The sequence below is a fragment of the Priestia sp. Y58 genome, from assembly GCF_029522095.1.
GTDB lineage: Bacteria > Bacillota > Bacilli > Bacillales > Bacillaceae_H > Priestia > Priestia megaterium_E.
This window is the reverse complement of record NZ_JAKWFL010000017.1, coordinates 1-49,316: the sequence shown is the minus strand read 5'-3', so window position 1 is coordinate 49,316 and position 49,316 is coordinate 1. Positions and strand designations below refer to the sequence as shown.

Below are 49,316 nucleotides of genomic sequence, written 5' to 3'. Positions count from 1 at the left end.
CGCCAGCGTTCATCCTGAGCCAGGATCAAACTCTCCGAAGAAATGTTTGACTTGCTCAATTAAAAAATAAAATTTAACGTTGACGTTTGTCGCTTTGTTCAGTTTTCAAAGTTCAACCGCCGCTCTTGAGCGACTTTACTATCTTATCAAGTTATTAACGTAATGTCAACAACTTTTTTATTTCTTTTTGTTGTTTTCGCTTGTCTGCGTTAGCAACAGATATAAATATACCAAATCGTTTTCATAAAAACAAGGGGTAAATTAAAAGTTTAAATTTTCTAATATTATTAACTAAAAAAAGATGGCCGTAGCCATCTCTTTTTTAGCGTTGACGCATATGTGGGAATAATAGTACATCACGGATTGACGGTGCATTTGTTAGTAACATAACAAGGCGGTCAATACCGATTCCTAGACCACCTGTAGGTGGCATACCATATTCTAATGCCTCAATGAAGTCATCATCCATCTCATGTGCTTCATCGTTTCCTTGCTCTTTCTCTTTCAACTGAGCTTCAAAACGCTCACGTTGGTCAATTGGATCATTTAGCTCTGTAAATGCGTTCGCGTGTTCACGTGCAACGATAAACAGCTCAAAACGGTCAGTAAAACGTGGATCTTCCGCATTTTTCTTAGCCAATGGAGAGATCTCTACAGGATGTCCGTAAATGAACGTTGGTTGAATTAACTGCTCTTCTACTTTTTGTTCAAAGAATTCATTTACAATATGTCCATATTGCATATGTTCATTGATTTCTACCCCGTGTTCTTTCGCTAAAGCACGAGCTTCTTCAACAGATGTTTCTCCCCAGAAGTCTACGCCCGTATATTGTTTAATAGCATCGACCATATGAAGTCTTGTCCACTCTGGAGTTAAATCTACCTCTTGATCGCCATACTGAATCTTTGTTGTGCCAAGTACTTCTTGGGCAATATGTGCAATTAAGTTCTCTGTTAAAGCCATGATATCTTTGTAGTCCGCATACGCTTCGTACAATTCAATCATTGTAAATTCAGGATTGTGACGTGTAGATACACCTTCATTACGGAATACACGGCCAATTTCATATACTTTTTCTAATCCACCTACGATTAAACGTTTTAAATGAAGTTCAATCGCAATACGCATATAAAGTTCCATATCAAGCGCATTGTGGTGTGTCACAAACGGACGAGCTGCTGCTCCACCTGCGATTGAATGCATCATCGGTGTTTCAACTTCTAAATATCCATGATTATCTAAGTAACGGCGCATCGATTGAATAATACGGCTTCTTGAGATAAATGTTTGTTTACTTTCTGGGTTTGTAATTAAATCTAAGTAACGTTGACGGTAACGCTGTTCAATATCTTTCAAACCATGATATTTATCTGGAAGTGGACGAAGCGCTTTTGTTAGTAACGTAAAATCTTTTACTTTAATAGAAAGTTCGCCAACTTTTGTTTTGAATAAAACACCTTCAACCCCTACCAAGTCACCGATATCTACGCTGTTGAAGATTTCGTACTGTTCTTCGCCAATTGCATCTTTACGTACATAAAGCTGAATTTGTCCTGTTAAATCTTGAACGTGAGCGAAACCTGCTTTTCCTTTTCCACGCTTTGTCATAATACGACCAGCTAATGACACAGGCACTTCATTTTCTTCTAACTGTTCTTTTGTTAACTCGTCATACTCACTAATTAATTGCTGTGATGTATGTGTACGTTCAAAACGTTGACCAAACGGATCAATACCTTGATCTCGTAGGTTGCTCATTTTTTCGCGACGAACGAGAAATTGATCATTTAATTCTTCATGACTCATCGTTTACTCATCTCCATCGTATAATTAAGTTTTCCGAAACAGAAAAAAGGCCAGCATGTTTACTGGCAACTACTACGTTTCTTTAAAATTATTATAGGTTCAGTCGTTTCTCTATGTCAAATCGCTTTATTCTCGCTGTGCTTCTCTTTTTCTTCGATTTCTCTAACAAGCTACCGAATAGACCAACAACCTGCGAACCCAAATCTCAAAGTTTTTACTCAGAACTCTACTTTACGCCAATCTAAAAATGAATCAATTAATAAGATTCATTTTCACTTATGCAAATCATTACTATTATTTTCGAACATGTCTAGTATACCAGTTGTTTGCTCTCGAAATAATTTTACATCTTTTAAATCCGATAAACGTGTTGTGATGATTTCAACTTTTTCTTCTGCTACAGGGAGAATAAGAGATGGAGCTAGTTCGTTTAGAGGAACCATCACAAACGCTCGTTCAAACATTCGGGGATGAGGGACGCTCAGTCTATCCGTATGAATGACTTCATTACTATAAAGTAAGATATCTAAATCAAGGGTTCTAGGTCCCCATACAATCTCTCTTTTTCGGCCTGCCGCTTGTTCAATGGCTTGTAAACAATCTAAAAGGCGCTCTGACGAATACGTTGTTTGTATTTTTACTACCATGTTTAAAAAGCTTGCTTGATTCGTATACCCGACCGGGGCCGTTTCATAAACAGATGAAACAGCCACTACCTTAATCCCAGAGTGTTTCATCAAGCCAGTAACTCCGGACTTCAAATGTTCCATTCGATTTTCAATATTTGATCCTAATGCAATATATGCTTCTATTGTCATTCAACGGCTCCTTTTAATTTCAATAGCTACCGATTGATAATAACCCGGAATTGGCGGATCGGGCTTATATACCTTTACTGTACAAGCCTGCACAAGTTCGTAATTAGCAAGCAATTCAGATGCAATCGTTTCGGCCACCGTTTCAACTAAATTGAACGTGCGCTTCTCTACAACTTCCTGACATGTTTGGTATAAATCTGCATAGCTCACCGAGTATTCTAAATTATCCGTAGTACCAGCCTGCTTTAAATCCAGTTCTACAGTTAAATCCACGTGAAAACGCTGCCCTAATTTATTTTCTTCTGGAAATACGCCATGATATCCATAGAACCGCATATCATTCACATAAATTTTATCCATCTTTAACCTCTCCTTTCGCTTTTATACATGTAGCTCGTTTCGACTCATTAGTGACATCGTGTAAGAGCGATACTCTTTTTGCAACTGAGCTGTCAGCGTATGGTTTCCTACTGAAAACTGCTTATCTTTTATACTTCGAAGAGGTACGATTTCTTGAATGGAATTTGTAACGAAAGCTTCATCACCCTCCAAGAGCTGTTCCACCGTAAATAAGCCTTCTACAACCTCTATGTTTTTCTTTTGTAAAAGCGTAAAGATAAACTGTCTCGTAATTCCATTTAAGATACCTGTTTCAAGAGACGGCGTATATACACAATCATCTTTTACAAAAAATAAATTTGACACAATACCTTCGGCTAAGAACCCTTCTTTTGTTAAAAAGATACCCTCTTTATTTAAGTCTGAACCAACTTCTCGTTTAGCTAGTACATTATTTAAATAATGATGAGACTTCAACCTCATGGTTCCTTCAGGCGTATTTCGTTTCGTCTCAAGAATAAGCCCCTCTTTTACAAGGGGGCTCGATGGATGAGGCATTGATTTCATATATACGATTGTAGATGGCTTATCGTATTCTTCCACTTGCAATCCAATTCCGCCATTTCCTGCTGAGACATTTAATCGAACATACGCATTTCTCTCATTGTTTTTCATTAACAGACTATTAATGATTCCCAACACGTCCTGTGTAGAGTAGTCCCATACAATATTTAATTCATGTAAGCTGCTACGCAGTCGATCCAGATGATCTTCCACTAAAAATGGATGACCTTCATAAACTCGTAATGTTTCAAACAGCCCTAGTCCATACATATATCCGTGATCAAACGGAGAAATAGTGGCTTCAGATGCAGGCTTTACTTCGCCATTTACGTATATATACATATCATTACACTCGCTTTTTTTCGTAAGTTTCAATAAAATTCTTCAGCATTTCTTTACCGTAAGAAGTCATGATAGATTCAGGGTGGAACTGTACCCCTTCAATAGGTAATGATTTATGGCGAATCGCCATAATTTCATCTTCTGCTGTCCACGCTGAAATTTCAAAACAATCCGGCAGTGAACTTTTTTCTACAATCAAAGAATGATATCGCGTTGCCGTGAACGGATTATCAAGACCTTTAAAGATAGTACGGCCATCATGATGCATTTCAGATGTTTTACCGTGCATTAATTTATCCGCACGAATCACATTCCCTCCAAAAGCTTGCCCAATCGACTGATGCCCTAAGCATACGCCAAATATTGGAATCTTACCTGCAAAATACTCGATGGCTTCTAGACTGATTCCCGCTTCGTTAGGACTGCATGGTCCCGGGGAGATCATCAAGAAATCTGGATTTAGCACTTCAATTTCAGAAAGTGTAATTTCATCATTTCTTTTTACAAGAAGCTCATGCCCTAGCTCACCTAAATACTGTACTAAATTAAACGTAAAAGAATCATAATTATCAATCATTAATATCATCTTTACTCACCCTCACTCAGCTCATTTTCGCTCTGCTCTTTTGCTTTCCATAGTGCAATTGCTTTTTTCAGTGATTCTTTGTATTCGTGTTTCGGATTTGAATCAATCACAACACCCGCACCAGCCTGCACATAAGCTTGGCCGTCTTGAATAATCATAGTGCGAATCGCAATATTTAATTCCATATCTCCATTGAACCCAATCCAACCAATCGATCCTGTATAAATTCCTCGTCGAACTGGTTCAAGTTCTTCAATGATTTCCATTGTACGAACTTTAGGTGCTCCAGTAATCGTTCCTCCAGGAAAAACCGCATCTACAATATCTACAAAATCTTTATTGCGCGCGAGCTTGCCTTTTACATTAGACACAATATGCATCACATGTGAATACTTTTCAATAACCATAAACTCGTCAACATGAACCGTACCATATTCGCTTACTCTACCAAGATCATTACGCTCCAAGTCGACAAGCATCACATGCTCTGCACGCTCTTTTTCGTTATGAATAAGCTCATCCGCTAACTGTTGGTCTTCTTGATCATCCTTACCTCGAGAGCGCGTTCCCGCAATCGGTCTCGTACTGATTTCATCACCGGCTTTTTTCACTAATAGTTCTGGTGAACAGCTCACAATGTGAAATTCTTCTGTCTGCATATAAGACATGTAAGGAGACGGGTTGATTTTTCGTACCTGTTCGTAGATATGCATAGGATGAGTTTGAAGCTGTTGAGACTGTCGAACAGATAAGTTCACTTGAAACACATCGCCTTGCCCAATGTACTCATGTACGCGAGTTGTGGCATCTGAAAAAGCAGCTTCAGACATCGAAACCTCACTCTTTTCGGCAACACGATGAATCCGCTCATATGAGAGTCCTTCAGCACTTGCCTCCATCCAGTCCTTTTTGTATTGATCAATACGCTTATGTGCCTGCTCTTTACAATCTGCTTCGTCATTAACGATAATCCAGAGCTTTTCCTTTTCTTGATCGTATACAAATACGTCATCAAAAATAAGGAAATAAACGTCCGGCGTTTTCAATGAATCTTCAGCAAGTTCAGGTATAGTTTCTACATAGCGGATATAATCATAGCTAATAAAGCCAATTGCTCCACCTTGAAAAGGAGGAAGATCTGGATTCACCTCTGCTTCAAACTTCTTCACCCAGTCTCGCATAAGATGAAGCGGATTACCTTTTTGAACAGTAGCTTGGCCATCCATTTTGATATGAAGCTCGTTTTGTTCACCTCGCAAAATGGCTACAGGTTTTAATCCCATCATTTGAAACTTTCCGCCTCGACCGCTTTCAAGCAGGATATGATTCGGTTCCTCTTTTGACAACTCTTGATATTTTTTGAACCATTGGTTTTTAGAGATAGAAATAGATTCGCCCCAAGTCATTCTTTGCTGCATTTGTTCACTCTCCTAAAAATAAATCACCTGCTTTCATTTTACATGATTCTCAGATGAAAAAAAACAGCTTCATATAGAAGCTGTTTTTTTATCGTTTTTATGCTTGTGTTTGTTCTTCGAATTGGAACAACGGAGTACTTAAGTAACGCTCACCGTTACTTGGAATAATCGCTAACACTTTTTTACCTTTTCCAAGCTGTTTTGCAGCCTTTAACGCAGCATAAATCGCAGCCCCAGAAGAGATACCTACTAGTACACCTTCTGTTTTTGCTACTTTACGGGCATATTCAAAAGCTTGGTCGTTTTGAACAGCGACAACTTCGTCATATACTTCTGTGTTAAGCGTATCCGGAACAAAGTTTGCACCAATTCCTTGAATTTTATGAGGTCCTGGTTGACCACCGCTTAAAATCGGAGAATCAGCTGGCTCTACCGCATAAATTTTGATATTTGGGTACTTTTCTTTCAACACTTCACCAGCACCTGTAATAGTACCGCCAGTACCGATACCTGCCACAAATCCATCTAGCTGATCGCCAAACTGCTCGATGATCTCTTTAGCCGTTGTTTGACGGTGCACTTCTGGGTTTGCCTCGTTTTGGAACTGTTGAGGAATAAAGTAGCCGTGCTCTTTTGCAAGCTCAGTTGCTTTATTAACCGCCCCTTTCATTCCTTCTGGACCTGGTGTTAACACTAACTCTGCACCGTACGCACGAAGCAGATTACGACGCTCAATACTCATCGTTTCAGGCATTGTTAAAATAGCACGGTATCCTTTTGCTGCAGCTACCATTGCTAAGCCAATTCCTGTGTTACCGCTTGTTGGTTCAATGATTGTGTCGCCAGGTTTTAACACACCTTTTGCTTCCGCATCTTCAATCATTGCTAATGCGATACGATCTTTTACGCTGCTTCCCGGGTTCATAAATTCTAATTTTAAATATACATCCGCCATATCTTCTTCAACTAGACGGTTTAGTTTTACGATTGGTGTTTGACCAATTAACTCTGTAATTGAATTTGCAATACGTGCCATATGACCACTCCTAATACCAACTAATTTTATTGATTTTGTATACAATTTATCAGATGTTTTCTAAATTGTCAATCATTTTGTCTTTCCATTTACCTAATTTTGTTATATTTTTAGATCAATATATACAGAAATAGAACTTGATATCTATAAAAAAAGGCGCTCATTTATAAAATGACGCCTTTTAAGAATCTTTTATTTCATTTAAATTGCTTGTTCTTTCATTTCTTCAAGCTGCTTTTTATCAAAACGATAGGTTTCATTACAGAAATGACACTGGGCTTCAGCTTGGCCGTCTTCCTCAATCATTGATTGAATCTCTTCTTTTCCTAAGCTGATAATGGCATTAGCAATTCTTTCTTCTGAGCACTGACATTTGAACTCTACAGGCATTGTCTCCAGAAACTTTACATTTTCTTTTCCAAGAACTTCTTCTAAGATTTCCTCAGGAGAAAGACCTTTTTGAATCAGTTTTGAAATGGGCTCAATCGTTTGTAATCGTTGTTCAATAGCTGTAATCGTTTTATCATCTGTTCCTGGCAGAAGCTGAATGATAAATCCGCCCGCAGCTAAGATTGTGTTATCAGGGTTAACAAGTACACCTACACCTACTGAAGATGGAACTTGTTCAGATGTCACGAAATAATACGTGAAATCTTCTCCTAATTCTCCCGATACAATAGGTACTTGTCCGTTAAATTGATCACGCATTCCGATATCTTTTACGACACTTAGCGTGCCATCTGTACCTACAGCACGTGCTACATCTAATTTTCCATGCTGATTTAAATCGAAGTGCGTTTGTGGATTCGTTACATATCCACGCACTTCCCCTTTAGCATTGCTATCTACTAAAATAACGCCAATTGGGCCGCGGCCTTCAATTTTAATTGTTAGCTTTTGCTCACCCTTTAGCATAGCCCCCATCATGACTCCCGCAGTCATTGAACGTCCCAATGCTGCAGAAGCTGTAGGCCATGTATAGTGACGGCGCTGCGCTTCTCCAACTGTATCCGTTGTTTTTACTGCATAAGCGCGAACTTGACTATTGTAAGCTAGTGCTTTTACTAAATAGTCACCCATAATATACACCTCTTACTCCATATTTTTTGTATAAATTATTTGCAATCCTTTTAAAGTCAAAAATGGATCCACAATATCAATAATATCCGACTCTTTAGCAATCAATGTTGCGAGTCCTCCAGTAGCAATAACTTTAGGATTTACTGTTGCTTGCTCTTTCATTCTTGCTACAATTCCTTCTACTTGTCCAACGTATCCATATAAAATACCTGCTTGCATCGCAGATACTGTATTTTTTCCCACAATGCTATTTGGTCGCGCAATTTCAATTCGCGGAAGCTTAGATGCTCTTGAATAAAGAGCTTCTGTCGAAATATTAATACCAGGGGCAATCGCACCACCCATATATTGCTTATTTTCATCAATATAGCAATACGTGGTTGCGGTACCAAAATCAACGATAATTAAAGGGCTTCCGTACAGCTGAATTCCAGCAACAGCATTTACAATACGGTCTGCTCCCACTTCACGCGGATTTTCATATTTAATATTTAAACCCGTCTTAATTCCAGGACCAACAACAAGCGGCTTTAAATGAAAATACTTTTGACACATTCTCTCCAATGCAAACATAATAGGAGGAACAACAGAGGAAATAATAATACCATGAATATCTTTAAAAGATAAACTAACGTGCTCAAGCAAGGCTTTGATTGTCATGCCATACTCGTCTTCTGTTTTATTACGGCTTGTTTCTACACGCCAGTGATACTTTAATTCATCTCCATCGTATACACCTAATACCGTATTCGTATTTCCAACATCTAATACAAAAATCATTTCAATCACCACTTTATATAAATTCAGTATTCACACTGAAACCATCATACCATAACTGGTAAATAGACGTGTATATTCTAGATAAAATAGGAATATAATGACACGATTCTCTAGTGGATATCCTACTTATCCACCATATATACGAAAACCTTTTACCAAACCTAACTTTTGCCCATTAAAAAAATCAGTGGAGAATATCTCCACTGATTTTTATTTTCTTATGCTTTTGGCTCTTCGTCGTCTGTCTTTGTTTGGATGTTTACTTTAACATCTTCATCTGTTACGTGACTAGAACGATCTGGAAGAGTTCCATGATCTACTAAGTGGTTGATTTGCTCAGCGTCTAACGTTTCTACTTCTAACAATGTTTGAGCTACAAGCTCTAACTTGTCACGGTTTTCCGTTAAGATCTGCTTCGCACGCTCATAGCTTTCTTTAATGAAACGTTGAATTTCATTATCAATTTCATGAGCAATCGCATCACTGTAGTTTTGTTCACTGTGTAAATCACGACCTAAGAATACTTGGCCTTGTTGTGATTGACCGAATTGCATTGGTCCTAACTTTTCACTCATACCGTATTCTGTTACCATTTTACGAGCGATGCTTGTTGCACGCTGGAAGTCATTGTGAGCACCTGTACTCACTTCGCCGAAAATAATTTCCTCAGCTACGCGACCACCAAGCAATCCAACAATTTTATCCAGCAGCTCTGGCTTCGTCATAAAGTAGCGATCTTCTTTTGGTAACATAACAGCATATCCACCAGCTTGCCCACGTGGAACAATGGTTACTTTATGTACCATATCAGCTTCGTCTAATACGACACCGATAATTGTATGTCCTGCTTCATGATAAGCAACAATATTGCGTTCTTTTTTAGAAATAACTCGACTTTTCTTAGCTGGACCTGCAATTACGCGGTCTGTTGCTTCGTCAATGTCAACCATTTCAATTTTCTTTTTGTCCTGTCTAGCAGCTACTAAGGCAGCTTCGTTTAACAAGTTTTCGAGATCTGCACCTGAGAAACCTGGCGTACGCATAGCAATTGCTTTTAAGTTTACTGATTCATCTAAAGGCTTATTGCGAGCATGTACTTTAAGCACTGCTTCACGGCCATTTACATCTGGACGATCTACCGTAATTTGACGGTCGAAGCGGCCTGGACGTAATAACGCTGGATCTAAAATATCCGGGCGGTTTGTTGCTGCAATGATAATGATACCTTCGTTAGCACCAAAACCATCCATCTCAACAAGCAATTGGTTCAATGTTTGTTCACGCTCATCGTGTCCGCCACCAAGACCTGCGCCACGTTGACGACCTACAGCATCGATTTCATCAATAAAGATAATACATGGAGCATTCTTCTTCGCATTTTCGAATAAATCACGAACACGAGAAGCACCGACCCCAACAAACATTTCAACAAAGTCTGAACCACTGATAGAGAAGAAAGGAACGCCTGCTTCACCAGCAACAGCTCTTGCTAATAATGTTTTACCAGTACCAGGAGGTCCCACAAGTAAGACACCCTTCGGAATTCTTGCACCTAGCTCTGCGAACTTACGAGGATCTTTTAAGAACTCAACAACTTCCACAAGTTCTTGCTTTTCTTCGTCTGCACCAGCTACGTCTTTAAATTTAACCTTTTTCTTTTCTTCACTGTAAAGCTTAGCCTTACTTTTACCGAAGTTCATAACGCGGCTTCCGCCACCTTGAGCTTGGTTCAGTAAGAAGAAGAATAGGATGAAAATAATAACAAACGGAATGATTGACGTAAAGAACGTTACCCAGCCGCTTGTTTCATCAGCAGGTTTAAAATCAACTTCTACTTGATTATTTTCTGAAGCAGCGTCAATACGATCAAGTGCTTTGTCACCATCTACGATGTAAGTTTGGAACGTTTGATCCTTTTTATAAGAATCTAACTTCCCTTGCACAACATACACGCCTCTTTCAGGCTTCATAGAGAGTGATTTCACATCACCTTTGTCTAAGTGTTGAACAAATGTATCGTATCTCATTGGTTCTGCTTTTTGATTAGAGCCACTAAAGAAGCTTACCACGCCAATAATGACTAAAAATATAAGTAAATAAAAGATGGTATTACGGAAGATCCGATTCATTTCTTACCTCCTCCCACGATAAACAAATACTGTATTCAATACTAACATAGAACATTTATCCTATCCAATAAATTGCACTTGGATATGTGCTTATTAATTGCTGTATACTTGCGGTTTAAGAACCCCAATATACGGCAGGTTACGATATTTTTCTTGATAATCTAATCCATACCCTACTACGAATGCATCAGGTACTTCAAATCCAACGTAATCTGCTTTAATAGATGCTTTACGACCTGTTGGTTTGTCTAAGAGTGTGACAATCTTAATTGACTTAGCTTTACGGTACTTGAATAACTCTACAAGATAGCTAAGCGTTAAGCCGCTGTCGATAATATCCTCTAAGATAAGAATGTCTCGACCTTCAACTGATGTATCTAAATCTTTTAGGATTTTTACTTCACCAGAAGAAACCATCGCATTGCCATAACTTGATACATCCATAAAATCCATTTCTAAATATGTATCAACACGCTTAATTAGATCAGACATAAAAGGCATAGCGCCTTTTAATACACCGATTACCAAAGGAAAACGGTCAGCGTATTCCTCAGATAATAGCTTACCCAATTCTTTTACTTTCTGTTGTATTTCTTCTTCTGAAATCAAAATTTCTTGAATATCCTGCTTCATTCCTTACTTGCCTCCTAGAAGTTTTCGCTACTTATAGTATAAAATAACATATCTGGACTTATGTGTATGCAGTTCATAAGCAGATTTTTTCAAACCAGGTAGCCACAAAATAGTTCCTTGGCTATCTTCCACTACCGGCCAATGATCTCTGAAGTGTAAAGGGATTTTTTCATCGATAAAAATATCCTTTACTTTTTTATGTCCCTTCATGCCCTTTACTCGCATTTTATCGCCATTTTTTCGTGTCCTTACCTTTAATGATTGTAAATCGTGAGCTTCATCTAAAAGAAAAACATCGTTTCCTTTTATATCTTCGACTTTATTATGTATTTCACAAATAAGCTGGTGACCATTTGGAAGCTCGACGACCCCTGGAATCGGAACAATAAATTCATATGGTTCGATGTCCCCCTCATTAAAGGTGAAAAGACAGTCGTTGTAAGATCGGATAATACGTAAACCATTTGGAAAGTCAAGCGTCCCAGACGGTTTTTCACTTTCACAAAATCCTACTAACGTGTCAACATGCGTTGAGGAAAGGGTTGGAGGAATTTCTTTATAGAGATAGTTTAATATTAGTTGAATACCACGCCTTTGTAAAGGCTTGCGTATCCTTAGAAAACAATCTCTATCAATGAGAATTTCATTTTGCAATTTCTTTCTCATTACTTTATTCATCACATCGGTCGTTAATTCCTCTAAGTATGCTTGATCTTCATGCAAGTTCTCGCTAAATTGTTGAAATTTTTCATGTACAGCTGCGTTTTCTTGCTTTAAAAATGGCAAAACGTAATGGCGAAACCGATTTCTCGTGTACGAGTCTTTCTCATTACTCGGATCAATCCGAGGGGTAAGCCCATGTAGCTTACAGTAGCGATTGATTTCTTCTTTCGTTACGGCTAGGAACGGCCTAATAATAAATCCATCCGCATATGGCCGCTTGGGCTGCATCCCTGCGTATCCATTCATCGTACTACCTCGGACCATTCGCATTAACATCGTTTCAATCTGATCATCTCCGTGATGTCCTAATGCAAGAAGATTTGCTTTGTGCTTCTTCATAACATGAGTAAAAAATGTATAGCGGCATTCTCTGGCTGCTACTTGAGAAGATAACTTTCTTTCCTTCTGATAGGCAGTAACATCAATCTGCTTCGCCTCACATTTAATATTCAATTGTTTGCAGTAGTTCTGCACATATTCCATATCTTGCTGTGACTCTTTGCCCCGGAACATATGATCAACATGAGCAGCAATAATCGTGAGAGATTTTTGCTCTTTCAGACTCCATAAGAAATGCAGCAGTGCTAAAGAATCAGGACCACCAGAAATACCTACAACCACCGTAGAGCCTGCGGATAATAACTGATGTTTTGTCATAAAATTGTTCACTTGCTTTTCCATAGGAATGACTCATCCTTATAATGTACACGCAATAATGTATCATTAATTTACTTTATACGAATGACTATAAGGAAAGTTTCACAATTTCTCCAAACTTTATAGCACTTGAATAAATAGATATAAAATATAAATCAACATTACGGACGTACAAAGTAGTAGCGTCTCTAACACGTGAGAACGCTTCTTCTTTACTTTAACACGAGGGGCAGACGGTTGACGAACGTTTTGAGGCTTTGTTCCTTTACTTTTTGCCCCTCTTCTTTTTTCGACCGATAACACCTCTATTTTCATTTCTTTAGCTGACTTATACTTTCCCGTAACCGCTTGATACAAAACGTCTCCGAAAGGTTCCAACTGCTTTGTTGTTAATATAAATTGTGTTAATTGTTCAGCCGGTTTGTCTGTTTTATTAATTCGCTTGCCATAAGCTGCGTGAATCAAAACCATAGATGCAGCAAACAAATCATAGGTCGGTTCTGCTTTTCGGGAGCCAAGCCCCCAGTGCGCTCGATCATAAAAGTCGGTAAATTCTTTTATTGACCGCCCTTGCAGAGTTGTTCCTCCCACGTCAATCCATCGAACTTTTACAGGGTTAGATGTTACGACCAGGTTTTCTGGTTTTAAATCGCCAAATACCCAACCTTCTTCATGAAGGTTTTCCAAGTCTGTTAAGAGCTGACTTGCAAATACTTGCAGCCATTCTGTCCCTCTTGTTGAGATAAAGGAAAGGAGAGGCTGCCCTTTCACATACTCCATTACATAGAAGGAAAGAGCATGAGAAACATAGCTCCAATCATCTACATCAAGTAAGCGCGGTCCTAGCACTTTGTCTTTGACTTGAGAGAGCTTTTTTAATACATTCACTTCTGCTGTAACAGACATGTTGGAAAAGCTTATTTTTAACGCTGCTAGCGTTCCGTTTACTAATTGAACTAAATAGACAACTCCAGTTGCCCCCACGCCTAATTTCTCAAGAATTTTATAATGGACGTGATGCCATTTCCCTTGAATTTCTGTTCCCGGAGATAGGTTACATACCTGATTCTTCAATGTATTGTTCATTATTTTTTAACAACCCTCTCAATGAGCGCTTTTTGGTGAAATAATGAGTAGCCTCTTTGATAGCCGGTCCAGTAGGCGTAATACCTCCTGCTGTTAGTTTTGGAAAAATCGTTGAAAGCGACTCTAATCTTGGATTCCAGTCCATTAGCTTCTCTACATCTTTCTTTTTCCCAGGAAATAAAAAGATTGAAAATTGATTATGCCCCATCCGAGCATTCAAGCTTAACGATAAATCTAACAGCGACTCCTTTACAGTAGGAAGCTTATTTTTCATACTTCCGCTCATGTCAACTAAAATAAGAATCTCTAAGTCAACCGTTTCGCCAAGCTCATCAACGACTTCCATGATTTCTCCTCGCTTCTCAGGAGATAACTCTTCTAATCTTGAATTAGAGGAACCTAGAATTTGCTGAAGTTCTTTATTTACAACGCCTTGAAGTGTTTGCGTCATTGCCTGTCTTGTAACCATTTGAACAGTTTGAGAAAGCTGTTTTACGTAAACAATTTGACTCACGCCACCGCCTGACATGGCAATGCCTTCTATTTCATTCGTGCTTTGCTCATCAATTGTGTCCTCTTCCATCACACCAATAACGTTTACACTAATCCCTTGTTCTTTAGCCAGTGCTGCCATTGCTACCGGATCTTCACCTGTATTCGAACCACCGTCCGTAATGACCAACATCTGTTTCAATGTACCTTTTTTCATAAAAAAATCCCCTCCTCATTATCAGTATTAACATGATAGACGAGGAGGAGATAAAATATACTTCTATCTAACTATTGTGCTTTTTTACGATAAGCGTAAGAAGGAATCGATGACCATTTCGGGGTATTGTGCTGAAGTTTTGCCACAACTACCGTCATATCATCTTCAATTAAACCTGATTTTGTTCGAATAACTTCTTCCATAATTAAGTCTGCAATTTCTTGTGGATCGTTTGTTTGAAGCTCGCCAATTTTTCGCTTCATCCACATTTCGTAGTTCTCAACGTGTTTCGGTCCTTCAAATACGCCGTCACTCATCATAATTAATAAGTCTTCCGCCTTCATTTGTTCATTCACAACATCCACTTCAAATTCTTCAATAATGCCCATTGGCAAATTACTTGCCTGTATTTTAATCACCTTATCTCCACGTTTGATAAAGCTTGGTGTAGAACCGATTTTCAAGAAGTTTACATTAGCATCTTGTAAGTCAATCATCGCTAAGTCTAACGTAGAAAAGATCTCATCGTTTGTACGCAGCGATAAAATAGAGTTAATCGATTTAATTGCAATTGTCTCTTCTATTCCTGTTTGTAAAATTTGTTTTAACAGCTGAAGCGTTTCGCTGCTTTCATAGTGGGCACGCTCTCCATTCCCCATACCATCGCTAATAGCTAGTGCATACTTACCGGCGTTTAGCTCAATCATGGAGTAGCTGTCACCGGATACAAACCCTCCGCCTTTAGCAGCATGTGCTACGCCTGTATCAACAACGTACGCTTTTGTACAGCCAAACGAAACGTGGCAATAGCCTTGAGGATATTTAGCACATTCTTCGTTCTTTACTACAATACTTTCACCTAAAATATCTGTAAGCATTGGCGCAATAATCTTCTCGCATTCTCCTCTTCCGTGACAATATGGCACCCACATTTCAATATCTACATTTCCAGGTTCTAAGCTATAAATTTCAATTTGATTGATTTCCATCCCAAAGTTACGAAGAGCTTCTAAAATCTGTTCTTCTTGTACATTTAAATTTTCGCGCTCTCGCTTAATTTCTTTTGCAAAATTCCCCATGACTTCAGAAACACCGTGAAGCTGTTCTGCTACAATCCTTCTACTTTCTTGAATTTGGGCTTTTAAGTGCTGATTGGCTTTAAAATACGTAAGTTCATGCTCAATCACATCGATGACTTTTTTCGATTTCACACAATGTTTGTCCATTTCTCGAATTAGTCTTGGATTTTGCTCAAGAGTGCCATTATCAACTTCAAGCATAATTTCCTTCATATATTCATAGGTTGTATCAAACTGCTGTGCCCAACATTGTTCTTTTTTAAAACAAAATTGGCACGTCCTTTCGGTAACGCTGCTTAAGAAATAATCGACTTCTTTATCCGCGCTTGGCTTTTCATCATAAAATCCATTTTGCGTGAAGCTTTTGGAAAGTGCTTGAAAAACATTTGAGAACTGTTCTACGCGATTCGCTGTTACATCTCGGATCTTGCGCACGTACTGCTGTTGTTCAAGCATGTTTTCAGATGTCCCTGGTACTAGTTTACTTAAGTTTTTCAAAACAAAAGATGGGGTTAATAAAAATAGGACAACGGCCGTCAGTGATTCATACAAATTAGTCGTCAAACCTTGATCTGCCTGAGCATATAGGCCAATTAGCAATGAACCAACAACCAGCCCAAGAGCTGCCCCTAGCTTTTTACCGTCTTTTAAAAGTCCTCCAAGCAAGCCGGAAAAAGCGAGTAAACTCATTTCATACAAACTGGAAACATTCGCGAAGCTTAAAATTAAACCGGTTACGACCCCTACCGTAGCTCCTATCGTAGGGCCAGATACAAACGCAAAAACTAATACTAAGTAACGAGATAATATATGTTCAGCCGAAAGCCCGTAAATCATCCACCCTATTGTCCCCGTCATAACAGATGCCAACAAAATAATAAGAGAGATCACTTCTTCTGTTTTTAATGATTGTTTTCTCTTTCGGTATGAAATTAAAGGCACGCTTTGTAAGAAAATCATTGTTAAGATAAAGCTCAACCCTGCTTCTACTGCCACAAATGTAAAATCATACATAGTGAATTCCTTGGTAAACACATAAAAAATAGTTAGTTTTGTAAGTAACATCGCGCTAAATACAGTGAACGGCAGCTTTTTTAACGGATCCATTGTCAGTATGCCGCTAAATCGATGAATTAGTAAGAAAACAAATAGTGTAGCAAATACGGTACCTCCATTTTGAATGGAAACACTAAATGCCCCTGCCAATACGGCTAAACTTGCTAACGGTGCTTTTTCTTTCTTTATAGCCATTACAGCTGCAAAGAATGGCAAAGCAAATGGCATGATTTTCATTAAAATTAACGCTCGTCCTAATAAAAAACCTACGACTAGCAGCAACAATCCCCATTGAAATAACACCTTTTCCGTTTTCATACCCGCCTTTGTAAATACACGGGACATTTCTAATCTAGTTCGGTTAAATACCGCCTCTGTTGTTGGACTTGCAAAATCTCTTTCCGTCTTTTGCATTCTCCCACCACCCGCTAATTATACTTATTCGTTATTATATCGCGGCGAAAGGTGAAATTTTGTCAAACGGACTAGCAAAATACCTATAATCGTTCGACTATTTTCTAGTATTATATTGAAAACTATACAAAAAGATGTACAATCTTACATGGCGATTTAAAAAATATCAGAGATACTGTTAAAGCCTATACTCATCATTCTTTTTTAAAAGCAAATAAAAGTCTATAAAAATAATAAAAAAGTTATTGACAATATCCCAGCTTTTTTATATTATTATAAATGTCTTTTAGAGAACGTATAATGGCGGTGTAGCTCAGCTGGCTAGAGCGTACGGTTCATACCCGTGAGGTCGGGGGTTCGATCCCCTCCGCCGCTACTCGAATAACGGCCCGTTGGTCAAGCGGTTAAGACACCGCCCTTTCACGGCGGTAACACGGGTTCGAATCCCGTACGGGTCATCAAAAAGCATGTACAACAGTACATGCTTTTTTTCTACTCTTTTTTACATATAAAAAAAGCACCTTTTAGATAAAAGGTACTTTCCAAAAACTCGCTATCTATTTGATATAAGCAGCAAGTTAACCGCGTTTTGCACCGCGTCCACCGCGTTTTGATTCGGTATGGCGTTTTAGGGAAGATAAACGTTCTTCACTGTCTTTTAAGAAACGATTCATTTTTTGTTCGAATGTTTCTTTTGTACGGAAATCATTACCGCCACCACGATTGTTATTACGTTGTGGGCGTGAATCACGTGGACGGTCTGAGCGTGGCGCTCTTGCAGGACGCTCTGGTCTTTCTGGACGTTCTGGTTTGTCTACCGCTTTCTTAATTGAAAGACCGATTTTACCATCTTTCTCAACGTTAATTACTTTGACTTCAACTTCGTCGCCCACTTTTAAATGGTCGTTAATGTCCTTTACGTAATTATCAGCTACTTCACTGATATGAACCAAGCCTGTTGAACCTCCTGGTAACTCAACAAAAGCTCCAAAGTTCGTAATACCTGTTACCTTTCCCTGTAACTTGCTGCCTACTTCGATTGACATAAAAAAAATGCTCCTCCTTAAATGATAAAAGAAATCAATTTATTATATTATACAAAAAGCAAAAATACACTGTCAACGAACCATACGTTTAGTCTTTTTTTACATTAAAGATAATTTCCCCGTCTTCTGATAAAAAATAATCTCTGCGGGCAATCTTTTTAATATAATCATCGTCATTTAACTTGACGACTTCACCTTTTAACTGCTTTTGCTTGCTTTGTAATTTTGTCAGCTGCTGTTCTAATTTCACCTTCTCAGCTTTTTTGTTCTCAATAGCTGAGGTTTGCGTAATTAAAGCTGATACCATCAATCCACCAATGATTAAGGCCAACACTCCGAAAACAGTCAAACGCCTAATTAAACCGATACGCTTTCGATCTGTATTTTGTTTAATTTGCTCTTGTTTGTGGCTATAATCAGTATTTAACTTCGCGACCTTTTTTTTTCGTACCGCACTCATTGAATTAGTCGTCCCCCTTGTTTTTTAAAGTGTTCACCCATGCAACGATTCTCATTATCATATTCTTTGCACGATTGTAAATTCCTTCTATATACCGAAAACCCATATGTAAAAATCGTTTTACAGGTTTAGGCATCATTCTCCAAAATACGAAAAGAACCCACCTGGTCGGTACGTAAATAAGCTTTAGACAGAATACGAGCAGCTTATGAACGGCTCGGTAGATTCCTAAAGCGACTACAAGTAGAATATGAATAAAGAAGCGGATAGGCTTGACCAAAAAAATATTACTAAGCGTTAAAACACCTCGATATAAACTTAATACGCTCGAGACAGTAAATGTTAATACTTTTAAATACAGTGATTGAAATAAGCTTTGATACGCAGCAAAGCCGCAAAACAAAGCAAGAAACGCATACAAACGCAGTTCTCCTTCATTCACTAAAAACAACACATAAAAAATGAGAAGAGCTTGCACCATCCAAAACAATACGTCATTCACAAATACAAACCATGGGCGTGATTTAGAGCGATTAACAAAGTAACGATAAGTATCGAGAGAAGCACCTAAACCGCTTCCCATCGATACCATCGCAAGCATTGTATAGAGCTGAATGTTTAAACTCATCGAAACAACTTACTAAAGAATCCTTTAGCCTTCTCCGATTGGTTCTCATCTAAGTAAACTATATCAAAGATTTTTCCTTTTATCGATACAATTCCTTGATCAACGTCTAAATTTTTCATTTGCAGATTTTGCCCTCTAACTGACAAGAAACCCATCACTGTTTCAAGTAAAAATTCCTCATTGTCAAAGCTCTCTACCTGCTTCACACCCGTGATATCTAAGAGACGCCGACCCTTCATCACTAAATCATGATTTGGAGTATGGTCTTTGTTTGAATTGCTTGTTTCGTAAAATTGGCTCATATCTTCATCCCCACCTCATTCATTAAGAGCATTCGCTCTTGTTATCTGTTGTTTAAAACATATGAATGAGAAAGCTGATTTAGAACAAGCCTTCATCAGTTATACTTCAGAGGAAATACGCTCTTCTTTGACAATTGAGTACAAATTAGCTGCTTCTTCTTTTTTAGCTGCTTCTTGAAGAGCCTCTATTTTAACGGTAATTTTCTTCGTGCCAAATGTGATGGCTAATTCATCTCCTACTTTCACATTTGTGCTTGCTTTTGCAACGATACCATTAATCGTAATACGGCCCTTGTCTGATACTTCTTTTGCCAATGTACGGCGCTTAATTAAACGTGATACTTTTAAAAATTTATCTAACCTCATAATTCCCTCACCTTTCTGTTTTACAAACCTGTTTTTTTGGCTTCTTCCCAAAATTCGTCTAACTCTTCTGACGAAAAAGATTCAAATGGTTTTTCAGAAGCTCTCACTTTTTCTTCAATATATTGAAATCGATTTAAAAATTTTGTATTCGTTTTAGCTAATGCAGCTTCAGAGTCAATTTTATAAAATCTTGCAATATTCACTAAAGCAAATAAAATATCTCCAAATTCATCGCTCATTTTTTCTTTATCAGCATGCTGTACTTCCTCTTGGAATTCAGCAAGTTCTTCCTGTACTTTTTCCCACATAGGTTCAACTTCTGACCAATCGAAACCAACTTTTGCAGCTTGTTTTTGGTATCCATGCGCTTTCATTAAAGAAGGCATAGCCTCAGGTACAGAAGCTAACAGAGAAGAAGGTTCCTCTCCTTTTTCTTCTTTTTTGATTTCATCCCAATTTTTTAAGACCTCATCTGCATCATTCACGCTCACGTCCCCAAATACATGCGGATGGCGTCTTACCATTTTCTCTGAAACACTGCGAATGACATCATCAATTGAAAACATTCCTTCATCTTCACCGATTTGTGCATGAAGCAATACTTGCAGCAATACATCACCGAGCTCTTCAATCATATTATCGTCATCTTGACGGTCAATTGCATCTAATAACTCATAAGACTCTTCTAGCAAATAGCGCTTGAGCGATTCATGCGTTTGTTTTTGATCCCAAGGACATCCGTTTGGCCCTCTAAGCGTGGCAATAATCCTTCTGAATGCGTCAAATTGATGATATAAAATTGTTTCGTCTGCTACTGGAGGGACATAAATAGTCGTTAAGTTATTGAGCGACATTTCTCTATCCAATTCATACAGCTTGACCGGCTGGATTTTTTCTTCACTGCTTCCCGCTGCTGTTACAATGTAAACGAGGTAATCATCAGGAACATGTTCCATCAGCGTGAGCTTTACCTCTGAGGCAACGAACTGATCGTATACTTGAGCAATTAGAACATGACCCGTTAACTCTATTTCGCTTCTCTTTAAGTCTGTTCCGTCTAGCAGCTGAAACCCTTCAATAGGATCGATCTTTAGCGCACCAAAAATCGGGTCTAAGAAGCTTTGTCCTCCTTTAATTTCAACAGGAATGCCTCGTTCTTTTCCTTTTTGTAAAAGTAATTGAACCGTACGTTCTGCCACTAAAGGGTGCCCAGGAACGGCATACACCACTTCTTCTATTGAAGCTTTATCGATTAAATCATTTGATATATGTTCATATACCTCTTCAAATGCATCATACGATTCGTATATGTCATCATAGGATACATACGTCAAGCCTTCACTTTCTAATTCTTTGATTACAGGATGTTCTTTTGTGCGCATATAAATATGCTTCTCCTGCTGTAGCAAGCGATAAATGCCTACAGGTAGCTGTTCTAAATCGCCTGCTCCTAAACCAATAACTGTTACTTTACCTGTCATTGCTTCACCTTCTTATTTATTTTTTAATACGTATTTAGCTAAAACACTTCCCATTGGAAGTAAACGTAATTCCTCTTCGGTAAAAATGTGTTGTTTCATAATGATAAACAAATAAAACAAACCGCCTATTAAAACACCAGCTCCGGTTTCAACCACTTGTTTGCTTGTATCTAAACCATTAGACCATACAAAGTGATGTAAACAAAATAAATAGCTTTGCAAAAGAACGACCATTGCTATGCCCGTTATAAAAATACCGCCACTCGCCTTTTTCGGAACAAGAGGTACAGCTAGCTTTTTATACAGACAAAATAGATTGATTGCTGCAACGATAGCGAATCCAGCTGAGGAAGCAATGGCTGCTCCTATAGTTTGAAAATCTGGTATTAGCCAAAGATTCAATATCAGTTTGACTGCCATGCCAGCGATAACGGCTATTACAGGCGCAAAAACAGCTCCCGTCCCCTGCAGTACAGCTCCAGCAGTTGCTGCTACTGTTGTAAATATAACTAACAAGCTCAAAATTTGTAAAACGCCCGTTCCGTGGGAGTCACCGTATAAAAGCATATTAATGGGTTTCATCAGCGCAATCAAGCCAAAAGCTGCTCCAACTCCGACTACAAGCGATAGACGGAGAGACAGCTGAACTTTTTCAACCACAAATGATAGATTCCTTTTCGCAATGGCTGAAGAAATAACAGGTACAAGCGAAAGCGAAAAAGCTGTACCTACTACTGTACCTAATTGAATCAACGGAAGCCCGCGGTCGTAAATACCTTTTAAAATTTGTGAAGCTTTTTCAGCCATGCCGTGCGCCGTCAGACTAGAATATAAAGTAAAGGAGTCAATAAGCTGGATAAACAGCAGACCCATACCGCTAATACAAATTAATAAGCCTTGAATAACAAGGATTTTAAATATTCTCTTGATGTCTGCTTTTTTTATGCGTTGAAATACTCCCTTAGAATTTGTTTTTGTTCTAAAAACAAATAAAAATAAAATAATAAGGGATGTTATACCGCCTGTTATAGAACCAAAAATAGCTCCCGCCCCTGCAGTATATAAATCATACCCATGTTGGATCAAAAAAATAGACAGACACAAAATAGTCCCTACCCGTACAACTTGTTCTGCAATTTGAGACAGCGCTGTAGGAAACATATTATGTAATCCTTGATAATAACCACGAATAACAGCAATAAACGGAATAAGTAAAAAGGAAAATGAAATAATTTGAATGAGAACCGTTAACTTACGATCTCCCATCCACTCGGCAATCGTTTCTGCGAAAATATATTCAAAAGCAAATATCGTGCAGCCTACTACAAACAAAAAAGCAAACGAAACTTGAAGTATTCCTCGGATTTCCTTTCTCCGATTTGTTACCGCATACTCAGCTACTAACTTTGAAATAATTACAGGGAAACCATATGTACCTAGCTGTAGCGCAATTCCATATAGCGGATAAACTTGCTGATAGATATAAAACCCTATATCTCCCGCAATATGGTGATATGGAATACGATAAGTGGCACTTAAGATTTTCGTAAATAAACCTGCGAGCGTTAAAATAACGGCGCCGTTAAAAATAGAATAGAGCTTTGACTGTTTCTGCATTCCTACACCTTTCACCTGCAGCTTGTAATGATATAAACAGCTCTTTTTATTAGCCGCTAACCGCAATAGAATAGAGCTTTGTTCTTATAAAACATCCTGCACTTTCCAATAAATAAAATACCGTACCATTATACCATGTTCTGTTTATTTCTAAGGTAAGACAGCATGAAAAAAGGCAGCAGAAACTGCTACCTTTTCAGTAAATAATGTAAAATAAAGATAATTACGCTTACTGCTCCATTTGACGAGATAAGAAGCTAGCTGCTGTTTCGGCTGCTTTATGCTCTACTTCACCAAGAGACTTATCTTTTGAGAAAATGACCACGGCTCCAATCGGATCTCCATTTGCAATAATCGGACCGATTGTGTAAGAAGAAATATTTTCTTCGTATCCATCGACAAATTCTAGGTTTTTCCCATCAGTTACTAAAGAAGAACTGCGGCTTTCCATAACAGATTCCACTAACGAACTAATGTTTTTATTTAAGTATTCTTTTTTAGAACTTCCTGCTACCGCAATAAATACATCGCGGTCACAAATAAGTACAGGATGACCTAAGCTATCGTACAGCGCTTCGCCATACTCTTTTGCAAAGTCTCCCAATTCACTAATTGGCGAATATTTCTTTAAAATAACTTCTCCATCGCGATCAACGAAAATCTCTAGCGGATCTCCCTCTCGAATGCGAAGCGTTCTTCTAATTTCTTTTGGAATCACAACGCGACCCAAATCATCAATACGACGAACAATACCTGTTGCTTTCATTCATTGAAGCCTCTCTTTCATATGATGATTAAAATAGTTGGTGAATATCACTGATGGCTATATGATAAAAGGTTCACCTTTGTTGAGGTTAGTATTCTTCACTCTACAACTTCTATTCACCAACCATCTCTTTTTTTGTTAAAAAGTGTGCTTTTATTAAAAAAATGTCCAAAAAACCGCCAAAACATGGGGATTTGGGTATTTTTATTTCGGCTATATAAAAAGAAGGCTCAAAAATGAGCCTTCTTTTTAATTCGTAACTTGTTCTTTTTTAACAGTGGCTACTCCTTTTACTAACTGATACACAATATTGAGCCATTCTTTTTGAGCAAGTCCTTTAACATTAACCACTAATTTTACTTTCTTGCCTTCCATACCTAAGCTGACCATTCTGCCAAATTGATCACCTAGCATGAATAATTTTTGGCCGTCTACCGTTGAGCTCGCTTCTTCAGACAGCAGAATAGAAATTTCTTGTTTTGACTGAAGAATAGATTCTACTAAGTTCTGCGTTGCATATACTTTTGTTTCCGCTACTTTAAACAAATACTCAACCTCAGCCGGATACTCTCCAAAACGATCAATCATTTCATCCTGCAATTCCTGAATATCTTCTAGCGCTTCAATTCCTCTAAAGCGCTTATACATCTCAATTTTCAAGCGGCCGTCTGTAATGTACTGATCAGGAATATACGCGTCTAAGTCCAGATTCATTTCTACATTAAATTTCACATTTTCTCCGTCAGACCCGCGTCTTTCCTCTATCGCTTCTTTAAGCATTTGAGAGTAGAGATCGAAACCGACAGAATCGATAAATCCATGCTGCTGAGCGCCTAGTAAGTTTCCGGCGCCACGTATTGAAAGATCACGCATAGCAATTTTAAAACCAGAACCTAATTCGGTGAATTCTTTAATAGCTTGCAGACGCTTTTCAGCTACTTCTGTCAGTACTTTGTCTTTGTGATACGTAAAGTACGCATATGCCACGCGATTTGAACGACCTACACGCCCTCTTAATTGATACAGTTGTGATAATCCCATCTTATCAGCGTTGTTGACAATAAGTGTATTTACATTTGGAATATCTACTCCCGTTTCGATAATGGTTGTACTCACAATCACGTCATATTCGCCTTCTAAAAAGCTTAAAATAACCGCTTCGAGTTCCGTTTCATTCATTTTTCCGTGGGCATACGTTACCCTAGCATCAGGCACAAGCATCGAAATTTCTTCTGCTTTTCGTTCAATATCCTCTACGCGATTATATAAAAAGTAGACTTGGCCATCACGCGCTAACTCACGCTCAATCGCTTCACGAACTAGAACCGGATTATACTCCACTACATATGTTTGAACCGGAAAACGATTTTCAGGCGGCGTTTCAATAACAGACAAATCCCTTACGCCCAACATAGACATATGTAATGTTCGTGGAATAGGTGTTGCTGTAAGTGTAAGGACATCAACGTTTGCTTTCATTTGCTTGATTTTTTCCTTGTGCGTTACACCAAAACGCTGCTCTTCATCGATAACTAACAATCCTAAATCTTTATAAATCACGTCTTTAGATAGTAAACGATGTGTACCAATCACTACATCTACGGTCCCGTTTTTTAGCCCTTTAATTGTTTCTTGCTGCTGTTTACGGCTGCGAAAGCGGCTCAATAGCCCAATGTTGATTGGATAGTCTTGAAAACGCTCACGGATGGTTTCATAATGCTGCTGAGCTAAAATAGTGGTTGGCACTAAAATAGCCACTTGTTTTCCATCTGTCACAGCTTTAAACGCAGCACGAATGGCTACTTCCGTTTTTCCGTATCCAACGTCTCCGCAAAGCAGACGATCCATTGGTCTTTCATGTTCCATATCCTTTTTAATTTCTTGTACAGAACGAAGCTGATCTTCGGTTTCTTGATAAGGGAAAGCTGTTTCAAATTCTCTCTGTAAATCGCCATCCGGAGAAAATGCATAACCTTTACTTGCTTCACGCTCTGCATACAGTTTAATTAAGTCATCAGCGATGTCTTGAACAGAAGACTCAACTTTTCGTTTCACTTTCTTCCAGTCATTTCCGCCAAGTTTATATACTTTTGGCTCTTTCCCTTCAGACCCTACATATTTTTGTACTTGATCAATCTGTTCAACAGGAACGTACAGCTTGTCAGAGCCTTCATATTTGATATGGATATAATCTTTATGATTACCGTTAATCTCTAACGTTTCCATTCCTAAGTAACGGCCGATACCGTGGTTCACGTGAACGACATAGTCACCTACGTTTAACTCTGAATAGCTTTTAATACGCTCTGCATTGGAAAGCTTTTGACGACGCTTTGATTTCTTTACCCGTTTTTTAAACAATTCTTCCTCGGTTAAAACAGCTAATTTTTGCATCGGCAGTTCAAAGCCCATTTGTAAATCGCCTTCAATAATTTGAACAAGACCTGGCACAAGCTGACCATTTCCATCTAAAATAGATGAATCAATATCATAATCTGCTAGCACACCTTCAAGTTTTTTCACGCGCTCTTTATCTGCTCCTAAGAGGACTACCGTATAATTAGCATTTTTCCAACGTTCAATTTCACTTTTTAATAAGTTCATTTGGCCGTAAAACTGCTGCATCTGCTTACATGAAATATTAATAATATTTTGCGGACTCGTATACGATACGTGCTTCAAAAATAACGATAAATATAAAAACTGATGTTTTGCTCGCTGAATAAGAGATGGGAGCTTATGAGATAATTGAACGTCTCGAACAATTTGCCCCTGTCCTAATAATTCGGTTATCCATTCAGCTTCCTCTGTTTCAAGCTGATCAGACGTTTCTTGAATTCGAGTGGTCTCATCAAAGATGACAAGGCCGCCTTCTGGTAAATAATCTAGTAAACTAGCAGGCGATTCGTAGAAGAATGATAAATACTTGAACATATTTTCAAGAAGTTGACCTTGACGCAGCTGTTCAATTTCACCTTTAATATTTTCTGTTAAGGTAGCTTTTAGCGCTGCATTTTTCACTTGTTGCAGCGTCGAAGCCAGCTGTGCTTCTAGTTCTTCAATTCCTTGGGCTACTTCATTTTGGTTCACAATGATTTCCGTAGCAGGGCCAATTGAAATTTCTTTTAACTGCTCTTGAGAGCGTTGATCCTCGATTGTAAAAGTACGAATGGAATCAATCTCCGTATCAAATAGTTCAATTCGGACAGGTAGCTCTTCTGTTAACGGATAAATGTCAATGATTCCTCCGCGCACACTAAACTCACCCGGAGCTGAAACCATTGATGCCCGCTCATAGCCCAACTCAACTAACCTTTTTAAATAATGATCAACGTCGATGTCAATTCCCATTTGAAACGGCAGCTGTGTTTGCTCCCATCTTGCTTTAGGAGGCAGCAGCTTTCGAATTCCTGCAAGCGGTGTTACAACTACTCCACCTGTATGTTGACTCCAATAATTGAGTACTTCAATTCGCTGAGCCTTTAATTCTGGACTTGCAATCCCCACTTCTGTAGCAACTAAATCGTTAACAGGGTATAAGAAAACGTCTTTTTCCGGTAAAAGATGCAAAAGGTCTTCATACACTTTTTGGGCTTGATATAAATTATGGGTCACTACTAATAAGGGGTATTTTTTATCCTCATTTAAGAGTGCCATTAATACAGATCGAGCTGAACCGGAAATTCCCGTTACTAACTGTTCTTTCAAACCTTCTTCTAAACTGCTGACAACAGCTCCAATTTCTTTATTTTCTTCAAATTGCTGTCTAATCCCTCGCAAAGGAATTCCCTCCTCCCATGATATGTCTAAACTAAACAGAAAAACGCTTTGGTTTGAGACCAAAGCTTTTTATTGTATAAATGTTTCGTACTGATGATAGTCTGGATTTCGTTCTAGCGCTTCTTGACAGTCTTCACAAATAATTTTAACCACGATATCTCCACTATTATGGTAGTGAATAAAGTCTTTTCGTTCATCTGCGGTCAGGTGATTAAAACCGAGTGCTTCCGTATTGTGAGCTGTCTTTTCTATCATACCGACTTTTGCGCCACAATGTCTACAGAAATAATGAATAGACATACAAATCCTCCCAAATCTTTTAGTGTTAGTATGGACGATTGAGAGAAATTTTATTCTACTTAATTATAGCGATTCATTACTTCTAAGAACGGTTTACCTAAAAAATCTTCACTCGCGTGTACAGACGTTTTCATCGCTTCTTCCATATGATCCATTTCATCTTCTGTAAAGCGCCCTAGTACGTAATCAACTACTTTCATACCGTTTTGCGGACGATCAATTCCAATACGAATTCGGTTAAATTCTTGGGTTTTTAAATGCTGAATAATTGATTTTATTCCGTTATGGCCGCCTGGACTTCCTTTTGTACGCAATCTTACTTTTCCGCACGGTAAATCTAAGTCATCGTAAATAACAAGCAAGTCTTCGACGTCTATATCAAAATAGTCCATTAAAGGGCGAATACTTTCTCCTGATAAATTCATATATGTTAGAGGCTTTAATAATATGACTTTTTCTCCTTTTATTATACCTGTTCCATATATTCCGTTAAACTTTGTTTTATCTAATGAAATCATAAACTGTTCAGCAATTTTATCAATTGCCATAAATCCTATGTTATGACGAGTTCGGTCATATTCTTTTCCAGGATTCCCTAAACCAACGATTAATTTCAAAATAAATACTCCTTTCCACTCTATGTAAGTTGTACATAATAGGTAAATGTCTTTAATGTTTTACATTACTATATAGTATCACTTTTATTATAATCAATTCACACAAAAAGACGTAACCTTTTGGTTACGTCTTTTTATATTATTCTTCGCTATCTTTTTCTTTTGTTGCTTCAACATCGCCTTCAGCATCCTGAACTTCGCCGCTGTCCGGCTCTTCTTCCTGTTGAGGAGGTAGTACAGAAGCAACTGTATCTTCTGCATCATGCGTAATTTCTAGCTTTTTATCTACCTTAATATCCGCTACTGTGATTGTATCATTAATTCCTAAATCTGATACATCTACATCAATAGATGATGGGATATCTTGCGGCAAGCCTTTTAATGAAATTTCATATAGAGACTGCTGTAATACGCCGCCTTCTTTTGTTCCTTTTGCTTCTCCTACTAGAGATAAAGAAACTTCAGTATCAATTTCTTTCTTCATGTCGACCACTTGGAAATCGGCGTGGACAATTTCGTTTTTTAATGGATCAGTTTGAATATCATGTAACATTACGGAATATTTTTGCTTATCCACTTGTAATGTTAACACTCCATTGCGCCCTGCTTCACGAATAGTCTTAATAAAATCAGCACTGTTTAAGTAAATAGGTGTGGATTCTGTTTTATTTCCGTAAACAACCGCTGGGAAGTTTCCTTCGTCGCGAATCTTTCTATTTGTAGAATTTTTGAAATCCGTTCTTTTATTTGCTTGAATTGAAATACTCATTTTATTCACCTTCCAGTATGTTTTCTACTTAAAATGTACCCTTTTTAGAAGGTTGCTAAACATGAAACCCAGTTTGAACAGTAATATATCTTTGTTCATCCTGTCCAAATCCCTTTAAAACAAAGGATTAGCGCATTTAATTTTTTTCAAAAAAACCTCTTTCCAAATGGAAAGAGGTTCTGTTTATCAATCAAATAACGTACTAACTGATTGCTCTTCGTGAACACGAATAATCGCTTCACCAATTAACGGAGCTACTGAAAGTTCTGTTACTTTACCAATTTTCTTATCTTCTGTTAAAGCAATAGAGTTTGTTACAGCTAGCTCTTTGATTGTAGAGTTTTGAATACGCTCAATTGCAGGGCCTGAAAGCACTGGATGTGTACAACAAGCATATACTTCTTTTGCACCTGCTTCAATTAATGCACTCGCACCAATTGTAATTGTACCGGCTGTATCAATCATGTCATCAATCAAGATTGCTGTTTTTCCTTCCACTTGTCCAACAATGTTCATAACTTCTGCTACGTTTGGACGAGGACGACGTTTGTCAATGATAGCAATCGGCGCTTTTAGACGTTCCGCTAAACGGCGAGCACGCGTTACGCCACCGTGATCCGGAGATACAACAACAACGTCATCAAGGTTTTTACTCTTGAAGTATTCACCTAAAATTGGAACACCTACTAAATGGTCAATTGGAATATCGAAGAAACCTTGAATTTGAGGAGCATGTAAATCTAATGTGATAATACGAGTAGCTCCCGCTTTTTCAATGATATTTGCTGCTAATTTGGCAGTGATTGGTTCACGTGCACGAGCTTTACGATCCTGACGAGCATAGCCATAGTAAGGCATAACGATGTTAATTGTTTTAGCTGATGCACGTTTTAATGCATCAATCATAATTAATAATTCCATTAAGTGTTCGTTAACCGGAGCACTTGTTGATTGAATGATAAATACATCACAACCACGGATACTTTCTTCAATGTTAATTTGAATTTCACCGTCACTGAAACGATCAACCGAACATTTACCTAATTCCACACCAATTACTTTTGCGATCTCTTCAGCTAAAGCCTTGTTTGAATTTAGCGTAAATAACTTTAAATTTTCATCAGCATATACATTTGACATTTTATTGTGAAACCTCCGTCAGGATTTTTTATTAATATCAAGCTTTTCAGCATAGTTTTCTTTATTTACTTGTTTCGCACGAGCAATTGATAATGCTTTTCCTGGCACATCATCCGTTACGGTTGAACCAGCTGCAACATAGGCACCTTCACCAATTGTTACAGGTGCAATTAAGTTCGAGTTACATCCTACGAATGCCCCATCTTCAATCTTTGTTAAAAATTTATTTTTCCCATCGTAGTTAACTGTAATAGATCCGCATCCTAAGTTTACACCTTTTCCGACCTCTGCGTCTCCAATATAACTTAAATGAGAAGCTTTGCTACCTTTTCCAAAAGATGCTTTTTTAATTTCTACAAAGTTTCCTACGCGCACTTCATCTCCAATTAATGATTGAGGACGAATATGTGCAAATGGGCCAATTGTGACTTCGTGACCAATTTCACTATCGTGAGCAACAGAATGGCGAATAGAAGTATTATTACCTATTTTGCAGTCTTTAATTTCACTGTTAGGTCCTACTTCACAATTCTCTCCAATTACAACTGTTCCTTGAATAACCGTACCAGGATAAATAACCGTATCTCTGCCAATGACAGCATCTGCTGAAATGTACGTGTTAGAAGGATCCACAATCGTCACTCCATTTAACATCTGCTGCTTGTTGATGCGCTTTTTCATTGTTTCTTCTGCTTGAGACAGAGCAAATCGATCATTAACGCCCAATGTTTCAGCAAAATCGGATGTTTGATATGCAGAAATAATTTGACCTTCATTTTTTAGAATTTCGATAACATCAGGTAAATAATACTCTCCCTGTACATTATCATTTGAAACTTTTGAAAGTGTCTCAAATAATTTCTCATTATCAAAACAATACGTACCAGTATTAATTTCCTGTACAAGACGCTCTTGTTCTGTGGCATCTTTATGCTCCACAATCTTTTCAACAGACCCTTGTTCATTTCGAATGATGCGTCCATATCCTGTTGGATCTTCTGCATGAGCTGTTAAAATAGTTGCCATTGCATTTGTTGCTTCATGATGCTTTAATAAAGATTCAATTGTTTCAGCTGTAATAAGCGGAGTATCTCCACATACAACAATTGTCGTACCTTTTTCATGTGCAAGTAAAGATTCTGCTTGCATTACTGCATGAGCTGTTCCTAACTGCTCTTCTTGTAAAGCAAATAAGCTTTTATCTCCAACATGTGATTTCACTTTTTCGGCACCGTGACCTACAACTGTAATTAAATTTGTTAAATCTAAACGTGATAACTGATCAATTACGTGTTGCACCATCGGTTTGCCACACACAGGGTGTAACACTTTATATAAAGATGACTTCATACGTGTACCCTGACCAGCTGCCAATATGACTGCATATCTTTTTGACATAACAGGCCTCCAATTTTACCTTTTTATCCATTAAGAATATTATATCAAAAATGACAGCATTTCAAGGAATCATTTATAAGTCATGAATTTTATTTTTTGGTAATGCTAAAGTTTTACAAAGGTGTGAAATTATATAAGTGGTAATCAAAAAGAAAAGAGCCTACTTTTCAGTAGACTCTTAATGTATCATATGTTTACGAAGCACCCGCTTCTTCGAATTCAACTTCTACCTCACCTAAACGATGATATTCTGCTAAAACAGCATCTTGAATCTTTCCGCGAGTATTTGAATTGATTGGATGTGCAATATCACGGAACTCACCATCCGGTGTACGTTTACTTGGCATGGCTACAAATAAGCCATTATTACCATCAATCACACGAATATCATGAACAACAAATTCACCATCTAATGTGATTGAAGCAATCGCTCTCATACGTCCTTCAGTGTTCACGCGGCGTAATCTTACGTCAGTTACTTCCATCTTGTTCACCACCTTTTTCTATGCGAAGCTTTACATACTTAATTCCACAGAATTTTGTGTTTTCCTGCTATTCAGAAAAAATTTTTAGAAAATTTTCGCAAAAAAAGTGAACAATTGGAAGTTACTTGCTTTTTGTTAGAAATTTGTTAATTTAATTACCCTTTAACGAGCGCAATAACTTCAATTTCAACAAGTACATCTTTAGGTAGTCTCGCTACTTCTACACATGAACGTGCCGGCTTATGGTCCCCGAAGTAGTCGCCATAGACTTCATTTAACGCTGCGAAGTCGTTCATATCTTTAATGAACACGGTTGCCTTTACAACTGTATTTAGAGAAGCTCCAGCTTCTTCAAGAACTGCTTTTAGATTTTCAAATACTTGAGTAGCTTGTACTTGAACATCTCCTTCGACCAACGTACCATCTGGACGAAGTGGAATTTGACCTGAACTGTAAAACAAGTTATTCACAACAATTCCCTGTGAATATGGACCAATAGCTTGCGGTGCATTTTTTGTTTGAACCTGTAACATATGTTCCTCTCCCTTACTTGATCAAATATATTTTAAGTAATTGCCTTCTTGTACACGAATTTGTTTATCTTTGATATTTACATCTGTTAATTGTACAAGGGACACATACTCATCCACTAAACGTTCTTCAATATCTTCTGATTCTACTAAAACTCCAATACCAGCAACAGTTGCATCGAACTCTTCAAGCAAGCTAACCATTCCATTTACAGTACCGCCAGCTTTCATGAAATCATCAATGATGAGTACATTTGACCCCACCGCTAAACTTCTTTTAGCTAACAGCATCGTTTGAATGCGCTTAGATGAACCCGACACGTAGTTAATACTAACGGTCGATCCTTCAGTTACTTTACTGTCTCTGCGCACAATAACAACGGGCACGTCTAAATACTGAGCTACCGCATACGCAATAGGAATACCTTTTGTTGCTACAGTCATCACCACATCGATTTTGCGGTTAGCAAAAAGCGACGCATACAAGCGACCGATTTTATTCACAACGCGGGGGTTCCCTAAAATATCAGTTAAATATAAATATCCACCTGGCAATAAACGCTCAGGTTTTTCAATCAACCCACATAATTCTTGAACAAGCTGACCGGCTTCTTCATTCGTCATCTTTGGAATGAATTTAACTCCGCCGGCAGCCCCTGGTAGCGTAACCAAAGTTCCGATACCCTGCTGTTCAAAAGTTTGTTTAATAATCGCCATATCTTCGCTAATCGATGATTTTGCGGAATCATATTTATCTGCAAAATACGTAAGAGGGATAAGACGCTGAGGGTTTTGAATGAAATAGTTGGTCATATCAATTAATCGTCCACTACGTCGAAACTTCATAACATCCTCCTGAAAATCCGAATATTGTAATGTAAATATAACATTAACATACGGATTTATTCAAGCGTTATTCGTTCACCTAGTAGCCTAACTGCATAAACTTTATCACAAAAGCCACGTAATCCATTATAAATGCGGTGCATACGTGAATCATGCTGTACAAGTCCGAATACAGTTGGCCCACTGCCGCTCATGAGCACAGCATCGGCGCCAAAACGCTTTATTTGTTCTTTAATGAGAGCTACTTCCGGATGCATTTTCAGCGTTACTGCTTCCAATACATTTCCGACAAGGCTACACATTTCATCATAATTTCCTGATTGTATGGCGTGAACCATCTCATCTACTTTAGGATGATCCATCTCTTCAATTTTTAAGTTTCGATATACATCTGCTGTAGAAACACCTATTTCAGGCTTAGCCAAAATCACCCAGCAGCTTGGAGGTGCCTCAATATGCTCTACAATCTCTCCGCGCCCTGTAGCAAGAGCTGTCCCTCCGTACACGCAAAAAGATACGTCAGAGCCAATCTCAGCCCCTATTTCTGCAAGTGTGTCCAATGATAACCCTAATTCCCATAACGTATTTAAACCGCGTAATGTAGCAGCCGCGTCACTGCTGCCTCCAGCTAATCCAGCAGCTACTGGAATATGTTTATCAATTAATATATTTACACCTTTTGAAATGTTATAACGTCGCTTCAAAACCTGCGCTGCCTGATAAGCGAGATTTCGCTGGTCATCTGGAACAAAGCGATTATGAGAATAAATAACAATTCGTCCATCTTCACGGTCAGAAAGTTCAATTCTGTCCGCTAAATCAATTGTTGTCATAATCATCTTAACTTCATGGTAACCATCTGGACGTTTATGTAACACATCAAGTGACAAATTTATTTTAGCCGGTGCTTTCACCATTAATTTCAACTTACTTCACCTACTTCATCTTATCGAGTTTAACGCTATTTTATCATAAAATGAACAAGATATAGCTGTTCATTTAAACATCTTTGTTTAATCCTCTGTTTTCTCTTTCATTTTGGGACAAAAAAACCGAAGCGGTTATACACTTCGGTTTTCCTCATTTCACTTTAAATAATCGTATAAGCATTGATTTTCACTACGCTATTGCTTTAGCTGCTGCTGTGCAAGCTCTACAGCTCGCTTCACCATATTGCCTGCGTCTTTTGCCCGAATAGCGCCCCAGCCTTCTGCTTGTACAGTATCGTAAAAACCAAGTTCTTTAGCCAATTCTTCTTTCAGCTTCGATGACATAATCCCTCTACGCCTTGACATTGCACATGGCTCCTTTACGTATAAAATGAAATTTCAACCTGAATCTCCTCGCTCTTTTACATAAGAAACGCGAGGACGATATGTATAGTATGTATAAAAAATAATGTATATATAATTTGAAAAAAAGACCAATAAAAAAGCAGTAAACCAATGTCCACTGCTCATCACCACTTGCTATATTGCCTATGTCATTCTTAGAAAAATTTTAGTTGCACTGTTTCCGTTAACACATCTGCGTAACTATACGAAACGCGCTCCAAAGAGTTTTCCTCTTGATCTAATTCAACGATAAAAACAGATGGGTACGTTTCTGTTAATACACCTGAACGTTCTACTGTTTTTCTACGACCACCGTTTGCTTTTAAAGTTAATCGTTGGCCTAGGTGCAAATCCAGCGCTTGCTTAATATCAGACAAAGTTTTCGCCATATTGGTCCACCTCACTATGTATAGTATAACACATGTTAGAAAAATAGTCAAAAACATAAAATTATAACAATCTATCTCTAATTGTGTCAATAAATAATTTTCAACATGAATCTACATTTCGCTGTTAGTATGCTCGTTTTTCAACGAAATATGTATATCTTTAGCAAATATTGAAAATGATTTTGTTTAATTAAGCGTATACTTTGGCTTCATACGAAAAAACAACTGGTTGCACATCATGCGTGTACATGCTGTAACCAGTTGTTTTTATTTCTACTCATCGCTTTCATAAGGCATGCCCGTGCGAAGCAGCCCTTTTGTTTCTACTCCTCCTAAACCTTTAGCACCCGTTAATGTATTACGTAAGACGTCCCATACATTAATACGATCCGTGAAAGGAGTAAAACTTAGTTTTGCTACTACATACACAGGGTCAAGAGCATGAATATTTACACGTGAAGGTGAACTAGCAAAGTTTGCTCCAGCTTGAATCAATAATTCAAAATGCGATTGACAGGCACCTGCAAAAATCACCAGCTGATCTAAATTACCAACTCTTTTTCTTGCTTCTTGGACTGTTTGAATATAGTGCTTGGAATGTCTATAAGCAAGAAGATCATCTTTATTTCCTTTTCCTTTGGAATAGGCATCATGACCTGTCAGCACTAGAATATCGGGTCTTACATCCTCAATTAGCTTTCCAACCTTCTCCGGCATTTCTGACTCAACGCAATGAACACCATAAACAGGAACACCAATTTTTTCGTAAACCAACAAACATTTACGTAAATAATTAGGGTCTCCGTCTACGTGCAGGACCTTTCCTGGAATTTGAAATAAGCGATGTGAATGGCTGTATCCATTAGTCATGCTATATTCAGTTTTCTCTCGAACGAGCCGATAATCCTGTTGAATAAGCTCCAAGGATCTTTCTAAAAGTTCTTCTTCTTGTTTTTTTCTTTGATCCTGTTCTTTAGCATCCACAACCTCTAGATCTGTACAAGGAGCGTCGGCAATCAACCGAACGTCTTCTCCTATTAAAGTCGCATATTTCCCCGCTTCGCTGTCGTTAATAGCTATAACACGAAAAAGCAAATCTCTTTGATAAGAAGGTCGTGTAACTATATCACCAATTTTGATGTTCATATGCTTCACTCCGTCTTTGCTACTTCAAAAATAAATTCTCTTCATAGCCTATGACTTCATGATAAAAATGTGATAATTTAGCGAAATGATTTTAAAAGTTGATCACTTAGCTTTCCGAATTCTTGAATAGATAACGTTTCGCCTCTTCGTTTCGGATCAATTTCAGCAGTTGAAAGTGCTTGCTCAATGTCCGCTTTTTTCTGCTTCCCATTTGGCAAGTTGTTCACTAGATTGTTTAAAATTGTTTTTCGACGCTGTCCGAAACTTGCTCGTACAACTTGAAAGAAGAATGCTTCATCTTGTACTTCTACCGCTGGCTTCGGTCTTCTTAACAATCGAATAACAGCTGAGTCTACATTAGGCTGCGGATTAAACACTGTTTTAGGCACAATCATAACCGTCTCAGCCTCTGTATAGTATTGAATCGCAATAGAAAGTGAACCGTACTCTTTTGTTCCCGGTTTAGCTGCTATACGGTCAGCAACTTCTTTTTGAAGCATAACGACGATTCCACGTACCGGAATTTGCTCTTCTAATAATTTCATCAAAATGGGTGTCGTCACGTAATAGGGTAAATTCGCAACGACCATTAAATCTTCTATGTTTTCGAATTCTTGTTCGAGCGTTCCTTTTAAATCCGCTTTTAACACATCTTGATGAATAACTTTTGCATTTGGGTAAGGAGAAAGCGTATCAGCTAAAATCGGAAGCAGACGCTGATCGATTTCAAATGCCAGTACTTTTTTTGCGCGCTTTGCTAGCTGTTCAGTTAAGGCCCCGATACCAGGTCCAATTTCAATAGCTCCCGTTTCTTCTGTTATTTCCGCATGATCAACAATACGATGTAAAATGTTCGTATCAATTAAAAAATTTTGTCCCAAACTCTTTTTAAATGTAAAACCGTATTTCTTTAAAATTTCCTTGGTTCGATTAGGCGTTGCAATATCTTTTAACAAGATCCCTTTTCCTCCTTATTTATCTGCTCAACAGCTCTGATAAAGTCCTCTTTTGAAATTTGGAACATCTGTAAGCGTTTATGGAGCTGCTTTCCGTTGGCATAACCAATTTTTAATAACTTTCCTATTCTTTCACGTCGAGACTTAGCTTTACTATCTCCTATCAAACGAGCTACGATTAAATCCTCTTGAGAAATCTCCATAGCTGCCCCCATCCACTCTTGCTTCACATCTTTTAGTGCTTTTTGAATAGACGCAATAGAAGCATGTTCAACTCCAATACCTTTGCCATTTTTAGGGCGAGCCTCTTCTTTATCTAAAAATGCGTGTTTACATCCTGGAACACGTTCTGAAACAATATTTCGAATTCGCTGTCCCGGATAATCTGGATCTGTAAAAATAATCACACCTCTTGTTTTTTGAGCTAATTTTACTTTCTCAATGGTTTCTTCATTTACAGCTGATCCATTTGTCTCGATGGTATCCGCATCCACTGCACGTTTAATCGCTACAGTGTCATCTCGGCCTTCTACTACAATAATTTCTTTAATCTTCATTGCTTCCTCCAAAACATTCAGTTTTGTTCATTTGCTTTTCAGTAAAAATGAAATGCTGGTTACTCACATCATTTTTCTTCTATGAAATCAACGTTTTATCTTATTATCAACTAAATTAAAAAGCATCTACCTGTTATTTTAACTGAAAAAGGCAGAGGATAACATTCTCCTCTGCGCCTATCTTTACTTTAACACGAAAATGATTGTTATATGAGAAAAAGTTTTAATCATTAATGCCAAATAGCTTTTTGGCGTTAGCTGTTGTAATATCAGCTAATTCTTCATACGTTATCCCTTTTAACTCTGCAATTTGCTCTGCTACGTATGAAACATAACCAGGTTCATTGCGCTTGCCGCGGAATGGATGAGGAGTTAAATAAGGACAGTCTGTTTCAATTAATAGTTTATCTAAAGGAAGCTCTGTAGCAACTTCTTTTGGTTTTTTCGCATTTTTAAAAGTAACAGGTCCACCAAAAGAAATATACATATTCATATCCATACACTGCTTCGCTACTTCAATACTGCCCGTGAAGCAATGCATAATCCCACCTACTTCTTCTACGTGCTCTTCTTTTAAAATGGTTACCACGTCTTCTGTTGCATCACGATTATGAATAATGATAGGTAAATTCACTTTGCGAGCTAAGCGAATTTGACGGCGAAATACGTCTTTTTGAACTTCTTTAGGTGATTTATCCCAATGGTAGTCTAATCCCATTTCTCCTAAAGCAACAACTTTCGGATGCTGAGCTAACTCTTCAATCCAAGCTAAGTGCTCATCCGTCATATCAACTGCATCTACTGGATGCCATCCTACACTAGCATAGATAAAGTCATACGTTTCAGCTATTTGAATAGCCTTTTTGATGGTAGGTTCATCGAATCCAACAACTACCATGTTTTGAACACCTTTTTCTAACGCACGATTAATTACTTCTTGCAAATCATCTTCATACTGTTCTGCGTTTAAATGAACATGTGTATCAAATAACATCTAATCGATCCTTTCCATGAATAAAAGGGGGTCCTCGCATGTTACACGTGAAACACCCCTTTTACCTATACTTATTTTATCTTCGTGCCATTTGCTAAGTTTTGATCTACGCTTGCTAGTGAAAGACCATTCTCATCTTCACCCGCTAAAATCATTCCTTGTGATAGTTCACCGCGCAGTTTCACAGGTTTTAAGTTGGTTACACAAATTACTTTTCGACCTACTAATTCTTCAGGCTTATAAAACTTGGCAATACCTGATACAACCTGGCGTTTTTCATAGCCAAGATCAAGCTGAAGCTTTAATAGTTTATCTGCCTTTTTAACTGGTTCTACTTGCGTAACTTGCGCTACACGAAGCTCTACTTTCATGAAATCATCAATTGTAATCTCTTCAGAAGGCTCTTCCTTCACAACAGGTTTTTCTTCCTTTGGAGCACTTCCTTGCATCTGCTCTTTAATAAACGCTACCTCTTCTTCTCGATCTAGACGAGGGAACATTGGCTCACCTTTTTCTACTTTTGTGCCTTCTTTAAGCATATTAAAACGCGTAGTGCTTTCCCACGTTTTTAATACATCTTCTTTTACACCAATCTGAGCAAAAATTTTCTCAGGTGTACGTGTTAAGAATGGCTGCAGTAATACCGCAATGTGACGAATTGATTCAGCTAGATGTGTCATAACAGAAGCAAGTTCTGCACGCTTATTCTCATCTTTTGCTAACGCCCAAGGCTGCGTTTCATCAATGTATTTATTCGTGCGGCTTACATATTGCCAGATAGAAGCAAGAGCCACTGAAAACTCCATATCTTCCATCGCTTCTTCATATTTATTCACTGTATCTTTTTGAGCTTGGACGATAAGTGCATCAAACTCTGTTACATTGCCTTCATAAGTCGGAATAACACCATCAAAATACTTATTAATCATCGCCACTGTACGATTAACTAGGTTGCCAAGGTCATTTGCTAAGTCAAAGTTAATACGTTCAACAAACGCTTCTGGTGTGAATACACCGTCTGAACCGAATGGAACTTCACGAAGTAAGTAGTAACGAAGGGCATCTAGTCCATAGCGATCAATCAATGTCACTGGGTCTACTACATTCCCTTTTGACTTCGACATCTTTCCGTCTTTCATTAATAACCAGCCGTGAGCAAATACTTTCTTAGGAAGTGGCAAATCAAGTGCCATCAACATGATTGGCCAATAAATAGTATGGAAACGTACGATTTCTTTTCCTACTAAATGTACGTTAGCCGGCCAATATTTTCGATAGTTTTCATCGTTCTCTGTACCATACCCAAGAGAGGTGATATAGTTAGAAAGCGCATCAATCCATACGTAAATAACGTGTTTTGGGTTACCTGGAACTTTTACCCCCCAATCAAACGTCGTACGAGAAACAGCTAAGTCTTCAAGACCAGGCTTAATAAAATTATTGATCATTTCGTTTTTACGGGACTCTGGTTGAATAAATGAAGGGTTTTCTTCATAAAAAGCTAGTAAACGATCTACGTATTTCCCCATTTTAAAGAAATAGGACTCTTCTCGAACGAGCTCTACAGGGTGTCCGCTATCCGGGCTTTTTCCGCCTACAACTTTTCCATTTTCAACGATTGGATCTACTAGCTGATGCTCTGTATAGTACGTCTCATCGGGAACTGAATACCAACCTTCATACTCATCAAGATAAATGTCACCTTGTTCTAAAAGGTGCGCGAAAATCTTTTCCACGATTTCTTTATGTCTTGGTTCTGTTGTACGGATAAAATCGTCATACGAAATATCCATCTTATCCCACAGCTCTTTGATTCCAGATACAATATCATCTACGTATTGCTGAGGTGTCACGTTTTTCTCTTCTGCTTTTCGCTGAATTTTTTGACCATGTTCATCCGTACCTGTTAAATAACGTACGTCAAACCCTCTCAAACGTTTATAACGAGCCATTGCATCTCCCGCTACCGTCGTGTATGCATGCCCTATATGTAATTTACCACTCGGATAATAAATCGGCGTAGTAATATAAAATGTATTATTTCCATCTGCCATGTTCATAACCTCCAACATTCCATTTCAACATTTTGATTTATATGTACGTAATCATATAAACCCTGTCTTCTTATTCTACTATCTATCATACTATTTTACATGATAATTTCAAAACATTCTCTTCCTATATACACGGGAATATGACGGATTCACTTCATTTTTAAATAATCGTTATTTTTCCAAAAAATAATCCTTTTAATTGTATCAGCTTCGCCCTATTTTTATATAAAATATACCCTCATTCAAAAAGTCACTTTGATGAAAACGACAAATAGGTCTAATTTTGTCGTTTTATGTCGAATTATATTTACCCTATCTTCAAAATAGTTAATATCAAGCTATTTAGACGATTAATCTTTTTTCCAATGAAATCCCTTGTCATTCCTTGACTGACGGTCACAATTAGCTTGTAAACAAGTCGAGAAAAAAATTTTTCCCAGCTACATTTTTTTACATGTAAAATGATTGACTAGTTTTGGAAACGCTGGTATTATGAAAGTACGTTGAAATTGTCGAATAATGACGAAAGTAATAACATAGAAAAATGATTACTGAGAGGAGAACGATTAACATGAAATCTACAGGTATTGTTCGTAAAGTTGATGAATTAGGACGCGTAGTAATTCCAATTGAATTACGTCGTACATTAGGAATTGCAGAGAAAGATGCTCTAGAAATCTATGTAGATGAAGAGCGCATCATCTTAAAAAAATACAAACCAAACATGACTTGCCAAGTAACAGGTGAAGTATCTGATGATAACATTCAACTTGCTAGCGGCAAATTAATTCTAAGCCGTGAAGGTGCAGAACAAATCATGAAAGAACTTCAAGATTCTTTACAAGCTTCTAAATAAAACGAAAAGCTGTCTATGATAGACAGCTTTTTTTAATGTACGTGATATTCACTATAAATGTCTCGCTTTGACACATCTCGGTCTTTTGCTACTTGCTTAATCGCTTCTTTGTTTGAAAGCCCTTCTTCTACATAGTGATCAACATGCTCGATAATGGTGAGCTGCTCCCACCATAGATTACTTTCATCTGGTGCTTCTTCATTTGTCCCTTCAAGAATTAAGCAGAATTCGCCTCTAATATCTGTGGCATTTGTCCATTCAATTGCTTCTAATACGCTTCCTCTTAAAAATTCTTCATAGCGTTTTGTTAACTCTCTACATAACACAATAGATCGGTTCCCTAAAATTTCTTCTATACTCTTTAGCGTTTCTTTTAATCGATGAGGGGCTTCATAAAATATCATGCTTTCCTTAATATACTGAAGCTCTTGAAGCTGTTCTTTACGCTGTTTTTTATTTCTATTTAAAAATCCATAAAAATAAAACTGCCCCGTAGGTAGTCCAGAAGCAATTAAAGCTGTTAATGCTGCGTTAGGCCCCGGCAGCGGAACAACCGTATATCCTTCTTTAACGGCAGCTACCACTAACTCATAACCAGGATCTGAAATACAAGGCATGCCCGCGTCGCTTACTAAAGCAATATTTTTTTCACCGTCTAAGTCGCTTAACAGCTGTTCACTTTTTGTATGTTTATTATGTTCATGATAACTTGTAATAGGCGTATCAATCTCAAAGTGGTTACATAGTTTTTTCGTTTGTCTCGTATCTTCTGCGGCAATATAATCAACTTCTTTTAAAATTCGAATCGCACGAAATGTCATATCCTCTAAGTTTCCAATAGGAGTGGGAACTAAATATAAAACGCCTCGTTCATTTGATACATCATAACTTTTTTGTGATTTCATTCTGCTTTTCTTGCTCCCTTCGAATGTAAGCCTGTTTTTGCACTCTGCTTAACTGTTTGAACCAATACTCTTTTTTCATAGCTTCTGTTTTAGAAGTAAACACCTCATGCCAAATTAATGAAACAGGCCTTCTTGCTCTCGTATATTTTGCCCCTTTCCCTTCATTATGGACAGAAATACGTTTTTGCAAATTATTCGTGTAACCAGCGTAATACGTACAGTCCTTGCATTCAACTACGTAAAAATAATGATTATTTTGTCCCATATAAAATCCTTTTTAATTCATCCGTGTATTCATCATTGTCTTGGTAGACCACCAGCGGAGGAAGAATCTTTAAATCTGGACTTCCATCCTTCGTACCTTCAATTAAAAGTGTATTTGCTTCTTTCCCATCTTTAGGATAGACAAACTGAAGTCTCTTTGGCTCTAAACGGTACTGCCTCATTAACGTAACGATATCTAATAGTCTTCCTGGACGGTGAACTAATGCCACTTTTCCGCCTTGCTTCACTAGTTGGCTGCTGGTTCTAATCACATCTTCCAACGAACAATGAATTTCGTGGCGAGCGATTGCAAAATGTTCGTTTTCATTTATCTCTTCTTTATTGGATGTGGTGAAATAAGGAGGATTACATGTTACAACATCATATTTTCCATAACCCAGTTCTTGAGGCGAATTTTTTAAATCACCATGTATCATTTTAATCTGCCCATCGAGCTGATTATACGCAATACTTCTTTGCGCCATACTGTGTAGCCGTTCTTGAATTTCTACACCAATGATTTTTCCCTTTGTTCGTTTAGATAAAAACAGTGGGATTACACCGTTTCCTGAACATAAATCAACCAAGTTACCTTTACGAATTGGGACATAAGCAAAGTGAGATAAAAGCACAGCATCCAATGAAAAGGAAAAGACAGACGGACTTTGAATAATGCGCATCTCCTCATCGGCTAATAGATAATCTAAACGTTCATCTCCATATAACTCAACCATAGTCGTTCTTCTCCTTGTACATCTATTATTTACATCTTTTACTCATAAAAAGAACCTCTCCAAAAGGGAGAGGTGTTGTTACTTTTTATTTAAAAATGACAAGCAAAACAAACAGTCCCCATCTTTACGCACACTTCCATAATGAATGTTACAAATATGAAAACCCTCTTGGTAAAGGCGAGCCAAATTGTCATATCCTTCTCCGATATCAATTTGTTTTTGCTCTTTTGTTTGAGCGCTTGCTTTTGAATGTCTATTTTTCAGCTTCGTTTCGAAGTTTGTCTGGTCAAGGCGACGGCGCAAATGATCATTTTCTATTTGCAGGTGATGATTTTCTTCAATTAGCTCAGCAAGATGCTCTTTCAACTCACCTAACTGCTTATATAAATGACCAATTTGTTCCTCCATGTTTGTCACCGAATCAAAAATCTCTTTTTTATCCACCTTTGCCCACCTCGTTAATCTGTGGCTTGAAACGAAACAGCACCTTCATTATTGATCTCATCCAGAGTATACTCTAAAATTTGTTCGTGATCTGACAGTTCCACTTGAATAATTCTTTCCAAAATATTCAAACCCACTACACGTCCTGAACCATCTGAAGTTTTAATTGTTGAGCCTATATCAGGAAGCTGTTCTTTTGCCGTTTCATACTCATCATTTTCATATTTTAAACAACACATCAAACGTCCGCATAAACCAGAAATTTTCGTTGGATTAAGCGATAGGTTTTGGTCTTTGGCCATCTTAATAGAAACCGGCTCAAAATCACCTAAAAACGTTGAGCAACATAGCATACGGCCACAAGGACCTATCCCGCCCAACAGTTTTGCCTCGTCTCGTACACCGATTTGACGAAGCTCAATTCGCGTACGGAAAATAGCAGCTAAATCTTTAACTAACTCTCTAAAATCAATACGGCCATCTGCTGTAAAATAAAAAATGACTTTATTACGATCAAACGTATATTCTACATCTACTAACTTCATATCTAAATCGTGTGATTGAATTTTTTGCACGCATACGTCATACGCTTCTCTAGCAGCCTGTTTATTTTCATCCACAATCAGCCTGTCTTTTTGTTCAGCAATGCGGATTACTTTTTTCAAAGGAAGTACGACATCGTGTTCACTTACTTGCTTCTTATTAATAACCACTCTGCCAAATTCAACACCACGAACTGTTTCTACAATAACAAACTCACCATCTGGAATTGTAAGTTCTCCAGGGTCAAAATAATATATTTTTCCCGCTTTTTTAAAGCGAACGCCTACTACATCATACAAGCTTTTATCCCTCCTGCAAATCCAACACCAGCTGTTCCATTAATAACTGTAGATTCATATTTGAATTTAATTTATTTTTGGCCTTCAAGATAACCTCTAAGCGATAAATCGCTTTTTCCTGCGTTGTCTGAAGAGCTTGCTGTTTTAATTCTTCTATTTTATGACGATAGACGATTTTAGACTCTTGTCCAACTTGCAGCGTCAACAAATCACGATAAAGAAGCATCAATAAAGTTAAACCAATATGTGCTTGTTCTTTTTCTTTAAAATGTGTTACCCACTTTTCATGAATAAAAAGAAGAGCTTGTTGAGGTCTCGTTGTTAACACTTCATATAATTGTATCACTAACTTTATTGCAAGTCCAAACCATTCATCTTTACTTAATTCAATTGCTTCATCAATGCTGTTTGTTAAATTAGACAAGATGGACGCATCTACTGCGGAAAGGCCATTTTCTACTAGTTTTTCAGCTAACTGTTCTGGTGTAAGAGATCGAAATGATATTACTTGGCAACGTGAGATAATCGTATCTAATAAGCGCTGTATATTTTCTGTTAATAAAACTGCATAAGTTCCGTTGCCAGGCTCTTCTAAAAATTTCAGTAAACTATTTGCTGCGCTTACTGTCATTTTATCAACATGATTCACAATATATAACTTTTTATTAGATTCAACACCGGTTTTTGTGAATTCTGATTGCAAGAATTGAATTTGCTCTTTTTTAATCGATAGACCAGCTGGCTCAATCAAGTGAATATCTGGATGATTACCTGAATCAATTCGCCGGCAGTTACTGCACTCATGGCATGGCCTATGATTAACTGGATTTTGGCAAAACAGTGCTTTAGCAAACAAAAAACTAATTTGTTTTTTACCTGTTCCTTTGCTTCCTTCAAATAAATAAGCATGAGCAACTCGCTCTTTAAGCAAGCTGTTTTGTAAAATCTTTAATACGTTCGGCTGAAGAGCTTCAAGCTGTTCCCATGTATTTCCCATTCAATCATCACTTTCTATTTAAAATCTTCTCTCTTAAAATTGATGAAATTGATCTACTGGTAGTACGAATACTGTAGCTCCGCCCACTTCAACTTCAACAGGATACGGAATGTATGAATCTGCATTACCGCCCATCGGTGCCACAGGAGAAATCATCTGTCTGCGGTTTTCACATTGGCCCTTAATAATATCAAGTACTTCATCTACTTTATGATCATCTGTACCAATCATAATTGTTGTATTCCCTGATTTTAAAAATCCGCCCGTACTTGATAATTTGGTTGAACGAAACCCTCTTTCTACAAGTGCATTTAAAAGCTTTGAGCTATCTGAATCTTGAATAACGGCCATTACTAATTTCATGAATAACACCTCATTTTACTTTTTTGTTAAGAATAGTATAGCAAGAATAACGATCATCTGTATTTATTTTAAAATCAATTTTATTTGTTTATAAGCTTCTTCACAGACTTTTTCAACGGATTGATTTGCATCAATTCGTCGAATACGCTCTGGAAATTCACTCAAAAGAGATAAATATCCATCTCGTACTTTGTAATGAAAGTCTAAGGATTCTAAATCTAATCGATTAATCTCATCTTTTCGACCTTTATTAATTCTTTCTAACCCTACCTCAGGCTCAATGTCAAAATATAAAGTGGCCTGTGGCATCGTTTGCTCAATAGCAAATTGATTGATAGCAAAAATATCTTCTACGCCTATACCCCGCGCATTTCCTTGATAAGCAAGTGAGCTATCAATAAAACGGTCGCATAATACTATATTCCCTTTATTTAGCTCAGGAATCACTTTTTCTACAAGATGTTGTCTTCTAGCCGCAGCATAAAGAAGTGCTTCGGTTCTGGCATCCATTTCCGTATTAGATGGATTTAAGATGATTTCACGAATTTGTTCAGCAATTCGTATGCCTCCAGGCTCTCTTGTTAATACAATATTATAGCCCTCTTGTATTAATTTTTGTTGAACCATATGGATGATCGTCGTCTTACCAGCACCTTCTGGCCCTTCGAATGTAATAAACGTTCCTGACATGTATAAATTCCTTTCTCTATTTAAATACTTCTATCTTTCCTTCTTCCATACAAGAGCCGCCCTGAATATGACCATTTAACCTTTGAATATGCAAAATATAGTCAATATGATTGCTCGTAATCGTTTCTCCCTCCATTAAAATAGGAATTCCAGGAGGATATGGAATAACAGATTGTGCACTTACACGCCCAATCGCTTCTTCAAACGAACACATATGCTTTGATCTTAGTTTTCTTTCTTCCATAGGCAGGAGAACCGTTGCTCTTGAAAAACGAAATGGTTTGATTAGTGGTTTTTCATATGACTTACGCTGTATATTCTCTACTGCTTGTCTAACCCGCTTAATTGTATCATTAAAATCCCATCTGCTGCTTAAAGGTAGAACAAACAATACATAGTTAACGTCAGCTAGTTCTGTATAAATATCTTGCTTTTCCAGTTCCTTTTGCAAATGATATCCTGTTGCAGCCGAACAAGTCAACGTCATTTTCAAAAGGTCGGTAACAGTTTGATCTGTTTCCACATCAATAGTTGAAAGTGTATCAATCTCATTAATCTTTTCAACAAACGAATGAATATTGTCAGTCATTCTATCAATATCATGCTGAGTAAACTGCTGCAGATAATACCTTGCTAAATCGAGAGAAGCCATAATAGGGTATGAGGGACTGCTTGACTGCAGTACTTGTAGGTAATGCCGAACGCTTTGCTTATTTATCAACGTCCCCTGCATATGTAAATAAGAACCCATAGTCATAGCTGGCAGCGTTTTATGTGCTGACTGAACAACAAGATCCGCTCCATACGTAACAGCTGACGACGGAAAAGGATTACCTAAAATAAAGTGGGCTCCATGAGCTTCATCAATAATTATAGGAATATTGTAGCCATGAATAAAATCAATGATCTCCTTTAAATCTCGCGCTACCCCGTAGTAAGTAGGATTTGTTAATACAAATGCTTTTATATCCTGAGAACCCTCTAAAGCTGCTTTAATTGTTTTAATGGATACACCTGTACTAAGATGTGTTTTTGAATCTATTTCAGGAGCTAAAAAAATAGGTGATGCCTTTGATAAAGCAATAGCATTAAAAATAGATTTATGAGAATCTCTTTGAACAGCAATTTTATCTCCTTCTTGACAAAGAGATAAAATCGCGGCGAGATTGCCTACAGTAGAACCATTAACTAAAAAAAAGCTTTCATCTACTCCATACAACTTTGCCGTTAACTCTTGTGCTTCTTTAATAACAGATTCTGCTTCATGTAAATCATCTAATCCGCTAATTTCTGTTAGATCATATTGCAAAAAGTCTGCGTAAGAAGACTGAATATGTGAAGGTAGAATTTGACCATTTTTATGGCCGGGCACGTGATAAGAGAGTGACCTCTTTTCGCTGTGCCTTACTAAACGGTTATATAAAGGTAAATATGTATCCATACATCCATTCCTTACTTTTTGTAAATATAACATTGTTAACTTGATAAAAGAATATGTAAGTATTTTTCCTATCAAAATTGATTTTTCTTTCATTATAACAAACTTAGTTGATTTTTTTGAGCCATATAAAGAAGCCCTTATAAAAAAGGGCTTTTAGTAAGAAAACGCTCCTGATATTCTCTTTAATTGATCTACTAACAATTGATAACGAAAATGAGATGAATCCACCTCTACAATCTCTATCTCGCAGTGTTGGCATATAAAGCTGGAAAACACCTCAATACCCTTTGTATTCTGTTCATGACAAACGGAACATGTTTTAATTTGTTTTTCCATTACTCTCCACCTCCACTAATTAAGTATCGACAAGATGTAACGTCTTTATGCAGTTCATTTACCCCATTTTATGTAGATAGCTTATACTCTGTGAATAATAAAAAAAGGACTAGCTAAAATAGCTAGTCCTTTTTCAGGTGCCTGGCAACGTCCTACTCTCACAGGGACAAAGTCCCAACTACCATTGGCGCTAAAGAGCTTAACTTCCGTGTTCGGTATGGGAACGG

51 protein-coding genes, 2 tRNA genes and 1 rRNA gene are annotated in these 49,316 nt (G+C 37.7%); 3 read left to right on the top strand and 51 right to left on the bottom strand.

Annotated elements, in window-relative coordinates; translation table 11 throughout:
* Positions 1-322: 322 nt before the first annotated feature.
* From lysS to spoIIE, 15 genes are all read right to left on the bottom strand, one after another.
* The gene (gene lysS / locus MMB68_RS26920) at positions 323-1,807 is read right to left on the bottom strand and encodes a lysine--tRNA ligase (protein WP_221785730.1); all 1,485 of its coding nucleotides are present in this window, start codon (positions 1,805-1,807) and stop codon (positions 323-325) included.
* Between the two features lie 272 nt (positions 1,808-2,079).
* On the bottom strand, positions 2,080-2,625 hold the full coding sequence (gene folK, locus MMB68_RS26915) for a 2-amino-4-hydroxy-6-hydroxymethyldihydropteridine diphosphokinase (protein WP_269871974.1): 546 nt from the start codon (positions 2,623-2,625) through the stop codon (positions 2,080-2,082).
* Positions 2,626-2,985 carry a dihydroneopterin aldolase gene (folB, locus tag MMB68_RS26910; RefSeq protein WP_221785732.1) on the bottom strand — a complete coding sequence of 120 codons (360 nt, stop codon included), beginning with the start codon at positions 2,983-2,985 and terminating at the stop codon, positions 2,626-2,628. It abuts the gene before it with no gap.
* 21 nt (positions 2,986-3,006) lie between these two features.
* Entirely contained in the window at positions 3,007-3,870 is an 864-nt protein-coding gene (gene pabC, locus MMB68_RS26905; RefSeq protein ID WP_221785733.1) for an aminodeoxychorismate lyase, read from the bottom strand.
* Positions 3,871-3,874: 4 nt separating this feature from the next.
* A complete protein-coding gene (pabA, locus tag MMB68_RS26900; RefSeq protein ID WP_013054890.1) occupies positions 3,875-4,456 on the bottom strand; it encodes an aminodeoxychorismate/anthranilate synthase component II in 582 nt (193 codons plus the stop codon).
* A gap of 2 nt (positions 4,457-4,458) precedes the next feature.
* Complete coding sequence (pabB, locus tag MMB68_RS26895; protein ID WP_221785734.1) at positions 4,459-5,874, bottom strand: aminodeoxychorismate synthase component I; 1,416 nt, start codon at positions 5,872-5,874, stop codon at positions 4,459-4,461.
* A 97-nt stretch (positions 5,875-5,971) separates the two neighbouring features.
* Positions 5,972-6,910, bottom strand: a complete 939-nt coding sequence (cysK, locus tag MMB68_RS26890; protein ID WP_013054888.1) for a cysteine synthase A — start codon at positions 6,908-6,910, stop codon at positions 5,972-5,974.
* Positions 6,911-7,111: 201 nt separating this feature from the next.
* Positions 7,112-7,990 (bottom strand): Hsp33 family molecular chaperone HslO, encoded by an 879-nt coding sequence (gene hslO, locus MMB68_RS26885; protein WP_221785735.1) that lies wholly within the window; start codon positions 7,988-7,990, stop codon positions 7,112-7,114.
* A gap of 12 nt (positions 7,991-8,002) precedes the next feature.
* Entirely contained in the window at positions 8,003-8,770 is a 768-nt protein-coding gene (locus MMB68_RS26880; RefSeq protein WP_013054886.1) for a type III pantothenate kinase, read from the bottom strand.
* Positions 8,771-8,988: 218 nt separating this feature from the next.
* Positions 8,989-10,899: an ATP-dependent zinc metalloprotease FtsH gene (ftsH, locus tag MMB68_RS26875; protein ID WP_013054885.1), complete on the bottom strand. Its 1,911-nt coding sequence runs from the start codon at positions 10,897-10,899 to the stop codon at positions 8,989-8,991.
* Between the two features lie 93 nt (positions 10,900-10,992).
* Entirely contained in the window at positions 10,993-11,532 is a 540-nt protein-coding gene (gene hpt, locus MMB68_RS26870) for a hypoxanthine phosphoribosyltransferase (protein WP_013054884.1), read from the bottom strand.
* Positions 11,533-11,559: 27 nt separating this feature from the next.
* Positions 11,560-12,936 (bottom strand): tRNA lysidine(34) synthetase TilS, encoded by a 1,377-nt coding sequence (gene tilS, locus MMB68_RS26865; protein ID WP_260506999.1) that lies wholly within the window; start codon positions 12,934-12,936, stop codon positions 11,560-11,562.
* Positions 12,937-13,032: 96 nt separating this feature from the next.
* The gene (locus MMB68_RS26860; protein ID WP_277549587.1) at positions 13,033-13,998 is read right to left on the bottom strand and encodes a protein kinase domain-containing protein; all 966 of its coding nucleotides are present in this window, start codon (positions 13,996-13,998) and stop codon (positions 13,033-13,035) included.
* Complete coding sequence (locus MMB68_RS26855) at positions 13,967-14,707, bottom strand: VWA domain-containing protein (RefSeq protein WP_013054881.1); 741 nt, start codon at positions 14,705-14,707, stop codon at positions 13,967-13,969. Before MMB68_RS26855 ends, MMB68_RS26860 begins: the two co-directional genes overlap by 32 nt.
* 71 nt (positions 14,708-14,778) lie before the next feature.
* On the bottom strand, positions 14,779-17,256 hold the full coding sequence (gene spoIIE, locus MMB68_RS26850; RefSeq protein WP_013054880.1) for a stage II sporulation protein E: 2,478 nt from the start codon (positions 17,254-17,256) through the stop codon (positions 14,779-14,781).
* A 302-nt stretch (positions 17,257-17,558) separates the two neighbouring features.
* Between spoIIE and MMB68_RS26845 the strand changes: the two genes are divergently transcribed.
* Both MMB68_RS26845 and MMB68_RS26840 read left to right on the top strand, forming a co-directional pair.
* Positions 17,559-17,632: transfer RNA gene (locus MMB68_RS26845), tRNA-Met, on the top strand.
* 10 nt (positions 17,633-17,642) lie between these two features.
* Positions 17,643-17,714, top strand: a tRNA-Glu gene (locus MMB68_RS26840).
* A gap of 120 nt (positions 17,715-17,834) precedes the next feature.
* On the opposite strand, the gene MMB68_RS26835 is transcribed toward MMB68_RS26840, so the two are convergent.
* The 25 genes from MMB68_RS26835 to metG all read right to left on the bottom strand — a co-directional run bounded on the left by MMB68_RS26835 (position 17,835) and on the right by metG (position 41,217).
* The gene (locus tag MMB68_RS26835) at positions 17,835-18,302 is read right to left on the bottom strand and encodes a S1 domain-containing RNA-binding protein (RefSeq protein WP_013054879.1); all 468 of its coding nucleotides are present in this window, start codon (positions 18,300-18,302) and stop codon (positions 17,835-17,837) included.
* A gap of 88 nt (positions 18,303-18,390) precedes the next feature.
* Positions 18,391-18,762 (bottom strand): FtsB family cell division protein, encoded by a 372-nt coding sequence (locus MMB68_RS26830; RefSeq protein ID WP_221785737.1) that lies wholly within the window; start codon positions 18,760-18,762, stop codon positions 18,391-18,393.
* Between the two features lie 4 nt (positions 18,763-18,766).
* Positions 18,767-19,390, bottom strand: coding sequence for a spore cortex biosynthesis protein YabQ (gene yabQ, locus MMB68_RS26825; RefSeq protein WP_050691224.1), 624 nt, complete (start codon positions 19,388-19,390; stop codon positions 18,767-18,769).
* Complete coding sequence (yabP, locus tag MMB68_RS26820; protein ID WP_013054876.1) at positions 19,387-19,692, bottom strand: sporulation protein YabP; 306 nt, start codon at positions 19,690-19,692, stop codon at positions 19,387-19,389. The genes yabQ and yabP overlap by 4 nt, the downstream gene beginning before the upstream one ends.
* A 99-nt stretch (positions 19,693-19,791) precedes the next feature.
* The gene (locus tag MMB68_RS26815) at positions 19,792-20,058 is read right to left on the bottom strand and encodes an RNA-binding S4 domain-containing protein (RefSeq protein ID WP_013054875.1); all 267 of its coding nucleotides are present in this window, start codon (positions 20,056-20,058) and stop codon (positions 19,792-19,794) included.
* A 20-nt stretch (positions 20,059-20,078) separates the two neighbouring features.
* On the bottom strand, positions 20,079-21,539 hold the full coding sequence (gene yabN / locus MMB68_RS26810) for a bifunctional methyltransferase/pyrophosphohydrolase YabN (protein WP_277448701.1): 1,461 nt from the start codon (positions 21,537-21,539) through the stop codon (positions 20,079-20,081).
* Between the two features lie 12 nt (positions 21,540-21,551).
* Entirely contained in the window at positions 21,552-23,156 is a 1,605-nt protein-coding gene (locus MMB68_RS26805) for a putative polysaccharide biosynthesis protein (protein ID WP_221785739.1), read from the bottom strand.
* Positions 23,157-23,385: 229 nt separating this feature from the next.
* Positions 23,386-23,922, bottom strand: a complete 537-nt coding sequence (spoVT, locus tag MMB68_RS26800) for a stage V sporulation protein T (protein WP_013054872.1) — start codon at positions 23,920-23,922, stop codon at positions 23,386-23,388.
* 249 nt (positions 23,923-24,171) lie between these two features.
* Complete coding sequence (gene mfd / locus MMB68_RS26795) at positions 24,172-27,702, bottom strand: transcription-repair coupling factor (protein ID WP_043979015.1); 3,531 nt, start codon at positions 27,700-27,702, stop codon at positions 24,172-24,174.
* A 69-nt stretch (positions 27,703-27,771) separates the two neighbouring features.
* Positions 27,772-28,002, bottom strand: coding sequence for an anti-sigma-F factor Fin (gene fin / locus MMB68_RS26790; RefSeq protein ID WP_013054869.1), 231 nt, complete (start codon positions 28,000-28,002; stop codon positions 27,772-27,774).
* A 59-nt stretch (positions 28,003-28,061) separates the two neighbouring features.
* Entirely contained in the window at positions 28,062-28,619 is a 558-nt protein-coding gene (pth, locus tag MMB68_RS26785) for an aminoacyl-tRNA hydrolase (RefSeq protein WP_277549586.1), read from the bottom strand.
* A 139-nt stretch (positions 28,620-28,758) separates the two neighbouring features.
* The gene (locus MMB68_RS26780; RefSeq protein ID WP_014462058.1) at positions 28,759-29,388 is read right to left on the bottom strand and encodes a 50S ribosomal protein L25/general stress protein Ctc; all 630 of its coding nucleotides are present in this window, start codon (positions 29,386-29,388) and stop codon (positions 28,759-28,761) included.
* Between the two features lie 186 nt (positions 29,389-29,574).
* Positions 29,575-30,528 carry a ribose-phosphate diphosphokinase gene (locus MMB68_RS26775; protein WP_014462059.1) on the bottom strand — a complete coding sequence of 318 codons (954 nt, stop codon included), beginning with the start codon at positions 30,526-30,528 and terminating at the stop codon, positions 29,575-29,577.
* A gap of 18 nt (positions 30,529-30,546) precedes the next feature.
* Positions 30,547-31,926, bottom strand: coding sequence for a bifunctional UDP-N-acetylglucosamine diphosphorylase/glucosamine-1-phosphate N-acetyltransferase GlmU (gene glmU / locus MMB68_RS26770; RefSeq protein ID WP_221785740.1), 1,380 nt, complete (start codon positions 31,924-31,926; stop codon positions 30,547-30,549).
* A 194-nt stretch (positions 31,927-32,120) separates the two neighbouring features.
* Positions 32,121-32,411: a septation regulator SpoVG gene (spoVG, locus tag MMB68_RS26765; RefSeq protein ID WP_013054864.1), complete on the bottom strand. Its 291-nt coding sequence runs from the start codon at positions 32,409-32,411 to the stop codon at positions 32,121-32,123.
* 155 nt (positions 32,412-32,566) lie between these two features.
* Complete coding sequence (locus tag MMB68_RS26760) at positions 32,567-32,944, bottom strand: RidA family protein (protein WP_013054863.1); 378 nt, start codon at positions 32,942-32,944, stop codon at positions 32,567-32,569.
* Positions 32,945-32,965: 21 nt separating this feature from the next.
* Positions 32,966-33,787, bottom strand: coding sequence for a pur operon repressor (purR, locus tag MMB68_RS26755; RefSeq protein WP_013054862.1), 822 nt, complete (start codon positions 33,785-33,787; stop codon positions 32,966-32,968).
* Positions 33,788-33,843: 56 nt separating this feature from the next.
* Positions 33,844-34,713, bottom strand: coding sequence for a 4-(cytidine 5'-diphospho)-2-C-methyl-D-erythritol kinase (ispE, locus tag MMB68_RS26750; protein WP_221785741.1), 870 nt, complete (start codon positions 34,711-34,713; stop codon positions 33,844-33,846).
* A 198-nt stretch (positions 34,714-34,911) separates the two neighbouring features.
* Positions 34,912-35,082: a small, acid-soluble spore protein, alpha/beta type gene (locus MMB68_RS26745; protein ID WP_013054860.1), complete on the bottom strand. Its 171-nt coding sequence runs from the start codon at positions 35,080-35,082 to the stop codon at positions 34,912-34,914.
* Between the two features lie 194 nt (positions 35,083-35,276).
* Positions 35,277-35,510 carry a biofilm formation stimulator Veg gene (gene veg, locus MMB68_RS26740; protein ID WP_013054859.1) on the bottom strand — a complete coding sequence of 78 codons (234 nt, stop codon included), beginning with the start codon at positions 35,508-35,510 and terminating at the stop codon, positions 35,277-35,279.
* 273 nt (positions 35,511-35,783) lie between these two features.
* The gene (gene yabG / locus MMB68_RS26735) at positions 35,784-36,656 is read right to left on the bottom strand and encodes a sporulation peptidase YabG (RefSeq protein WP_025601509.1); all 873 of its coding nucleotides are present in this window, start codon (positions 36,654-36,656) and stop codon (positions 35,784-35,786) included.
* A gap of 77 nt (positions 36,657-36,733) precedes the next feature.
* On the bottom strand, positions 36,734-37,612 hold the full coding sequence (gene rsmA, locus MMB68_RS26730) for a 16S rRNA (adenine(1518)-N(6)/adenine(1519)-N(6))-dimethyltransferase RsmA (RefSeq protein WP_028410352.1): 879 nt from the start codon (positions 37,610-37,612) through the stop codon (positions 36,734-36,736).
* Positions 37,606-38,169 carry a ribonuclease M5 gene (gene rnmV, locus MMB68_RS26725; protein ID WP_013081337.1) on the bottom strand — a complete coding sequence of 188 codons (564 nt, stop codon included), beginning with the start codon at positions 38,167-38,169 and terminating at the stop codon, positions 37,606-37,608. The genes rsmA and rnmV overlap by 7 nt, the downstream gene beginning before the upstream one ends.
* Positions 38,170-38,392: 223 nt before the next feature.
* The gene (locus MMB68_RS26720; RefSeq protein ID WP_057237546.1) at positions 38,393-39,163 is read right to left on the bottom strand and encodes a TatD family hydrolase; all 771 of its coding nucleotides are present in this window, start codon (positions 39,161-39,163) and stop codon (positions 38,393-38,395) included.
* Positions 39,164-39,234: 71 nt separating this feature from the next.
* On the bottom strand, positions 39,235-41,217 hold the full coding sequence (gene metG, locus MMB68_RS26715; protein WP_277549585.1) for a methionine--tRNA ligase: 1,983 nt from the start codon (positions 41,215-41,217) through the stop codon (positions 39,235-39,237).
* A 565-nt stretch (positions 41,218-41,782) separates the two neighbouring features.
* Between metG and MMB68_RS26710 the strand changes: the two genes are divergently transcribed.
* Positions 41,783-42,073 (top strand): AbrB/MazE/SpoVT family DNA-binding domain-containing protein, encoded by a 291-nt coding sequence (locus tag MMB68_RS26710; protein ID WP_170836841.1) that lies wholly within the window; start codon positions 41,783-41,785, stop codon positions 42,071-42,073.
* 32 nt (positions 42,074-42,105) lie between these two features.
* Here the strand turns inward: MMB68_RS26710 and rsmI are convergent, their stop codons facing one another.
* The 11 genes from rsmI to rrf form a co-directional block, all read right to left on the bottom strand.
* The gene (rsmI, locus tag MMB68_RS26705) at positions 42,106-42,978 is read right to left on the bottom strand and encodes a 16S rRNA (cytidine(1402)-2'-O)-methyltransferase (protein WP_028410355.1); all 873 of its coding nucleotides are present in this window, start codon (positions 42,976-42,978) and stop codon (positions 42,106-42,108) included.
* The gene (locus MMB68_RS26700) at positions 42,956-43,243 is read right to left on the bottom strand and encodes a GIY-YIG nuclease family protein (RefSeq protein WP_221785742.1); all 288 of its coding nucleotides are present in this window, start codon (positions 43,241-43,243) and stop codon (positions 42,956-42,958) included. The genes rsmI and MMB68_RS26700 overlap by 23 nt, the downstream gene beginning before the upstream one ends.
* Positions 43,230-43,976, bottom strand: coding sequence for a tRNA1(Val) (adenine(37)-N6)-methyltransferase (locus MMB68_RS26695; protein WP_221785743.1), 747 nt, complete (start codon positions 43,974-43,976; stop codon positions 43,230-43,232). The genes MMB68_RS26700 and MMB68_RS26695 overlap by 14 nt, the downstream gene beginning before the upstream one ends.
* Positions 43,977-44,054: 78 nt before the next feature.
* Entirely contained in the window at positions 44,055-44,420 is a 366-nt protein-coding gene (gene yabA, locus MMB68_RS26690; RefSeq protein WP_013054848.1) for a DNA replication initiation control protein YabA, read from the bottom strand.
* Positions 44,421-44,434: 14 nt separating this feature from the next.
* A complete protein-coding gene (locus tag MMB68_RS26685; RefSeq protein WP_013054847.1) occupies positions 44,435-45,262 on the bottom strand; it encodes a PSP1 domain-containing protein in 828 nt (275 codons plus the stop codon).
* 4 nt (positions 45,263-45,266) lie between these two features.
* Positions 45,267-46,259 carry a DNA polymerase III subunit delta' gene (holB, locus tag MMB68_RS26680; RefSeq protein WP_025753146.1) on the bottom strand — a complete coding sequence of 331 codons (993 nt, stop codon included), beginning with the start codon at positions 46,257-46,259 and terminating at the stop codon, positions 45,267-45,269.
* 33 nt (positions 46,260-46,292) lie between these two features.
* Positions 46,293-46,622 (bottom strand): cyclic-di-AMP receptor, encoded by a 330-nt coding sequence (locus tag MMB68_RS26675; RefSeq protein ID WP_013054845.1) that lies wholly within the window; start codon positions 46,620-46,622, stop codon positions 46,293-46,295.
* 63 nt (positions 46,623-46,685) lie between these two features.
* Positions 46,686-47,312: a dTMP kinase gene (gene tmk, locus MMB68_RS26670; protein ID WP_013081331.1), complete on the bottom strand. Its 627-nt coding sequence runs from the start codon at positions 47,310-47,312 to the stop codon at positions 46,686-46,688.
* Positions 47,313-47,328: 16 nt separating this feature from the next.
* Positions 47,329-48,753 carry an aminotransferase class I/II-fold pyridoxal phosphate-dependent enzyme gene (locus tag MMB68_RS26665; RefSeq protein WP_221785744.1) on the bottom strand — a complete coding sequence of 475 codons (1,425 nt, stop codon included), beginning with the start codon at positions 48,751-48,753 and terminating at the stop codon, positions 47,329-47,331.
* A gap of 153 nt (positions 48,754-48,906) precedes the next feature.
* Entirely contained in the window at positions 48,907-49,089 is a 183-nt protein-coding gene (locus MMB68_RS26660) for a sigma factor G inhibitor Gin (protein ID WP_028410359.1), read from the bottom strand.
* Between the two features lie 139 nt (positions 49,090-49,228).
* Positions 49,229-49,316, bottom strand: a 5S ribosomal RNA gene (rrf, locus tag MMB68_RS26655); the annotation flags it as partial.

Excerpts from the sequence above, each read along its gene's own strand:
- lysS (WP_221785730.1), bottom strand. The coding sequence starts at position 1,807 with ATGAGTCATGAAGAATTAAATGATCAATTTCTCGTTCGTCGCGAAAAA.
- folK (WP_269871974.1), bottom strand. The coding sequence starts at position 2,625 with ATGACAATAGAAGCATATATTGCATTAGGATCAAATATTGAAAATCGA.
- folB (WP_221785732.1), bottom strand. The coding sequence starts at position 2,985 with ATGGATAAAATTTATGTGAATGATATGCGGTTCTATGGATATCATGGC.
- pabC (WP_221785733.1), bottom strand. The coding sequence starts at position 3,870 with ATGTATATATACGTAAATGGCGAAGTAAAGCCTGCATCTGAAGCCACT.
- pabA (WP_013054890.1), bottom strand. The coding sequence starts at position 4,456 with ATGATATTAATGATTGATAATTATGATTCTTTTACGTTTAATTTAGTA.
- pabB (WP_221785734.1), bottom strand. The coding sequence starts at position 5,874 with ATGCAGCAAAGAATGACTTGGGGCGAATCTATTTCTATCTCTAAAAAC.
- cysK (WP_013054888.1), bottom strand. The coding sequence starts at position 6,910 with ATGGCACGTATTGCAAATTCAATTACAGAGTTAATTGGTCAAACACCA.
- hslO (WP_221785735.1), bottom strand. The coding sequence starts at position 7,990 with ATGGGTGACTATTTAGTAAAAGCACTAGCTTACAATAGTCAAGTTCGC.
- MMB68_RS26880 (WP_013054886.1), bottom strand. The coding sequence starts at position 8,770 with ATGATTTTTGTATTAGATGTTGGAAATACGAATACGGTATTAGGTGTA.
- ftsH (WP_013054885.1), bottom strand. The coding sequence starts at position 10,899 with ATGAATCGGATCTTCCGTAATACCATCTTTTATTTACTTATATTTTTA.
- hpt (WP_013054884.1), bottom strand. The coding sequence starts at position 11,532 with ATGAAGCAGGATATTCAAGAAATTTTGATTTCAGAAGAAGAAATACAA.
- tilS (WP_260506999.1), bottom strand. The coding sequence starts at position 12,936 with ATGGAAAAGCAAGTGAACAATTTTATGACAAAACATCAGTTATTATCC.
- MMB68_RS26860 (WP_277549587.1), bottom strand. The coding sequence starts at position 13,998 with ATGAACAATACATTGAAGAATCAGGTATGTAACCTATCTCCGGGAACA.
- MMB68_RS26855 (WP_013054881.1), bottom strand. The coding sequence starts at position 14,707 with ATGAAAAAAGGTACATTGAAACAGATGTTGGTCATTACGGACGGTGGT.
- spoIIE (WP_013054880.1), bottom strand. The coding sequence starts at position 17,256 with ATGCAAAAGACGGAAAGAGATTTTGCAAGTCCAACAACAGAGGCGGTA.
- MMB68_RS26835 (WP_013054879.1), bottom strand. The coding sequence starts at position 18,302 with ATGTCAATCGAAGTAGGCAGCAAGTTACAGGGAAAGGTAACAGGTATT.
- MMB68_RS26830 (WP_221785737.1), bottom strand. The coding sequence starts at position 18,762 with ATGAGTGCGGTACGAAAAAAAAAGGTCGCGAAGTTAAATACTGATTAT.
- yabQ (WP_050691224.1), bottom strand. The coding sequence starts at position 19,390 with ATGAGTTTAAACATTCAGCTCTATACAATGCTTGCGATGGTATCGATG.
- yabP (WP_013054876.1), bottom strand. The coding sequence starts at position 19,692 with ATGAGCCAATTTTACGAAACAAGCAATTCAAACAAAGACCATACTCCA.
- MMB68_RS26815 (WP_013054875.1), bottom strand. The coding sequence starts at position 20,058 with ATGAGGTTAGATAAATTTTTAAAAGTATCACGTTTAATTAAGCGCCGT.
- yabN (WP_277448701.1), bottom strand. The coding sequence starts at position 21,539 with ATGACAGGTAAAGTAACAGTTATTGGTTTAGGAGCAGGCGATTTAGAA.
- MMB68_RS26805 (WP_221785739.1), bottom strand. The coding sequence starts at position 23,156 with ATGCAGAAACAGTCAAAGCTCTATTCTATTTTTAACGGCGCCGTTATT.
- spoVT (WP_013054872.1), bottom strand. The coding sequence starts at position 23,922 with ATGAAAGCAACAGGTATTGTTCGTCGTATTGATGATTTGGGTCGCGTT.
- fin (WP_013054869.1), bottom strand. The coding sequence starts at position 28,002 with ATGTCTATTCATTATTTCTGTAGACATTGTGGCGCAAAAGTCGGTATG.
- MMB68_RS26780 (WP_014462058.1), bottom strand. The coding sequence starts at position 29,388 with ATGAGTATTTCAATTCAAGCAAATAAAAGAACGGATTTCAAAAATTCT.
- MMB68_RS26775 (WP_014462059.1), bottom strand. The coding sequence starts at position 30,528 with ATGTCAAATGTATATGCTGATGAAAATTTAAAGTTATTTACGCTAAAT.
- glmU (WP_221785740.1), bottom strand. The coding sequence starts at position 31,926 with ATGTCAAAAAGATATGCAGTCATATTGGCAGCTGGTCAGGGTACACGT.
- spoVG (WP_013054864.1), bottom strand. The coding sequence starts at position 32,411 with ATGGAAGTAACTGACGTAAGATTACGCCGCGTGAACACTGAAGGACGT.
- MMB68_RS26760 (WP_013054863.1), bottom strand. The coding sequence starts at position 32,944 with ATGTTACAGGTTCAAACAAAAAATGCACCGCAAGCTATTGGTCCATAT.
- purR (WP_013054862.1), bottom strand. The coding sequence starts at position 33,787 with ATGAAGTTTCGACGTAGTGGACGATTAATTGATATGACCAACTATTTC.
- MMB68_RS26745 (WP_013054860.1), bottom strand. The coding sequence starts at position 35,082 with ATGTCAAGGCGTAGAGGGATTATGTCATCGAAGCTGAAAGAAGAATTG.
- veg (WP_013054859.1), bottom strand. The coding sequence starts at position 35,510 with ATGGCGAAAACTTTGTCTGATATTAAGCAAGCGCTGGATTTGCACCTA.
- yabG (WP_025601509.1), bottom strand. The coding sequence starts at position 36,656 with ATGAACATCAAAATTGGTGATATAGTTACACGACCTTCTTATCAAAGA.
- rnmV (WP_013081337.1), bottom strand. The coding sequence starts at position 38,169 with ATGAAGATTAAAGAAATTATTGTAGTAGAAGGCCGAGATGACACTGTA.
- MMB68_RS26720 (WP_057237546.1), bottom strand. The coding sequence starts at position 39,163 with ATGTTATTTGATACACATGTTCATTTAAACGCAGAACAGTATGAAGAT.
- metG (WP_277549585.1), bottom strand. The coding sequence starts at position 41,217 with ATGGCAGATGGAAATAATACATTTTATATTACTACGCCGATTTATTAT.
- rsmI (WP_028410355.1), bottom strand. The coding sequence starts at position 42,978 with ATGAAATCACAAAAAAGTTATGATGTATCAAATGAACGAGGCGTTTTA.
- MMB68_RS26700 (WP_221785742.1), bottom strand. The coding sequence starts at position 43,243 with ATGGGACAAAATAATCATTATTTTTACGTAGTTGAATGCAAGGACTGT.
- MMB68_RS26695 (WP_221785743.1), bottom strand. The coding sequence starts at position 43,976 with ATGGTTGAGTTATATGGAGATGAACGTTTAGATTATCTATTAGCCGAT.
- holB (WP_025753146.1), bottom strand. The coding sequence starts at position 46,259 with ATGGGAAATACATGGGAACAGCTTGAAGCTCTTCAGCCGAACGTATTA.
- MMB68_RS26675 (WP_013054845.1), bottom strand. The coding sequence starts at position 46,622 with ATGAAATTAGTAATGGCCGTTATTCAAGATTCAGATAGCTCAAAGCTT.
- tmk (WP_013081331.1), bottom strand. The coding sequence starts at position 47,312 with ATGTCAGGAACGTTTATTACATTCGAAGGGCCAGAAGGTGCTGGTAAG.
- MMB68_RS26665 (WP_221785744.1), bottom strand. The coding sequence starts at position 48,753 with ATGGATACATATTTACCTTTATATAACCGTTTAGTAAGGCACAGCGAA.
- MMB68_RS26660 (WP_028410359.1), bottom strand. The coding sequence starts at position 49,089 with ATGGAAAAACAAATTAAAACATGTTCCGTTTGTCATGAACAGAATACA.